Origin of the sequence: Methyloversatilis thermotolerans (assembly GCF_000372885.1) — a bacterium.
Lineage (GTDB): Bacteria > Pseudomonadota > Gammaproteobacteria > Burkholderiales > Rhodocyclaceae > Methyloversatilis > Methyloversatilis thermotolerans.
This window is the reverse complement of record NZ_KB889967.1, coordinates 980896-1036250: the sequence shown is the minus strand read 5'-3', so window position 1 is coordinate 1036250 and position 55355 is coordinate 980896. Positions and strand designations below refer to the sequence as shown.

Here is a 55355-nt window from a genome sequence, read left to right as displayed (position 1 = left end):
ACTTCGCTCAAGGCTACCTTCACATTGTCATAGCGCTCGTCGCTATCCGGATCCAGTTCGCGGATGTGAAGAAACCCCGGCGCTTGCACCGCGTCCACTTGCCAGCCTTGCTCAATGTCCCTGAAAGCCTCTTCTTGTGGAGAAGCTAGCCAATTAGTGAAGCCCCGGATTTCAGTGAGCGAGTCGTACCAAGGAAAGGAAATGCTGACGCTCTCCATTTCATTCCACACAAGCAACCTGAGCCAGAAATAGCTCCTTAACTCATTGAAGCTTCTTCCAATAAGCGCCCCTCGCTCAACAATCTGTTTGTAGTAAGCGATGAGGTGTTCTTCATTTCCGAAGATCTCCGCAGTCGTGGCGTACTTTTCATTCGCGCGAGCAAAATCAGGAAGGGATAAGGGTTCTCGATATTTCGGATCTGTGATCTGCTCGTGGCTATTCGGATTGCCGACATAGAACGCGCCTTGCAATAGAAAGCAGATCTCAATGTTGAGCGTTTCTACTGGCTTCGAGCTTTCTGTCCAACTCTTGTCGCTGCTCATGCTTGTAACCTAACGACGCTGTAGAAAAACCCCATTCCGGGGCAAGCAGTTGCTTCCGGCCCTCGCCGGTTCGAAGTCGTTCTTCCTCATTTCAGTCTCGCGATCTTCGCTTCATCGTCGTCTCCTGAGGTCTGCCTCGGCCGCTGCCCGGCGCACTCGAATGGCGTCGGTGTCGGCCGCCAGCTTACCTAGTTCGCGTAGCCATGGTGCCCGAGCTTTTCGATGTTGTGCACCAGGCAGTACAGCTTCCATTGCCCATCGACCTTGCTGCGTCCGCGCAGCGTGAAGCGGGTGAGCCGCTTGTTGTGGCGCAGATTGCCGAACACGGGTTCGACGGTGGCGAAGCGCGCGGCGATCATCCGTTTGCCCTCAATTGAATCGATGCGCCGCTTCATCCGCTCGGTGTGTGATTCGATGCCATCGCGCTTGCCGCGGAAGAAGGCGACCTGTCGCACCTTCGTCGTCTCCGGCGTGCGCAGGCAACGGGTGCGCAGCGCGCACGGCACGCAGTCGCGCTCGGCGCCGGTGTACTTCGTGGCGGCGTAGCCGTTGATCGTGCAGTCGCCGCCGTTGCGATACAGCCGCTTGCCCGCCGGGCAGATGCAGTGGCTGCGGTCGTCCGCTTCGGTGAAGTCGGTATTGGCGTAGCGCTTGTTCTTGCTGGCGCTGCGCGCTGCCTTCGCCTTGTCACTCTTATCCCACAGCGCATCGGGGCTTGGCTCTGTGCTTCGCCTGATCGGCGTACCTCGGGTCGCGCTGCCGGTAGCCGTTGTCACAGATCCAGGCTGGAATGTTTCGGCTATCCAGTCCAGCGAGATTCTTCTCGGGGAGTGATAGCCGGCGTCGGCGCAGATCGCCGTGTCGGTGTGGCGCTGTGGTGCGCAGGCATCGATCACCGGCAGCAGCAGTTCCTGTTCCGAGCCCGTGCCGTGCGCCTGCGCATCGACCACGATCTGGTGCGCGGCATCGACCGCCGCTACGCCGGGTATAGCCCTGGATCACGCCCTTGGCGGTGGCCATCTTGGCCGAGTCGTTGTCGGTGCGGTTACTCAGGCGCACCCCGCCCTTGGCGCCGCGCCGCTCGTCCGGATTGAGCGCGAGCCAGTCGCGTATCTTTGCCGCTTCGTGACTCAAGCGTTCGCGGGTGCGCTGTGCGCGGGCGGCCTCGTCGTCGTCGCAACCGGCGGCATCGCGCGCCTTCTGCTCCTCGATCATGCGCTGCACGGCCGCGTCCATCTTCGCCGCCTCGCGCTCGAAATCGGCACGCGTGCCGCTCTTGGCCTTCGATGCGTTCGACGGCAGCTTCACGCCGTCGATGGCAAAGAGCTCGCGGCCGATCAGGCCCTGGCGGTCGCATACCAGCAGCACCTGGGTGAACAGCGCCTGGGCCTCGTCACCCAGCGTGCTGATGAAGTGCGCAACCGTGGTGAAGTGCGGGGCGCTGTCGCCGGAGACGGCCATGAACAGCACGTTGTGGCGGCAGGCGGTGGCGATGGAGCGGGAACTGAGCACGCCGCGCGAGTAGGCGAGCAGCACGATCTTGAGCAGCACCGCCGGATCGAAGGCCGGGGCACCGCCGGCGTCGTTGGCGTAGCGGGCACGGAGGACGGAAAGATCGAGGTCGTTGTCGACCAGGTGGCAGAGCGCGAACTCGAAGGTGCCGGGCAGCACCTGTTGCGCGAAATCGACCGAGATGAGCTTCAGGCCGTAGTCGGGGGTCTTGAATCGCGGCATCGCAGGGCTCCGCAGAGGCGATGCGCAATCATAACAACGGCATGTGAACGGTGGGGCGGAAGGAGGGGTTTTTCTACAGCCTCAACGTGGAAGTAAGCGGACGCCGGAGCGCGAAGCGCGGAGGGAACCACAAGCGCAGCTTGTGGCGGTCCGCTTGACTGCAGGGTTAGCGGCCTCGTTCAGCAGAGTTACTTTGACGGTGCCGTTGGACAAGAGGCGCATGACGATGGGCATGAAGTTTTGCTGGTTTGTCATTGGCGTTGCCCCGCCCAAATTACGGACACCGGTGAACCTTCCGTTTCCGCATAAAACTTTGTAGCTGCTTGATTGATGACCAGCACGCCGCCGCCCATACCAAGCTGGTTGCTTACTTGAGACCACGTTGTTTCTTCAACGTCTTTTGACCACCCGAACACGATACATTTTTTATTCGGATCAAAGGCTACATTTTTACCTTTGTAGGTAGCGGGAAAAATTTCTTCCATTCGATGACAAATACGCTCATGCAATTTACGTGGCTTTTTGAGCGCTTCGTGCACAAAGCGCTCTTGAAACTCTTTGTTCACAAAAGCCTCAGCAAACAGTGCGAAAGTTTCTTTGTAACTCATGGACGCTAACGTGAGGTCGACGCCAGATTCGGCGAGTAAGCCGGCGTCTGTCCGGATAAGCCGTTAAACCGGACATCAAATTTACTTTTCATTTTCTGGTTCTCCGGTCTATTGCTGTGTTTACGTACAGTACGAAAGAGACCATGAAACCGGACACCCACTCGCGCCGGGTCACGTTATGGAGCCCGCCGAGTTCGACTCGCCTCCACCACGCCCCCAGCCTGCATGACTCTAGCTCTGGCCCCTCGCGGGCGCCTATCGGCCATTTCTCCGATCCCGGCGTTTCAAACGCCCTGTCTGCACCACGCTGGCGCATGATTCGCGCGTTGTTCACTGTTCCATGGACGCAAGGCATGAAAACGCGCATCACCGAACTTCTGGGCATCCGCTATCCCATCGTGCAGGGGGGCATGATGTGGGTGGGCACGGCGGAACTGGCTTCGGCGGTATCGAACGCGGGCGGGCTGGGCATACTCACTGCGCTGACCCAGCCTTCGCCCGAGGCGCTGGTGGCCGAGATCGCGCGCTGTCGCGACATGACGGACGCGCCGTTCGGGGTGAATCTGACGATATTGCCGGCGATCAGCCCGCCGCCGTACGAGGCCTATCTCGACGCGATGCTGGACAGTGGCGTGCGCATCGTCGAAACCGCGGGCAACAATCCGGAAGCTTTCGTGGCGAAGGCCAAGGCGCGCGGCGCCGTGGTGATCCACAAATGCACGTCGCTGCGGCACGCGCTGTCGGCGCAGGCACGCGGCGTGGACGTGGTGAGCATCGATGGCTTCGAGTGCGCCGGTCACCCGGGGGAGGACGATGTGCCCGGGCTGGTGCTCATTCCCATCGTTGCCCGCGCGCTGCACATACCGGTGATCGCGTCCGGCGGCATCGCCGACGGCCGCGGCATGGCGGCGGCCCTGGCGCTCGGTGCCGAGGGGGTGAACATGGGCACGCGCTTCTGCGCCACGCGCGAGGCGCCCATCCACGACAACATCAAGCGGGCGCTGGTGCGCGCCAGCGAACGCGACACCCGGCTCATCCTGCGCAGCCTGCACAACACCGCACGCGTGCTGCGCAACGCGGTGTCGGAAGCGGTGATCGGCATCGAAACACGCGAGGGCGGCTGCGCCTTCGAGGATGTGCGCCCGCTGGTGAGCGGGCGTCGCGGCGCCGAGGCGCTGGCGGGCGGGGACGTGGATGGCGGCGTGATCACCGCCGGTCAGGTGGTGGGCCTGATCGACGACATTCCGGATTGCGCCGAGCTGCTGCACCGCATGGTGCGCGAATGCCGGGACAGTCTGGCGCGCGCGTCCGCCTTCGCGGCCGGCGACTGATTCAGTTTTCGCCGCCGGGGGACAGCGCGCTCAGCACACCGTCCTCCAGCCAGAGCGCGAACATGCGCGCCAGCCGGCGCTGGACCTCGTCCGCATCGCCCGCCAGCACCTCGCCGCATGCGGTTCCGAAGGGCACGCCGCGCTGCATGGCGGCGAGCAGGGCCGCTTCTTCGCGGTCCATCGACCGGAAGTGCGGCTGCATGTCCTGTCGCCACACCCTCACCGCATAGCCCTCGGGCAGGGCCATCACGTCGGGCGGCGCATCGCCGCGATCCATCGCGTGCCACAGCTCGGGGGTGTTGTACCGCATGTCGAGCAAGGCGAGCGTCGGATGCGGGCGCAGGACCAGACCGTTCCACTGCTCCGGCGTGACCGCGGCGAGATCATCGGCGGTCAGCACCGGCGCGTCGGCGCCATCGAAGGCGCCGCGCAGCGCCCAGTCGAGCGCGGCCAGTTCGGCGATTTCGCCGTCGTCGCGGTGACGGACCGACAGCCATGCGCCGAAGCGGTCGCCGAAATCGCGCAGGCTGAAGCGGGAAGGCGGATGCGCATCGATGTAGCCATGCGCGGCCTCATCGAAAGCCTGGTCGCCCAGCCAGGCCCAGGTCTTGTCGTAAGCGTCCTTCAACGCATCGACCAGGCGCACGCGGTAGGCGTTGAAGTAGATGTGCGCGCGCGCCGCGCGGTCCAGGCCGGGGGCATCGACCAGATGCGCCAGCAGGGTGTTCGGCCGGTCGAGCAGGTAATCCATGAACTGCCGCTGCAGAAGGGCCAGATCGCTCATGCCGCCTCCGCTACGCGGGAGCGCGCGCCGATGTCGCGTGCGCGCGCCAGTTCGTCGAGCAGGACCGGCAACTCGGGAATGTTGTCGTCGCGCTCTATCATCGTGGCCACCTGGCCGAACAGACCGCACGCGGCGGCGTACAGCGCCCACACCTCGTCGCACACCGGCTGGTCGTGGGTATCCACCAGATGAGTGTCATGCCGGCTGTGGCCGGCCAGATGGATCTGCTGTATGCGCGCGGCCGGCAGCCCGCGCAGATAGGCCCGTGGATCGAAACCGTGATTCACGCTGCTCACGTAGACGTTGTTCACGTCGAGCAGCAGCAGGCAGTCCGCCTCGTGCGCAACCGTGGCGATGAATTCCCATTCGCTCATGTGCGACTGCGCATAGCCCAGATAGCTGGATACGTTCTCGAGCACCAGCCGGCGGCCGAGCATGTCCTGCACCTGGCCCACCTTGTTCACCAGCAGGCGTACGGCTTCTTCCGTATAGGGCAGTGGCAGCAGATCGTGCGCGTTCAGGCCGGAGGCGCCGGTCCAGCAGAAGTGGTCGGATATCCACAGCGGATCGACGCGATCGGCGAGCGCCTTCAAGCGCTTGAGGTAGTCGCGGTCGAGTTCGCCGGCCGAACCGATGGACAGTGCGACGCCGTGCATGGCCATCGGGTAGTCCGCGCGCAGCCGGTCCAGCGTCGCCATGGGCCGGCCGCCCCCGACCATGAAGTTCTCGGAAATGATTTCCAGCCAGTCCAGTGGGGCAGGCGCTTCGAGCAGGGCGGGGTAATGCGCCGGACGCAGGCCCAGGCCGAAGCCGGGGCAGGGTGAGGTGAGCGAGGTCATGGTCGTGAGTGCGGCGCGCCGATGACGCGCCGCGGTCCCGGCGAGCTTACTTGGATGCCAGATCGCCGATGGTGCCGCCCTGGTCCAGGCACTGCTTGGCGCTGGTGGCCTTGAAGCCGTGGCCCTTGCAGGCGTTCTGTCCCTTGCAGCTATGCTCGGCGGTGGCGCAATCGCTGTTGCCCTTGCAGGCATGCAGGCCGTAGCAATGCACCTTGTCGCCGGCGGCGACTGCCGCACCCTTGCTGCCGGCAGGCATGTCGGCAGCGAACACGGAACCGGACAGGGCGAGCGCGGCGGCGGCGGCGATCGAAGCGCCGAAATTCTGGATGGTCATCGAAATTCTCCTTGAAGGGGCGGCCGGGGCGGGATGCCCGGCGTCGCCATGGCTGCATCGCGCGGTGTCTGGATCACCGTGCAACGCATGGCCTGCCCACTAGACCCGGGACAAGGGCAATTCCTTACTTGGACGTGGGGGACGCGCCGGACCACGGCAGTTGCTGCTTCTGCGCCTCGTCGTGCCAGCGCTCTTCCTCTTCGTGGATGTAGCGCTGCGTGGTGCGCGGATCGGTGTGGCGCGCGTCCTTCTGCACATAGCGCTCGCTCATGCCGGCATCGAGCTTGGCGGTGATGCCGGTGTGGCGTCCCCAGTGCGCCGAGGCGGCGCGCAGTTTCTCTTTCTTGTGTTCGGCTTCGTCCGGCAGCAGATCGGCGGCGGCGAAGAATATCTTCTTGAGGATCTGGTTCAGCCGGCGCGCGGTGATCGGGCTGCGGTCCTTCAATGACATGAGCAGCGGCGTGAGGTCGCTGCGTTTCGGTGTGGCGCTCAGGCCGAGGTGTTTGCGATAGCGCACCAGCGCGTGGATCATGTCGTCGGCCACCGGCACCTTGGCCTGCTTGCCGCCCTTGCCGACCACATGCCACCACCAGCGGCCGCGCTCTTCGCGGAAGCTGTTCATGCGGTGCGATTCGAGTTCGCCGGCGCGCGGCGCCAGCATGTAGAGCAGGGCGGCGATGAAGCGGGCGCGCTCGTACTCGTCGCGCTCGCCTTCGCTTTCGCGCGGCATGGCCTCGATCGCGCGGGTGACCGCCTGCCACATTTCGGCGTCGAGAAAGCGTTCCACCTTCTGCATTTCCTCGGTCTGCGCGATCACGTGCGCAGGTCCCGACGCTTCGGCCGCGAGCTTGCGCCGGCGCTGCCGGATCAGGCCGAGCGGATTGCCGGCGAGATAGCCGGCGTCGACCAGATAGGCCATGAGCGAATTGATGGCGGCGATGGCGGTGAGCACCGCCGATTCCGACAGCGGGCCGACGAAGGGACGCCACTCGGGGCGCGCGCGCGCCACCTTGGGACCACACCAGAGGGCCGCCGGCTGAGGGTCGGCCAGAAAATGCATATAGCCTTCGAAGTCCTGCCGGTTCAGGCTGGACAGCGGCTTGCCGCACTCGTTGAGCGACCACAGCAGCAGCCGTTCGCATTCGCGCTGGTAGATGCGGTGCGTGCCGGGCGAGCGGTCGTATTCGGCGAGGAAGCAGCGTATGGCGTCCTCATCGCGGTCGGCATTGATCTGCAGCCGGGCGCGCTCGGCGCGGTTGGCGCCGTCATGGCCATCGAGCGACGGCGGCACCCGGATCTCGTCCAGCGGGCGCAATGCGGTAATCGTGGAAGCCGGGGCGTCGACAGGATTCATGGGCGGAATATTAGCGCTCCCGGGAACCCGGAGGCGCATGGGCCGGTCAGCTCGGCGTCAGTACGGCATGGCAGAGTGCCACCCGCCAGTGCGCGCCGGCACGCCGGATGCGCGGAATGTTGCCGCAAACGCGGTATCCTTCGGCCCGTTTCATGCCTGTATGACTCCCAGGCGGCCTGATAACAACGTCTGCACAAGCCCCGAGAGCCAGTTCAATGAATCCTCTTGCCACCATCGTGCTGCTGCCCCTGCTGGCCGGCACACTGTTGTGCTTCACCGTCGGCCGCGACAATGCGCCCGCGCGTCGTCTGCTCACCGCGCTGATCGCGGGTACGGTGACGCTCGCATCGCTTGGCCTGCTGCTGTCGCTCGCACCCCAGGTGTTCGCCGGACAGGTGCTGGTCGCCCATACCGACTGGGTGCCGTCGCTGGGGCTGTCACTGGGCTGGCGGCTGGACGGACTGGCATTGATGTTCGGCCTGCTCATCACCGGCATCGGTGCGCTCATCGTGCTGTATGCGCATTTCTATCTGGGCGAGGCGGACCCGGCCGGCAAGTTCTACACCCTGCTCATGCTGTTCATGGCGGCCATGCTGGGCGTGGTGCTGTCGGACAACATCATGCTGCTGGTGGTGTTCTGGGAACTGACCAGCATTTCGTCCTTCCTGCTCGTCGGCTACTGGGGCCACCGAGAGGATGCGCGCGCCGGCGCGCGCATGGCGCTGGCGGTGACCGGCGGTGGCGGACTGGTCATGCTGGCCGGCTTCGTGCTGCTCGGCCAGATCGCGGGCAGCTATGAACTGAGCGATATCCTGCAGCGCGGCGATGTCATCAAGACGCATCCGCTGTACCCGCTCATGCTGGTGCTCATCCTGGTCGGCTGCTTCACCAAGAGCGCGCAAGTGCCCTTCCATTTCTGGCTGCCGGAGGCGATGGCGGCGCCGACGCCGGTATCGGCCTATCTGCATTCGGCCACCATGGTGAAGGCCGGCATCTTCCTGCTGGCGCGGCTGTATCCCGCGGTGGGCGGCACCGAGCTGTTCCAGGCCATCGTCGCCAGTTTCGGTCTGGCCACGGTGGCGTTCGCCGCCTGGGTCGCGATCTTCAAGCACGACCTGAAGGGCTTGCTGGCGTATTCGACGGTGAGCCATCTCGGCTTCATCACCTTCCTGATCGGTCTGAACTCGCCGCTGTCGGCGGTGGCCGCGGTGTTCCACATCCTGAATCACGCCACGTTCAAGGCAGCGCTGTTCATGAGCGCAGGCATCGTCGATCACGAATGCGGCACGCGCGATCTGCGCCGGCTGGGCGGTCTGCTCAGGCTCATGCCGTGGACCGCCACCTTCGCCATGACGGCCGCCGCGGCGATGGCCGGCATACCGCTGTTCAACGGTTTCCTGTCGAAGGAAATGTTCTTCCACGAGGCGGTCGAGGCGACCATGGCCGGGGGCGCGCTGGTGCCGGTGGTCGCCACGCTGGCCGGCGTGTTTTCCATGGCGTATTCGCTGCGCCTGGTGCACGGCACCTTCTTCAACGGTAGGCCGAAGGATCTGCCTGCGGATGCGCATCCGCACGATCCGCCGGCCGGCATGCTGGCGCCGGTGGCCTTGCTGGCCGTGCTGTGCGTCGTGGTCGGCGTGCTGCCGGCGGCCACCTACGGACCCATGGTGGACGTCGCCGCGCGCGCGGTGCTGGGTGAGGCGACACCGGACTACCACCTCGCGATCTGGCACGGCTTCAACCTGCCTCTGGCCATGAGCGCGGTGGCGGTGCTGGCCGGCGCGGCGCTGTACTTCGCCTTGCTGCGGCGATTCGCACTGCACCGCTACACACCGCGCACGGTGGGCAAGGCTGTGTTCACCGGCCTGATGGACCGCCTGTTCGCATCCGCCGGCCGGATCACGTCCCGCGTCGAGAACGGTTCGCTGCAGCGCTCGCTGATGGCCATGATGGCGATGGCCGTGCTGCTGGGCGCAGCGCCCTTCCTGGCGGCCGACGCGCTGCCCGCCGCCGGCACACGGACGCTGATGCCGGCCACGCCGCTCGCCGTGGTGCTGTGGCTGCTGCTGCTGGGCACGGCGAGCACGCTGGTGTTCACGCATCACAAGCGCTTCCAGGCGCTGGTGCTGGTGGGCGTGATCGGGCTGGTGACCGCGCTCACCTTCGTCGGGCTGTCGGCACCCGATCTCGCGCTCACCCAGTTGTCGGTCGAAGTGGTATCGACCGTGCTGCTGCTGATGGGTCTGGCCCTGCTGCCACAGCGCTCGCCGGTCGAATCTGACACCTTCAGACGCCTGCGTGATGCCACGCTGGCGCTGTTCGCGGGCGCCGGCGTGGCGGCGCTGAGCTGGCTGGTGCTCACGCGCGACCACGCTTCGATTTCGTGGTTCTTCCTCGACAAGTCGCTGGCCGAAGGCGGCGGCACCAATGTGGTGAACGTCATCCTGGTGGACTTCCGCGGCTACGACACTTTCGGCGAAATCACCGTGCTCGGCATCGCCGCCATCGGCGTGCTCGCGCTGCTCGATGGCTTCCGCACGCGCCGCCCGGACGCCGACCCGGAAGGCCGCGCGTGGGCCTTCGAGCGGCAGCCGCTGATGCTGCGCGTGGCGGCGCGCGTGGTGCTGCCACTGGCCCTGCTGGTATCGGCCTACATTTTCTGGCGCGGACACAATATGCCCGGCGGTGGCTTCATCGCCGGTCTGATCACCGCGGTGGCGCTGGTGATGCAGTACATGGCGCTGGGTCAGGCACGCGCCGAAAGCCTGCTGCATGGCGCAGCCGGCCGCCGCTTCACGCGCTGGATAGGCAGCGGCCTGGGCATCGCCGGGCTGACCGGCATCGCGGCCTTCCTGTTCGGGCGTCCCTTCCTGACCAGCGCGCACGGCCATCCGGCGCTGCCGGTGGTGGGCGAAGTGCCGCTGGCGAGCGCGGCCGCGTTCGACCTCGGCGTCTACATCACGGTGGTCGGCGCAACCCTGCTCACGCTGTCGGTACTGGGCGCCGCCTCCAAGGAAAGTCACGCATGAGCATCCTGTCCTCCATCAGCGTGGAATTCCTGGTCGCCACCGGCATCGGCTGGGTGACCGCCTGCGGCGTGTTCCTGATGCTGCGCGGGCGCAGCTTTCCGGTCGTGCTCGGTCTTACGCTGCTCGGTTACGCGGTGAACATTTTCATCTTCGTGATGGGGCGGCTGTGGAGCGGGGCGCAGCCCATCCTCGGTCAGGGCGAAGTGCAGGCCGACCCGCTGCCGCAGGCGCTGGTGCTCACCGCCATCGTGATCGGCTTCGCCACCACCGGTTTCGTGATCGAACTGGCGCTGCGCAGTCGCGCCGAATCCGGCACCGACCATGTCGACGGCAAGGAGCCGGACGCATGAACATGAGCTTTGCCGACATGATGATGCGTCTGTTCAACGACCATCTGGCCGTGCTGCCGGTATTGCTGCCCGGCCTGACCGCGGTGCTCATGCTGCTGATCGGTGACCGGCCGGCGGAGCAGTGCCTGCCCCGGCTGCGCCGCATTGCGCTGATATCGGTGGGACTGGGGCTGCTGTTCGCGCTCAAGCTGGCGATGGAAGCCGACGACGGCGTGCTGCGCGTATATCGGGTCGGCGACTGGCCGGCGCCTTTCGGCATCGTGCTGGTGGTCGATCGCCTGTCCGCGCTCATGCTGCTGCTGACGCAGGCGGTGGCGCTGCCTGTCCTCGTTTATGCGAGCGGCGGCTGGGACAGCCACGGTCGCCACTTCCACGCGCTGTTCCAGTTCCAGCTCATGGGCCTGAACGGTGCCTTCGTGACCGGCGATCTGTTCAATCTTTTCGTGTTCTTCGAGGTGCTGCTGATCGCGTCCTACGTGCTGCTGCTGCATGGCCAGGGCAAGGAGCGCTTCCGCGTCGGCCTGCAGTATGTCGCGATCAATCTTGCTGCATCGGCGCTGTTCCTGATCGGCGTCGCACTGATCTACGCGACGGTGGGCACGTTGAATATGGCGGACCTCGCGCAGCGCGTGCCACAGGTACAAGGGGACGAAGCGCTGCTGCTGAAGGCGGCGGCGCTGATACTGCTCGTGGTATTCGGCGTGAAGGCCGCGCTGCTGCCGCTCTACCTGTGGCTGCCCGCGACCTATGCCGCAGCCAGCGCGCCGGTGGCGGCGCTGTTCGCGGTCATGACCAAGGTCGGCGTCTACAGCATCCTGCGCGTGCACGGCGTCATTTTCGGCCACGACGCGGGCGCCGCCGCGCTGACCGTGCAACCCTGGTTGCTGCCACTGGCGCTCGGCACCAGCGCGCTGGCGGTGCTGGGCGCGCTGGCCGCACACACATTGCCGCGACTGGTGGCCTACCTCACCGTGGCATCGGTCGGTACCATACTGGCGGCACTCGGTCTGTTTACCGCGCCAGCCTGGTCGGCTGCGCTGTATTACATGGCCCACAGCACGCTGGTGATCGCGGCGCTTTTCCTGCTGGTCGAACTGGTGGCGGCGCAGCGCGGCGATGCCGGCGAACGGCTGGAACCCGGTGCGCCGGTGGCCCAGCCCGCGCTGCTCGGTCTGCTCATGCTGCTGGCCGCCGCATCGGCGGCCGGTCTGCCGCCACTGCCGGGCTTCATCGGCAAGCTCATGGTGCTGCAGGCCTCGAGCGGTCATGAGGCGCAGGCCTGGGTGTGGACCGTGGTGCTGGCGGTCGGCTTCCTCACCCTGATCGGTCTGGCACGCGCCGGCAGCGTGCTGTTCTGGAGCGTGCGGCCGGAACTGGCGGGCAGCGGTACATCGGCCGGCGCCAGTCCGCGACTGCTGCTGGCCACCGTGTCGCTGATCGTCGCCGGCGTGTTCATGTCGGCCATGGCCGGGCCGCTCAAGCGCTACACCGATGCGGCTGCCGAACAGCTCGGCGACCGACGCGCCTACGTCGAGGCGGTGCTGGGCAGCGAAGGTGTGCAGACCACCCGGCCTTATGTGTTTCCGCGCACGCCCGCGACAGAAGGAGCTCATCCATGAACGCTACCCCTGACAAGCGCTGGCTCGCGCATCCCGTCATGTCCGCCATGCTGGCGGCCGGCTGGCTCACGCTGCAGCAGTCGGTGGATCCGGGCAATGTGATCGCGGCCGTCGTGCTGGCTCTGGTCATTCCACGCCTGGTCGGCGGTTTCCTTGGCGCAGGCGTGACACTGCGGTCGTTCGCCGCGGCGATCCGGCTGGCCTTCATCGTCACCTGGGACATCATCGTATCCAACATCACGGTGGCGAAGCTGGTGCTCGATCCGTCGCGCACGCCCCGGCCGGCATGGGTGCGCGTACCGCTGGACCTGACGCATCCCAATGGGGTGGCGCTGTTCGCCTCCATCATCACGATGACGCCGGGTACGGTGTCCTGCATCGTCGACGAGGATGATCCGCACATCCTGGTGCACGCGCTGGACTGCGCCGATGCCGCCGCCGCCGCGCGCGACATGAAGGCGCGTTACGAAGCGCCGCTGAAGGAGATATTCGGATGACAGCACTGGCCCTGGATATCGTGGTGGGCGCCATCGTCGTCGCCATGCTGCTGTGCGCCTGGCGCGTGTTGCGCGGTCCGGAAACCGTCGATCGCATCCTCGCGCTGGACACCCTCTATGTGAACGTGGTGGCACTGGTGGTCGTGCTGGGCATGCGACAACAGACCGAACTGCTGTTCGAGGCCGCGCTCATCGTGGCCATGCTGGGTTTCGTCGGGACAGTGGCGCTGTCGCGCTACCTCACCCGCGGCGACGTGATCGAATGAGGAGGGCAGGGCAATGCAGGAACTGAATCCGGTGGTCGACGCGCTCATCGCCGCACTGCTGCTGCTGGCAGCGCTTTTCATCCTGGTGGGCGCGCTCGGCATGATGCGCTTCAGGGATTTCTTCCAGCGCCTGCATGCGCCGACCAAGGCCAGCACGCTCGGGGTGGGCGGCGTGCTCGTCGCCAGCATGATCTACAGCGCCGCCGACGGGCGCTTCGGCATTCACGAACTGCTCATCACGCTGTTCATTTTCATCACCGCGCCGGTATCGGCCAACCTGCTGGCCAAGGCCGCACTGCATCTGAAAGTGCCGTCCAAGGCCGGGCACCCCGGGAAGGAATAGGCTGCCGAGCAGGTCGCGACGCGGCCTATGGCGGCGGCAGGCTTCGTTCGAGGGTGGAATCGCGAGCTCCTACATGAACCCCGCTTCGTTCGCGGCCTGGGCGAACTTTTGTGGGAGCGGCCTCTGGCCGCGATGCGGCTGATGCCGGCCGCGGGCTTCGTTCGAGGGCGCATCGCGGGCAAGCCCGCTCCCACGAAACCCCGGCTTCGTTCGCGGCCTGGGCGAGCTGTTGTGGGAGCGGCCTCTGGCCGCGATGTGGCGCATGCCGGCCGCAAGCTTCGTTGTCGGTGGAATCGCGAGCTGGGCTCGCTCCTACATGAACCCGCTTCGTTCGCGGCCTGGGCGCGGGTCACTGGCTGGCGAACATGAGCCCGGCGTGTTCGCGCATGGCGTGGAACTTGATCTTGTCCCACTTTTCCTGCGCCACGTTCAGTTCGGCCCGCATGGTGGCGAGGAAGGCCGGAGCGTCGACCGCGTCGTAGGCGATGCGGTGGGCGTTGGCGTCGATGAAGCGCTTCAGTTCACGCTCGTCGTCGCAGGTGACCCAGCGCGCCATCATGTAACGGGTCGGTTCCAGTCGGGCGTCGCAGCCATATTCGGTCTTCAGGCGGTGGATCACCACTTCGAACTGCAGTTGGCCAACCGCGCCGAGCAATAGCGTACCGCCCGCCAGCGGCCGGAACACCTGGATGGCCCCTTCTTCACCCAATTGCTCAAGACCTGCTCTCAACTGCTTGGTTTTCAATGGATCCTTGACTTCGACACCCTGGAACAATTCCGGCGCGAAGAAGGGCAGGCCGGTAAATTGCAGCGTTTCGCCCTCGGTCAGCGTATCGCCCAGTTGCAGCGTGCCGTGGTTGGGGATGCCGATGATGTCGCCAGCGAAGGCTTCCTCCAGCAGCTCGCGCCGCTGCGACAGGAAGGTGACCACGTTGTTCGGCCGGATGTCCTTGCCGTTGCGACTCACCTTCATGCGCATGCCGCGCTCGAAGTGGCCGGAACACACGCGGACGAAGGCCACGCGGTCGCGATGCGCCGGGTCCATATTGGCCTGGATCTTGAACACCACGCCGGAGAATTTCTCTTCCGTCGGCTCGACCCGGCGCTGTATGGCCGGACGGCCACCCGGCGGTGGCGCCATGTCGACCAGTGCATCCAGCACTTCCTTGACGCCGAAGTTGTTGATCGCCGACCCGAAGAACACCGGCGTCTGGCGGCCGGCGAGGAATTCGGCTTCGTCGAAGGGCGGGGCGGCATCGCGCACCAGTTCGATCTCGGCGTGCGCGGTGTCGAACTGCATCGGATAACGGCCCTTGATTTCCGGGTTATCCAGGCCAAGCAGGATTTCCTCGTCACCGGAAATGCGATCCTCGCCGGCGCGGAATACGCGCATGCGGTCCTCCCGCAGCTCGTACACGCCGGCGAAATCCTTGCCCATGCCCAGCGGCCAGGTAAAGGGCGCCACATCCATGCCCAGCGTGCGCTCGAGTTCGTCGATCAGGTCCAGCGGTGCGCGCACTTCACGGTCCATCTTGTTGATGAAGGTGATGATGGGCGTATTGCGCGCGCGGCAGACCTCGAGCAGGCGCAGCGTCTGCGCTTCCACGCCATTGGCGGCGTCGATCACCATGAGCGCGGCATCCACCGCGGTGAGCACGCGGTAGGTGTCCTCGGAAAAGTCCTTGTGGCCCGGCGTGTCGAGCAGGTTCACGACGCAGTCGCGGTACTCCATCTGCATCACCGAACTGGCGACCGAAATGCCGCGCTGCTTTTCGATTTCCATCCAGTCGGAAGTGGCGTGGCGGGCGGCCTTGCGCGCCTTCACGCTGCCGGCGATCTGGATCGCGCCTGCGAACAGCAGCAGCTTTTCGGTGAGCGTGGTCTTGCCCGCGTCGGGGTGGGAAATGATGGCAAAGGTGCGCCGGCGGGCGACTTCCAGTTCAAGCGACATGGCGGATCAGGGCAGGGGGCGCGGCCGCTTCCGGCCGCGCGAAGGTGAATCGATGCGGACGTTTCAGTGCAGATGCATGGGCGGCTGTTCGCCGGCTTCGGGCATTTCGGCGTGCACCGGCTGGCCATCGGGATCCGGGTAGAGCGGGGCGCCGCAGTCGTCGCAGTACTCCATGGGCATGCGATGGTCCAGCACCAGCGTGTCGGTCACGCCGCATTCGCGCAGCACGCCTTCGATCTCGCCCACGATATCGCTTTCCTCGTCCTCGGCGCCCAGAAGTGCCCACACCACGCCGTGCACCACCTGGCTGGAATTGGTGGTGGTGAAGGCGATGCGGTATTCCTCGAGCTGCTTGTCGTGGAAGGGCGCGATGATGGCGCGCAGTCCGGACGGCGGAACCGCGAGCATCTGTTCCAGGAAGGCGACCGAGGCGCGCAGCGAGTAGGCACGCGACGCACGGTCCGCTTCGCGGCAGGCCGAGTGATAGGCGTTTGGCGGCAACAGATCGAAGGCGCAGGCGCGCAGCAGCGTGGACATCACCGCACCGCCCTGGGCCTGCCACTGTTTGATCACGTGATCGCGCGCACCGTCGTCTTCCTGCCAGCGGAACATGGGCTGGCCGCGCGGCACCATGACCATGCCGATCACGTAGCGCGTATCGGACAGGAAGGTGGTGGTCTGCGCCATGCTCTCGGCTTCCAGCTTGAGGTCGTCGCCAGCCAGCACCGCTTCGCCCAGATCGTCGGCCAGATCGCGGGTTTCCACATAGCCGCGCGGAAGCTGGTCCGGGCTGAACAGATAGTCGGCCAGCGCAACCTTGGCGCGCGCGCCGAATGCATGCGCGCACAGTTGCACCTTGAGGCTGGCGAGTATCGGCGCCGGAATCGGGCCGGCCGGGATGGAAAAGCGCGACCAGGCGAGCAGGGGGGCGGCGAACATGACGGCATCCCATTCCTTGCCGGCGTCGCCGGGCAGGCCGCATTCCACGCCGCCTTCGATGAAATCGGCCAGCGCATCATAGGCCGGGCCGTTCTCGCGCCACAGGTGATCGAGAGCGGCATTCAGCGCGTCTTCATTGCGTTCGCCGACGAGACGGCTGACCTGTTCGGTCAGGCGCAGCTCCCAGTAACGGTCCTCGACGCGGCTGGCCGATTCCGCAAGTCCATTGGCGAGGCGGGTAAGCAGTGCGGCGTCCTGGGTGAGGCCGCCACGGCGTGCAAAACGGGTACGTTTCATTGGGAATTCCGGTGACTGAAACCGGATTCTACCAATGCCGGGCTCAGGCGCGCGGCAGCCAGCCCAGACCGGCCAGAGTACCGGCCGCCGGCAGGTACTCCGCGCTGACCCAGCCCGCGTAGCCGATGCGGTCCAGCCAGTCGAACAGGAAGGGGAAATTGATCTCGCCGGTGCCCGGTTCGTGCCGCCCGGGATTGTCGGCGATCTGCACATGGCCGATGCGCGGCAGCTCGCGCTGCAAGGTCAGCGCGAGGTCGCCTTCCATGATCTGCATGTGATAGACGTCGTACTGCAGCTTCACGTTGGCTTCGCCCACGCGCTCGATCAGCGCCAGTGTTTCCGCGGAACGGTTGAGCAGGAAGCCCGGCATGTCGCGACTGTTGATCGGCTCGACCAGCAGATCAATGCCCAGCGGCGCGAAGGCGCGCGCGGCAAGGCGCAGGTTGTCCGCCATCACGTCGAGCAGCCGCTCGCGCGGCACGCCAGCCGGCGCGATACCGGCCAGACAGTTGATGCGCCGGCAAGCGGTGGCGCGCGCGTAGTCGAGCGCAAGTGCCACGCCATCCTCGAATTCGCGACGGCGGTCGGGCAGGCAGGCCAGCCCGCGTTCACCGGCCGCCCAGTCGCCTGCAGGCAGGTTGAACAGCACCTGTTCCAGCCGATGTTCGGCCAGCATTTCGGCCAGCCGCTGAGCAGGGATTTCATACGGAAAATGGCATTCCACGCCCGTGAACCCGGCGCGCGCGGCCGCAGCCCAGCGCTCGGCAAACGGGTGCTCGGTAAACAGCAGCGAAAGATTGGCACAGAAGCGGGGCATGGCAGTCAGCGTAGCGAGCGGGACGGGCTGCATTCTAGGGTCTGTTGGCCTCGATCCGGATCCCGCGCGGCCCACGCTTCAATGCAGGGGATCCTCTCGGCAGCCCGGGCCGGAACGACGCGCGCGACCGCCAGCCATGCCCGGAGCACGCTCGCAGGACACCGGTTGTAACGGCCCGAGCGCTGGTACAGGCGTGCGTTGTGGGCGCGGCCGGAGTATCGTCCCGCCTTTGCTGCATTCAGATGACGCTTGACGAGATGTCGCAGTTGCTCAATTCCGGGACCTTCGCCCGTGCCCTGGCCGAACAGGTGGCCGCCCACGATTTCTGTTTCCTGCCCGCCGCCCAGGTCAGGGATGCGCTGACCAGCCTGCGCCGCGCCTGGCACGCGGACTGGGATGTGTTCGCACAGAGCTGGAATGCACTGGAACTCGATACCTATATGGCGGACGGTGGCCGCTATCGGCGCCGGCGCTATGCCACGCTGAGCGCTGCCGCCGATTCCGGCGAGGTGGCGATCGAGCCGCATCAGCCGCACTACCAGAGTCTGGACTACAACACGCTCAATGGCGGCGTCGAGCGTCATTTCGAGCCGGTGCTGCCGGAGGTGCTGTCGGGCCGCACGCTGCAGACGGTGATCGGATTCGGGCTGTCGGTGTTCCAGCGTCTGCATCCGGCACAGGCTGCGCATATCGAGGTGCACCAGTTCCGCATCGAGGCACGCCCGGACAGCGAAGGGCGACCCACGCCGGAAGGCGTGCATCGCGACGGCGTGGATTTCGTTCTGGTGATGATGGTGCGCCGGGAGAACGTGGAAAGCGGCACCACCGAAATCTTTTCACCGGACGGTCAACGCCTGGACAGCTTCACGCTCACATCGCCGTGCGACGCGGCGCTGGTAAACGACCAGCGGGCATTGCATGGCGTGACGCCCATTCATCCGGTGGATGCATCGCGGCCGGCCTGGCGCGACGTGCTGGTGGTGACCTACCGGCGCAACCCGGCCGCCTGAACCGGAATGTCCGATCTGAACGATCCGCGGGTGTTTTTCGCCGCCGAACGCACGCTCATGGCCTGGGTGCGCACGGCGCTGGCACTGATGGCGTTCGGCTTCGCGATCGAACGTTTCGCGCTGTTCGTCGCCATGCTCGGCGGTGCCCATGCGGCAGGCGACGTGTCGCACATGCCGGCGCGCGGGCTGTCGTTCTGGACTGGCGTCGCACTCATCGCATTCGGCGCGCTTTCGGTAGTGGTGGCCACGCACCAGTACCGGCGCGTGCTGAGCCAGCTCAGACCGGTGGAAATTCCCGACGGCTATCATCTGTGGCTCGCACCGGCGGTGGCGATCGGAGTCGCGCTGACCGGCTGTGCACTGGTCCTGCATCTGTTCCAGACCGGGTGAACCCGACCGGTAGCCGGGTGCGGCGGGTCGGATGAACAGACAGTTCGCGGCCGGCTGGACCGCGTCGCCGGAAGGCCGGCATCGAAGCCCTCTGCAAAGCTCCTCTTAACTTCTGAAAACAGTAATTTTCAGAAGAATAAGAAATGGGAAAGAACGCAAGGCGTTGAGTATTCGATGATTGTTTCCCTCAACCTCCGGATGTGTTCGCGGCAACAGCCGTCACGCAGTCACGGCCGGTACGGGCGAATGCCGGCACCCGCGCGCACATGGGTCAAGGTACCGTCGCTGCCGGCGGAAAAGCTGATGGACGTGTCCGGAGGCAGTTCGCTGATGCGATTGGCGCGCCGCGACCGACCGCTGGAATCCACCACGTAAACGATGGTTTTGGGGCTTGTCCGGTACTGTTTCCCGTTGATGGTTACCGTGCCGCTCGCGGCGTCGATGCGCGACACCACGCCCTGTTCCTCGTACAGCGACGGGCTGGCGAGCGGCGACACCGCGTCCTGTGCACGCGCTGGCGCGCCGCCCAGCGAAGACACCAGCGCGGCGCACAGCACAGAGCGAAAAATGGCGCCCCGCGGGTCTCGTTGCCGCACTTGCGCATCGGCGCCCGCTCGTTCCCGCGCCCGCCTGCCAACTTGCTTCCGCATGCTCAATCCCTCACCAGTTCCTTCCACGATACCCGTCCGCTGCGCAAACCGTCGGACACCGTGCGCGTGCTTGCGGTGCCGTCCGAACCGCCGACCACCTGCTGCTTGCCGATATTGAGCGGGCTTCCAGGAAGATTGTCCTTGCTGTAGCCGCTGCCCACCACCTTGCTGCTGGTGCCGTTGCCATTGGAAAGATCCACCCGGTCGCCCGAATCCACGCTGCCATTGCGGCTGAAATCGAAAACATCGAAGTCCTGCCGGCCGCCGGTGAAAGGATTGACACCCAGCACCCAGCCTTGACCGCCAGGTTGGCATGAATCGTCACTGGGAATGAGCGTGCTCACGAACAGCGTGGTGGTCGACAGAATGGGCGCAGACACGATGCGCTCGCCTTCCGCGCCATTGGCGGGCGACGTGAGATCCAGATACCACCCGCGCTTGCCACTCATGGTCGCTCCGCCGTTGCTGTCCCCGGGTTTGGACACGACACGATAATTGTCACCCTGCCCGGTCGCGCCCTCCTCCAGGATGCGACGTTCCGCCAGATCGCTGCGAGAACCCACGGTGCTGCCGCTGTCGTACAGGCCGTACCAGGTCTGCGTCGCCACACTCGAAAGATCGGCCGATGCCAGGTACTTGCCGGTGCCGAAGAACACCCACAACTTGCGGTCGGCCGGATTGAAACCCACGCTCACACCGCTGGTGATCGGCTGCACCGCATTGGTCGCACTGCGTGCGACGAACAGCGGCTGCGGAGCCGTCGTCGTGCCATAGCCGACTCGCCATTGCGACGGCGTGGCGCTGCTCAGATCGAACTTCCACAGATTGCCCAGCAGATCGCCGGCATAGAAATAGTCCATGTCGCCGTCCCGATCGACATCCACACCCTCGGCCGGAGCGAGGCCATTGGACGCTGACGACGATCCGCTCAAGGTGTCGATCTTCGCCAGCAGCGCGCCGGTCGCGATATTGATCACGAAAAGCTGCGCACGCTGGCTGTCGCTGTTGTAACCATTGCCGACGATCACCGCCCAACTGCCGTCATTCAGGCGTGCCACGACCGGTGCGCCGTTGAGCAGGCCCAGTTCGGCATGGGTGTATTCCCACAGTACCTTGTTGGCCGAGAAAGCATCCGGATCGGTGATGTCGAGCGCGTACAGGCTGCGCCCACCACGGCCCTGACTGCCGATCAGGACGGTTCTCCAGGCGCCGCCGGTATGCACCTCGGCGACGACCGGACTGCCGTCGTGCATGAATTTGTGTGCATACGTGGTGCTCGACAAGGTTTTCATCAGTGCCAGCGCACCGGCCGGCGCATAGCCGAAACGCTCGCTGCCGCTGCGCGCATCGAGCGCGTGCAGGAAACCGTCGTTGGCTGCGACATAGACCGTTTCTCGCCGGTTCGCCACCGCGCTGCGATGTGCCTGATAGGTGCTGGCGCCGGTCCAGGAGAAACGTTCCAGTCGCAGGTCGGCGACCGGCCCGACATAGACCGGCGCCGAGTTCACGATGTCGCCAAGAATCGACGTGCGATTGCGGTAGCTGCCGCCGTTGCGGGCCTCGTTCGAAGTGACGCCGCGCAGGTAATCCAGCACCGCGGAACTGCCCAGCGTGGTTTGCTGGCTGGCGCTGAGATTCGCCCACTGGAAGGCGATGCCGGCGCTGCCTGACCAGGTGTAGAGCGCCCGGCTCGCGGGCGTCGGAATGTTCTCCGAGGCTTTCCAGGTCGGCGTGGCGGCCAGTGAGCCATCCGCGTTCAAACGCGTGGCCCACAGATCGCCGGTCCAGTTGCTGCCGACGAACCGCCCCTGGTAGATGAGGGTGGTGGCGTTCGGCGCCGTGCTCGAGGCCGCTACGGTACCGCCGGATGCGACGCGCTCGCCGATATCGCCGAGCATGTTCGACAGTCCGTCGACGAACTGCGACGGACTGGATGCGTTTACGAAGGCGCCGCGGCCGTTCAGGCTGGCGTGCCACAGATCGTCGATCTTCGCCGGCGAACTGTCGGTCGGATCGGGCCAGCTCTTGGTACCGGCGGTCAGCGCGGCCAGATCGCTGGCAGGGTCCAGAGTGCCGCTGGTGCCCAGCGAGAGGCCGAAGGTCACCATGTGCTGCCAGTTGGCCGAATCGCGCGATGAAGTCGGCACCTTGTTCGCCATGCCTGTCCTGAGATCGCGCTTGTAGTAGTACATCGCCACGTCGGCCAGCGTGTTGCTGTGGCTGTCGCGATAGGGACGCGCTTCGCTGCCGTCAGCGTTCTGGTCGGCGGGCAGCGTGAAGTTGTCGCCCCAGTAGCCATCGGTGGTGAGTATGGTGAAGGACTGCCGACACGCCAGCGGCTGGCGGTGCACGCTGTCGGCCCATGGATCTTCATCGCCGGTGCGGCTCTCGTAGTAATTGCCCGCCCAGTTCAATGCGGTGCGCAAGGGCGTGCCGCTGGTGCCTATGGCGGTCAGCAGCAGTCTGTTGAACCAGGTTTCACGGTTGGTTCCGCTGAAATTTCCGCTCGTCGGAATGAGCATTTCACCCGAACCATTGATGGTGCGGAATCCCACCCGGTAGTTCTCGCCCAGCGTACCGAAAGCCCGGGATGCGCCGGCACGCGCGGCCAGAATGCGGCTGCGGTAGTAGCTGAACCAGTTGGCGAAATTCTGCGTCTCTTCCGCCACCGTCCGGGTGATGCCGCCCGGCCAGGTGAAGCTCGTCACTTCGACTTCCGCCCCGCCGATCGGGTCGCGCTTGTAGGCCCGCGTGCCGCGGATCTGGTATTTCGTGTAGCTCCCGGCGCTGGTGCGCGAACCGCTGCCGCGATAGATGTAGAAGGTGATGGGATAGAACTGCCGGTTGCACGGCACGTTGCACACGTATTCAGCCTGGTTCTGCCGGGTGTTGCCGGTGTTGGCGAACCAGCGGGCAGACAGGTTCTGCTGCGCGGTCAGATCCAGGGTGCCGCGCGTGGTGTCGGCCGGGTTGTACGGCGCGGCACTCGGAGACACATTGCCGAACGAAGCACCTGTGTGCCTCAGCCACGGGTAGTAGTTCGTGTTCGGGTCGTAGAAGTTCTCGTTGTTGTCGGGCGAGCGACCGAAGTAGTTATGGACATTGTTGTCATCGAAAGTGGGTACGTCCTCGGGGTAGTTCCGGCCGCCATACAGTCGGTCAGGCACAGGAAACAGGTAGTTCGAGAAGTAGAGCTTTTCATCCGGCATCACCTCCCACTGCATGGACCCGGAATCGTCGAGCAGGAACATGATGTTGGGCGCGACCGCACTGCCGATCATGATGGGCGTGTCGGAGATATCGACGGCCGCGCGGGCCCCGGCCATCCAGGCAAGAACGCTCAGCGCGAGAGCGAGCGGCATGGATATCGATCGCAACGTCATGGAATGTAGGTGGTCTGCAGCAACACGGCCGGCCGGCCGGCTACCGGCGCGCTGCGGGCGGTCACGCGGTAGCGCGGCTTCAGGCAGTCGGATGCGATGGTGGTCACCGTGTCGCAATCGGGCGTCGAGGGCCAGATGCCGAGATCCTCGATGATGTACTGCGGTGCGCCGGCCGCCTTGCCGCGGGTGTCGCTGTCCGCAGCCTCCCACCAGGTCGATGCATTCACCCATATCGTTGCGGAGGCCTCCCAGCGATTGGCGAAATCGTCCCCACCCGGTGCAGGTTGCGGATACATGCCGGTCACCGTACCGTCGAAAGGACCGGCGGTGCCGGCGGCGATCAGGGCTTCGGCCTCGCGCAACGCGGATTCGGCGGACTGGAAGGCGATGGCGCGATCATAGAGATTGGCGCTCATGCGTTCCTGCATGCTGGTTCCGCGCATGCTGGCGAGCCCGAGCAGGGTGATGGCAACCAGCAGCAACAGCGCGACCACCAGCGTCACGCCACGTTGCGTCCGCATGCGATTCGCCGGGGTCATGACAGACGGTTCCTCAGCGTGACGACATGGGTGAGCGTGCGGCGCACACGATCGGTCACCGCTGCCGGCCGGTCCGGCTCCTCGATCACCAGTTGCAGGCGCACGCCGGTGACGCTCGTCCAGTCGCTCACCGCGGATGCCGCGACATAGGCGCTGCCGCCTTCCAGCAGGTAATCGACCTGCAGATCGATCACGCCGTCGAGCACCTCTTCGGCCACCAGCGACAGCGTGCCCGCGTTGTTCTGTGGCGCCACCCGGAACAGGGAGCGACTGGTGGTCGAGCTGCGTCCGGTGTTGCCGACATACCAGGCCAGCGATTCGAGCTTCATCACCACCGCATTCGCCTCGTAGCGGTAGGTCTGACCGTTCTGGCTGCAGTCGGGGGGATTGGCAAAGCCCAGTCCGCGGCTGCAATTGCCCGGGCTGCCGTCCGGTGCGTGTGCCACCGTGTTCGTGCCGGCCGCGCTCACCTGGAACAGGCTGGCCTGGCTGAAATTGCATACGATGGCGAGGTCTCCCGCCGCCAGCCCGGCGTTGCGCGGACTCAGCGTGATGGTCTGGCTGGCGGTGTCATGCGACGACACCGTATTCGGCTGGCTGCCACTGCGCATGATGTGCAACGCCGACGTGCCGGTCGCGCGCTGGCCGACCGCACTGCCAAAGGCGGCGCCGGAGAATGCGTCCGAACCGCCATAACCGCGCAAGCCACCGTTCCACTGGGTCCACCACAGCGACGAAGGACTGTTCAGGATGTTCACGAACTGGCGCGCGCCGCCACAGGAATTCAGTCCGGCTTCGCGCAGATCGCGCGCCAGCAGTTCGAAGGCGATGCGCGCCGATTCCTGGATGCGCGACAGCCCTTCCGTCGTGTCATAGGTCTGGCGGTTGCCCAGCATGAGGCTGATCGCGGCGGCGGTGATGAACAGCCCGATGGCGAGCGCGATCATCAGCTCGATCAGCGAACTGCCGCCCTGCCCCAGGCGCTTCACAGTCGCGCCTCGATGCGGAAGGTCTGGCTGGCCGATCCACCTGCCACACGACTGTCGTCCCAGCGCACAGAAATGACGCAACTGGCGGCCGCCCCCGTGGAGCACGCAATGCCGCCGCAGGCGGTAGATCCCATGCTGGTCCGCAGATCGCCGATCCATGCCGCAAGCTGGGTCTGCACGAAGGTCGTGCCGGATGGCGCCACGCAGTCGCCGGAGGGTAGCGCGAGGTTGTAACTGCCGCTGCGCGCGGCCACCACGTCGGCGCGCAGGCGGTCCAGCATGGTGTAGGCGGCCAGCACCGCGGCGCTGCGCTCGTAGGAACTCTGGTTGGCCCTGAGCGAGGCCATCTGCAGTCCCGCCACGCCGAGCAGCCCGACCGCGAGCACGAAGATCGCGATCATCACCTCGATCAGCGACACGCCAAGCTCAGGCGTCCTCATCCGGCCTCCGGTGCGGCACAGTCTGACGAGGTGACGCGGGACACGCTGAGGCGGCTGCCGCCGGACACCCGCACGTCACGGGCGTTCTGCTGCGCGCTTCCCGAACTATCGCACAACCTGAGCGCCACGGTTTGCAGCGACGTCTGTCCGGCGGCGCGGGCCAGTCCGTCAGGGCGGAACACGATGCGGTTGCCGTCGCCCGCAAGCAGGCTGCCCGCCACTGCACGGAACCTTCCTGCCTGCAGCGCGTGCGCGCGAACCAGCACTTCGTCCGGATTGTTGCTCGCGTCCGGGTTGTACTGACCGCTGGCATCCGCATCGACAAAGAGCATCCAGGCCAGCCAGCTTCCGTCTGCATCGGCAGCACAACCGCTCGCGGCATCGACCTGCCCCGCCGACATGCCGGCACGGCACAGCACCGTGCGACGGTTCAGCCGTATCGCCTCGCTGCGCGCCTGACCGAGAGCCGCGAGCAACTCGTTCGCTTCGCTGGTGAGACGGTTGCCCGTAATCAGGGACTGGAAGGAGGGGGCGGCGAACGCGGCGATCACGGTCAGTATGGCGACCGTGATCATCAGTTCGAGCAGGGTGAATCCGCGAGGGGCGCTGAAGAACTGCATGGCGGCAAGAAGACAAGGGATGCCGGATTAACGGTCATCCGTCCTTGCAGCTTGAGGGCACTCAGGTCAAACAGTGTTGCGGACGGACAATGCTGGACGCGGAAGTCCGCCCGCGAGCGTGCGCAACTACTTCCAGCACGCGGCCACGATACCGCTGGCCTGACAGCTTGTGGCCGTGCCCGAGACCCCCTTGGTACCGGCCTGATCCAGGGTCAGGGGGCAACCGCATTTCCTGTCGCCGCTCGCCTGCCCGCCCTGCGGCGTCGCGGTAAGCGTGAATGCACGCGCGGAAACGATATTGGTGTTCCAGGTGTAGAAGTTGCCCAGATCGGTCTCGCACTGGATGCCACCGACGTTGGCGCCGGTGTAGAACATATTGGTCGTGAAATAACGCTCCATGAGCTGGGCCTTCTGCGACAGACAGCCAGCCGCCGTCGCGCGCCGGCTGTCGATCACGTACTGCGTGTAGTTCGGATAGGCGATGGCGGCAAGGATGCCGATCACCACCACCACGATCATGAGCTCGATCAGCGTGAAACCGCGCTGCAGCGATGCGGCCGTGTTCCGTTTCATTCCAGTCATCCCCTTATTCGGAAATCAGCTCGCGCCACGAGATGCGGCCATAGCGACCGGGCAGGTTGAGCCTTTCGAGCAGTTTCTGCAGATCGGACGTGCCGACCAGCGCCGTGCCCTGACCCGGCTTGTAACTGCCGCCGCCGACGGTCGATCCGGTGTCACCGGTATCGCCGCCGGTATTGTTGCCATTGCTCGAGCCGCTGCCGCTCTGCCCGCCCGATCCGCTGCCGTCATTGCGCAGCAGGATGGGCTGGGAAGGCATCGACGCGATGCGCACCCCGCTTACATAGATCTGTTTCTGCTGCTCTCCCACCGTGAGCGTCACCTTTGCTCGATCCGCGAACAGGTCGGCATCGAGACGCCCGCCGGTGTAGGGGTTGATACCCATCAGCCAGCCACTGCCTCCAGGTTCGCACGGATCCTGAGCGGGAATCGAACTGGTGGTGAACAACGCTCCGCCACTCAGGTTCACGCCGAACAGCATGCGCTCCCCGCTGCCGGTGCTGTTTGGTGCAAGAAGATCCAGATACCAGCCCTTGCGGATGTATGCGCCGTCGGCATCCGTGACCGCCTGTCCGCCGGAGGGATCCCCGGGTGCCGACAACACACGTACCGTCGTACTGACCGCGGCATCCCCCTGTCCGACAGTCTGCGTCGATTCCGACAGCACAATCCGTTGCGCCAGGTCACTGCGGCCTGTTACCGGCGTCGCACTGCCCGCCGCGCCAGTGTAATTGTCATAGAGACCGTACCATGTCTGTACACTTGTATTGCTGCGGTCAGATTCGCCGAGAAAGCGTCCGGTACCGAAACTGATCCAGCGCGTATTGGTATCCGGGTCCAGCATCAATGAAATTGCGGACGTGATCGGCTGGGGGGTGCCATTGCTGTCCCTGGCCCGGAACAGGGGCAGCGGATTCTGGGACGTGCCGAAAGACACCCTCCAGTTCGACGGGTTGTCCGAAGTCACATCGAAACGCCACACATTGCCACGCAGGTCACCAGCATAGATGTAATCGACGTTCCCGTCGTCGTTGTCGTCCCAGGTCGACACTTCCGCAAGACCATTGCTGACGCATGGATCATCGGTTGCTGCGCATCCGCCGGTATCGATCTTGCTGATCAGTTCGCCGCTCACTGCATTGACGATGAACAACACGCCCTTGTAATCGGCGCTGTTGTAACCATTGCCGACAAGTACAGCCCAGGCGCCGTTGTTCATGCGCCGTATCTGCGGCGCACCGGTGAAATAACCGAAATCGTTGTCGCTGAACTGCCACATGAAGAGCTGAGAGGCAGGGTTATCGTCAGCAAGCGCCGCATTGCTCACATCCAGCGCGTAGAGTTGGCGTCCGCCTCGACCGCTGGATCCGACCAGCACGGAACGCCAGGCACCCGTGCTGCGAACGTTGTCGAATACCTCGGACACAACCAGCTGACCGTCGTTGATGAAGCGATGGTCGTAGTTCGGGCGCGTCAATTGATACATGCCGGCTATCGCCCCCGACGGCGCGAAACCATAGCGCTCGGCCCCGGTCGAGGCGTCGAAGGCGTGCAGGAATCCATCATTCGCGGCAACGAATACGGTCGCCGCCCGGTTGGCCTTGTTCGCGCGATATTCCTGGTAGCTCGACGCGCCTTCCCAAGCGTATCGGTCATAACCGAGATTGGCCGGACTTGTCACGAATATGGGCGACGAGTGCACGATGTCGCCGATGTGCCCGTCGGACGTGCGATTTCGGAAAGATCCGCCATTGGTGACCTCACCCGATGCGTCTCCACGCAGATAGTCTATGACTTCCGAATTGCCGCTCAATGCCGCCTTCTGAGTGTCGCTCAACTGATCCCATTCGAACTCGACCGGAGAGGTGCCATTGTGTGTGAACAGGCGCCTGCTTGCGGGTGCCGGCAGTTGTTCGCTCGCCTTCCATGTCGGCGTGTCGGGAATGGTGTTTTCGCTGGTGACCGTGTATGACCAGACATCACCTGTCCACGTTTCGCTGGTGAAGCGCGCCTGGAACAGCCGCCCTCCGGCTGTGAGCTGATTCGCCGAAATGCCCAGATTGGCGGCCGAAGCGGTCCGCGCGACGATGGCATCGAGCGCGCCTTTCAAGCCATCGGCGAATTCCTGCGGGCTGGAGGCACTGACGAAGCGGCCACGGCCGTTCACGGTGGCGTGCCACAGGTCATCCAGCTTGCCGGTATCGTTCGACACGCTGGGCCAGGTCTTGGTCCCCGCCGTCAGCGCGGGCAGATCGCTTTCCGGATCGAGGCTGCCTTGCAGGCCGAAGGCGACGGCGAAGGTGCTCATGTGCTGATGCATATAGCTGCCTTCGCCGGCATCGCCAGCGGTGCGTGGCACCTTGTCCGGGATGTCGCTGCGCAGATCACGCGTGTAGTAATACGCCGCGATGTCACCGAGGGTAAAACTCTGTTCGGCATCCTTGTAAGGCAACGCCAACTGGTTGTCTCCCGTACCGACCGAAGAATTGACGCCCTTCACGCCATCGAGCGTGTCGTTGTAGTAACCATCTGTGGTCAGGATGGCATAGCTCTGCCGGCAGGCCAGAGGCGAACCGCCGACATCGGGTCCCCAGGGTGCGGACGTGGAGAAATACTCGCCGGCATTGGCGAGCGCCACACGCAGCGGGGTGCCACCACTGACCGTGGTCGCGAAAAGCCGGTCGAAGAAATTTGTGCGATTGGTTTCGGAAAAGCTGCCGGACGTGGGAATGTCCAGCCAGCCACTCGTGCTGTTGATCTTGCGGAAGCCGACGCGATAGTTCTTGCCCAGGGTCGAGAACGCGTAGCTCACGCCGCCTTTGGCCGCATTGATGCGTGAGCGCGCATAGGTGAACCAGTTCGCGAAGTTCTGCTTTTCCTCGGCTATCGTGCGCGTAATGCCATTCGACCAGGTGAAGGCGCTCAGGCTTTCGGTCTGCCCGGTTTCCAGGTCCAGCCGTTCCGCGTTGTTTCCGCTGATCCGGTAGCGGTAGTAGCTGTTGCGCGCGCTCAAGGCACCGCTGCCCTTGTAGACGAAAAAAGTCATCGGCCAGAATGACTTGCTGCACGAAAACGAGGCGCCGCATGCGGAGTTGCTGTTGATTGCGAACGAGAAGGTGGTCGCGACGGTGTTTCTCGACCAGCGCAGGGTTGCATTCTGCTGCGCCGTGAGGTCGACCGTGGTGGTACTGTCCGGGGCCATGGGCGCTGCTGTCGGCGAGGCCTCGTCGTAGGTCGTGCCATCGGCCTTGCGCCACGGGCGATAGGTGACGGTCGGGTCGTAATAGAGCCGGTTGATGGTGCTCGCGCGCGCGGCCAGGTTCAGGATGTTGGCGTCATCATAGTCCGGCGTGAAGGTGAGGCTGAGCGAGAACCGCAAGGGATAGTCGATGGAAAACGACGAATAGAAGGCATCGGGCAGGGTTTCCGATTCCATGGACCCCGAATCGTCCAGGATCATCAGCACATTGGGCGGCGCCGTGACATTGATGACCAGTGGCAGGTCGGACAACTCGGTCGTAGCGGATGCCAGCATGGCATGCGAGAGAGCCAGCGCAAAGGCCAGTCGGCGCATCAAGGGCTGGATGAGTTTCATCATGTTCTTCGCTCCGCTGCAATCAGGGACGATAGCTCGTCTGCAATACGACATTGGGCATGTTGTCGACCGGCGGCATGCGTGCGGTCACGCGGAAGCGCGGACCCTTGCAGCTCGTGTTGCCGGCCTTGCCACAGCCGGTGCCGTCCTCGAATTCGCCCATGTACTCGATGATGTATTCCGGCACGCGGTTGGAGCCGAGCCGGCTCTTGGTGGCCGTGCTGGCGTTGTTCCACCAGGTGGTGGCCTGGCGCCATTGCGTGGTCGGATCGTTCCAGCGTTCCAGATAACTGGCGCTCGTTCCCGATGATGACTCGCTGGATTCGCTGCTTTCAGTCGCAGCACTGCTCGTCGTGCTTGATCCACCGGTCTCGCCACCCGACGCATAGCTCACCGCACACGTCGGCGGCGTGCCGTTGGGCGGGCAGTACAGGCCGGAGCCGTTGCTCACGACCGTGGTCACGGTGATCGTGCTCTCCGCCTCGCGCAGTGCCGATTCGACCGCCTGGAATGCAAGGTTGCGATCGAACATGTTGGCGCCCATGCGTTCCTGCATGCTGGTGCTGCGTATGCTCGCCAGCCCGAGCAAGGTCATCACGATGAGCAGTACCAGTGCGATCAGCAAGGTGGCGCCGGACTGTCTGCGCCGGCTGCACGCGGGTCGGTGGAGGGCGGCCATCACACGCGGTTCCTCAGATTCACGACATGGGTCAGGGTGCGCGTCACGCGCGGCACGGTCGAACTGGTGCTGGTCCGGTTCTCCGGCGACTCGATGGTGAGCACGATCTCGACGCCGGACACCTGCCTCCAGTCGAGGCCGGTCTGCGTCGCCAGCACGTATTCGCCAGCGTAGGTGATGTAGCGGATCTGCAGGTCGCTCACGCCTTCGACGATTTCCTCGATGACCGGCTGCGCCACCATATTGCCGGTCCCGTTGCCGCGCACCGATATGCGATACAGCGAGAACGGGCTGCGATCATTGCTCGCGCTGCCGTTGTACCCGACATACCAGGTAACCGGCTCGAAACGCATCACCAGGGAACCCGGCGGAAAAGTCTTGTTGGCGGTAGTGCTGCAGGCAAGACGGAAACCCAGCGTATTGGAGCAGTTACCGGGCGCGCCGCCGGCCGGGGCCGCATGCGCGACCGAATTGGTCGCCGCGTCCACCGAGCTGGCCTGGAACAGCGTGGTGTCCTCGTAGTCGCACACCACAAGCAGATCGCCGACCGCGAAGCTGTGCGCCTGGTTGTTTGCCCGCTCCAGCGCCAGCGAATAGGCCGGCACCGAAACGCCATGCACGGTGGTTTCCGTGGAACCCGGGTTGTGCGCCCGCACCGGAAGCGCCGTCGTGCCACTGGTCATGATTTCCAGCGCATCCGAATCCGCCTTGCGCTGCATTTCATCCGTGCCGGTCGCCTGAGCCGTGGTGGCCTGGCTGCCCTCGTAGCCTTTCAGCCCGCCTTCCCAGTTGGTCCACCATTGCGCGGTCGGATTGCCCAACAGATTCATCACGCGCACGCCGCCACTGCAGGCATTGATGCTCGCGCCGCGCAGATCGCGCGACATCAGTTCGAAGGCGACGCGCGTACTTTCCTGGATGCGGGCGAGCGCTTCGGTACTGCGGTTGGCCTCGCGATTGTTCAGCACGATGGCCACCGCGCCGGCGGAAATGATCAGACCGATCGCCAGCGCCACCATCATTTCGACCAGCGTGACGCCGTGCTGAGACTGGACGGAACGCATGCTCATATGCCGACCTCCACCGAGAAGGTCTGGGTCGAGGAACCGTTGGCCACCCGGCTGTCGTCCCACTGTACGGTCACCGCGCACGACAAGGTCGAGGTGCTGCAATTGATCGCACCGCATGCGCCGGTTCCCAGGTTGGTGGACAGTTCCGCCAGCCAGTTGCCGATGTCGCGCTCGACCTGCGTACTGTTGCCCGTCGGACCGGTGCAACTGCTGTTCTCGCCGGAAGGCAGGCTGCGGTTGTAGCTGCCCTTCAAGGCTTCTGCACGGTTGTTGCGCATGCGCTCGATGATGGAGGTGGTCGAAATGATGGCGGAATTTCTTTCGAAAGCGCTCTGGTTGGCCTTGAGCGCCATGGTCTGCAGGCCGGCGATGCCCAGCATGCCGAATGCCAGCACGAACAGGGCCACCAGCACTTCGATCAGCGACACCCCCTGCTGATCGAATCGCGATCCGTACCTCGTCATGAACCGCCACCTCCCGAACCGCTGCCATCCTGCGTGGTTTCCGACGCTTCATCCTCTTCCGTGCTGGCCGCAACCGCGCTGCACCCCGTGCTGCTCTGATTGGTCTGCCGGGTGACACTCATCCGGCTTCCGGTCACCAGCGATACCACGCGCATGTTCTGCGTGGCCAGCGCGCCGCTCTGGTCGCATACATTGACGCTTGCGCTCTGCAGACCGGTGGCGCCATGCGCTCGCGCGAGGCCGTCCGGACGGAACACGATGCGGTTGCCTGCTGCCCCCAGCGTGGCATCCGACACGAAGTTCAGCGACGTGCCCACGACCTGGGTGCGAATGATGGTTTCGTTCCCGTCGAACACCCCGTCCGCGTCGCTGTCGATGAACACGGCCCAGGCTTGCCACGGCGTGGCGTCGGCGGTGGTGACGCAGCCCGAAGTTGCCGTCAGCACCGCCACGCCGTTGCTGCTGGTCGTGCGACACAGGATGACGCGACGTTGCATGCGGACCGCCTCGGAGCGGGCGAGATTCAGTCCGGCGATCAATTCATTGGTATCCGCGGTCAGACGCGACGAAGCGATCAGGCTCTGGAACGCGGGCATGGCGAAGGCCGCGACGATGGCCAGGAGGACGACCACGATCATCAGCTCTATCAGCGAAAAACCGGTCTGTCGCGAAGGTCGCGGAAACATGCTGTCAACTTTCCTGGATATGTTTCCGAAGGTTAAAACGTGTCGCGGGACGGATACGACGGGCTCATGACGAACGGCAGACTGCCCGGCACGAACGGCAGGCGGGCCCTCGTGACGCGTGACACGCATCACGAAATGGTTTTAGTCCCCCGCTCTGCTGCACAATCAGGGTCGCCGCAGACCACAAGAGCCTGAACAGAATGAGTACGACAGATCCCGTCGCCACGTCACGCCTGACCGAACATCCTCTGCGCTACAAGCTCAACAACGAGCTGCACGCCCGCCCGCCGGTACCGCTGACCAGTCCGCACATCGTGTCCTATGTCGCGCTGATGCACGAAGGGCTCGCAGTCGGCGAGGAATTGAAACATCTGCAGGCGCTTGCAGATGCTTTCGCGCGCCCGCTGCCACAGGCCGACGGCGGACATCTGCATCTCGATGTCGGCGAATTCAAGCTCAAATGGGAGCGGCACAACGAGTTCTCCAGTTATGCCTTCTTCCGCACGCCCAAGGACGGCGAGGACACCAGCCGCGGCGCGTTGCCGGTGATTCCCGCCGGATGGCTGGAGTCCCTGCCCGGCTCGCTCATGGTCGCCACGCACATCGAGGTGCGCTCGACGCGCGACCTGCCTCCCGACGTGGTCAAGGCAAGACTGATTTCGAGCGGACGGCAGGCGGTCGGCGCACAGGTGTCAGACGGTGCCGCCTGGGTGTTCACCGACTTCACGCTCACCGACGGCTGGTCGCGCATCACGGTGCTCGACGAAAGACTGGCGCCGCGACAGGCCGGACGCACCGTGCAGCGGCTGTTCGAGATCGAAACCTACCGCGTGATCGCCCTGCTCGCCTTTCCGGTGGCCAAGGACGTCGGGCATCTGCTGGGACGGGCGGAAGGCGAGCTCGCGCAGTTGATGGACGGCATGGGTGCGGCGGCTTCGTCGGACGACGAACGCGAAGTGCTGTCCCGCCTCACGCGACTGGCGGCCGAGGTCGAGCATTCCGTCGCGCGCACCACCTTCCGTTTCGGCGCCGCGCAGGCCTATTACAAGCTGGTACGCAGCCGCATTTCGGAACTGCGCGAACAGCGCATCGAAGGTTTTCCGACCATAGGCGAATTCATGGAGCGGCGGCTCACGCCGGCCATTTCGACCTGCGAGGCCATCGCGCGACGACAGGAGGATCTGTCCGGCCGCGTGGCGCGCAATTCGCAGCTTCTGCGCACGCGCGTCGATATCGAACTGCAGCGCCAGAACCAGGAACTGCTGGCGCAGATGAACCGGCGCGCGCGCCTTCAGTTGCGCCTGCAGCAGACGGTCGAAGGGCTGTCCATCGTCGCCATCACCTATTACGCCTCGCAACTGGTGCAGTATGTCTCCAAGGGCCTGAAGCCGCTGCTGCCGATCAACCCGGATATCGTCACCGCGATCTCGATTCCGCTGATCGCCGGCGCGGCGGCGCTCGCCATGCGGTCGATGCGCAGGAAGCTGGAAGCCGAGGAAGAGTGACCGGAAACGGCGGACGACCACGGCATCCACGCCAGCGGTCGCCAGCCATGTCATCCGCCTCACATGCGCGAGACGCTGCGGATTGCCAACGACCGGTCAATCCAGTTCGCGCAAGCGCGCGAAGGCCTCGTCGATGCGATCCACCGCGATCACGGTCAGGCCGTCCATCGGCTGCTTGGGTGCATTCGCCTTCGGAATGAGCGCATGGGTAAACCCGAGCTTGGCCGCTTCGCGCAATCTTTCCTGACCGCGCGGCGCGGGCCTGATTTCGCCAGCCAGTCCGACTTCACCGAAGGCCACCAGCTTGGGCGGCAAAGGACGGTTCTTCAGCGATGACACGATGGCCAGCAGCACAGCGAGATCGCCCGCCGGCTCGCCTATCTTCACGCCGCCCACCGCATTGACGAATACATCCTGATCGGCGCAGTTGACGCCGGCGTGGCGATGCAGCACGGCCAGCAACATGGCCAGGCGCGCGCCATCCAGTCCCACCGTCAACCGGCGCGGATTGCCGTGTGCGCTATCGACCAGAGCCTGTATCTCGACCAGCAGCGGACGCGTACCTTCCTGCGTCACCAGCACGCAGGCGCCCGCCACCGGCTGGGCGTGCTGCGACAGGAACAATGCCGAAGGATTGGATACACCGCGCAGACCACGCTCGGTCATCGCGAATACACCCAGCTCGTTCACGGCGCCATAGCGGTTCTTGAATGCGCGGATGAGACGGAAGCTGGAGCCGGTTTCGCCTTCGAAGTAGAGCACCGTATCAACGATGTGCTCGAGTACGCGCGGACCCGCGAGCGTCCCTTCCTTCGTGACATGACCAACCAGGATGAGACTGTGCCCGGCCTGTTTGGCGGAACGGGTCAGTTGTGCCGCGCACTCCCGCACCTGCGCCACCGAACCCGGGGCCGAGGTGAGCTGTTCAGAATAGACCGTCTGGATGGAGTCGATCACCGCCACCCTGGGCCGCGTTGCGGACAGCGCGGCAGTGATCTTTTCCAGATTGATCTCGGCCAGCAACTGCAGTCCGGCGGGGTCCAGCGCGAGGCGCTGGGCGCGCAGGGCGACCTGCTCGCCGGATTCCTCGCCGGTCACATAAAGCGCCGGCACGCGCGGCGCGAGCTGGGTCAGCGCCTGCAACAGCAGTGTGGACTTGCCGATGCCCGGGTCGCCGCCGATAAGTACCACGCCGCCCGGCACCAGGCCGCCACCGAGCACGCGATCGAATTCATCCAGACCGGTGGGCAGGCGCGGCTCTTCGCGCGGACGGATGTCGGCGAGAGGCTGCACATGACTCGTACCGGCGAGCGAGGCGAAGCGGTGCGCACCGCTGGCCGCTTCCGGCACCGACTCCACCAGTGTGTTCCACGCCTTGCAGTCGGCACACTGACCCGCCCATTTCGGACTGGTCGCACCGCACTCGGAGCATATGTAATGGCTGCGACCCTTGGCCATATCGCCTCAGTCGGTCCGCGAGGCCTGCGGCACGCACTGCCGGTTCATCTCGACCACCGGGACGCGCAGCGCGAGCGCACACACCAGTTCGTAGTTCACGGTACCGGCGCGCTGAGCCACCTCGTCGAGCGACACATGTTCGCCCCACAGTTCAACCACGCTGCCCAGGCCGGCCTGCGGCAGATCACTCAGGTCGACCGCGATCATGTCCATGGACACCCGGCCGAGCAGCCGGCTGCGATGCCCGTCGACCGCGACCGGCGTACCGGAGGGCGCATGCCGCGGATAGCCGTCGGCGTAGCCGCAGGCCACCGTCCCGACACGCATCGATTTCTCCGCGGTATACATGCCGCCATAACCGACGCGATCGCCCGGTTCGAGCCGTTGCACCGCAATGACGCGCGCCTCGAAGCGCATGACCGGCTTCAGCCCGATATCCGACGCAGTGGCGTGCGCAGTGGCCGGGCTCGCACCGTACAGCAGGATGCCGGGGCGCACCCAGTCAGCATGCGTCTGCGGGAAGCGCAGCAGTGCCGCCGAATTCGCCATGGACACCGGGCCATCGAACTGCGCAGCCAGCGGAGCGAAACGCGCGAACTGCGCATCGACACCGCGCTCACCATCGGCGTCCGCGAAATGCGTCATCAATCCGATCGGTCCGGCGTGCGGCCAGGCGCGCAGTCGTGCAAGGACGGTAGCCGCCAGCGCGGGCGGAATGCCCAGGCGGTTCATGCCGGTATTGATCTTCAGGAACAGCGGAATGCGCGCAGCCGCGTCCAGTTCGCACGCCTCCAGCCAGTCGATCTGCTCCAGCGTGTGTACCACGACAGACAGACTGCGAGCCGCGATCTCCGGCAGATCGCGCGCACTGAAGAAACCCTCCAGCAACAGGATGGGTTGCCGGATGCCGGCTTCGCGCAGCCGCACCGCATCCTCCAGATCAAGCAGGGCAAAGCCGTCCGCCAGGTCGGACAATCCGTGCGCGACACGCATGATGCCGTGGCCATAGGCGTTCGCCTTGATGACGGCCCAGATCTTCGAGCGACACGCCAGTTCGCGCGTACGCAGATAGTTGTGACGCAGCGCTGCGAGGTCGATGCGCGCATGGATGGGGCGGAAGAGCGGAAAAGGTTCGGTATGGACGGGGCGCGACATGAAAGGGAGCGGGATGAGGTACTGCGTTCAGCCCGTGATTGTACTATTTGGGCCCGGCAAGCCGGGTCGCGGCGAACTCGCCGAACTGTTTCGCCATATGGGTGCGGAAGCGTTCCGATGGATACAGCAGGGTCATGTGACGGATCAGGCGTGGCCGCAGCGGCACCGCCACCAGCAGACCCAGGCTGGCTTCGTGACGAATGACGGCACGTGAAAGAATGGCGTAGGCCAGCCCGCGTTCCAGCACCCCTTTTACCGATGACAGGCGATCGAGTTCGAACGCGAGAGGCAGGCGCGCCGGATCCACCCCGCTGCGCGACAGGTAGTTCTCGAGCAAGGCGCGGACACTGCCGGCGTCGCGTCCCGCGCAAGGATGCAGCAGCAGGTGTTCGGGCGATACTTCCTCCAGCCGCGCCAGCGGAAACTCCGGCGAACACACGACCACGAGCTCGTCCTCGGCACACGGTTCGACCAGCACCTGAGAACCGCCGCGACCCAGTCCTTCCACGATGCCGATATCGACGATGCGCTCATCCACCATATCCTCGATCACATCCGGGTTGTCCACGGTCAGGCGCGGAACGACATTCGGATGGGCGACGCGGAACTCCGCCAGAACCGGGGGCAGGTGATATTCGGCAACCGTCGGCGTGGCGCCGATCAGCAGGTGCCCGGAAAGATCGGCCGCCATCTCCTTCAGCTCGTTCTCGAGCGTGGCGAACAGATCGAGGATCTGGTCGGCGTAGTGCTTGACCCGATGCCCTTCGGGCGTCAGCGCAACCTTGCCGTGCGCGCGTTCGAACAGCCGCGTGCCGAAGTGCTCTTCGAGCTGCTTGATCTGGAAGGTCACCGCCGGCTGGGTCATCTGCAAAAGCTCGGCGGCGCGCGTGAAGGAAAGCTGGCTGGCCGCAGCGTGAAAAACCTCCAGCCTTCTGTCGGGCATATTTCCCTCTGTATAAGTGAACCCTTCCCTCGTGTTTATAGACCAACTTTGTATCGGGAGGTGAACGAAAAAAGTCGCCCCGCCCCTGCGAGGGATATTGTGCGGCGCGCAATGGTAGCCTTTGTGAAGCCTGGAATACAGCGCCGAAGGTCACCGCGCTTCGTGGTATAAAAGCGAACTTTTTTGCCCGTCCCCGCCCGCACGCGGGCTTTCGGCACCGATGCCCTTCGGCTTCTACATCATCATGGCGGCGCAGTTCTTTTCCGCGCTCGCCGACAATGCCCTGCTTGTCGTCGCGATCTACGTGCTGAGAGACATGCAGGCTCCGGACTGGCAGACGCCGCTCCTCAAGCTGTTCTTCACGATTTCCTACGTGGTGCTCGCGCCCTTTGTCGGTGCCTTTGCCGATGCGATGGCGAAGCGGCGCGTCATGTTCGCCAGCAATCTGATCAAGGTGGGCGGCTGTGCGCTGATGTTCGGTTTCGCGCATCCGTTGCTTGCATATGCGGTCGTCGGTCTCGGGGCCGCCGCCTACTCGCCTGCGAAGTACGGCATCCTGACCGAGTATCTGCCGCACCGCCTGCTGGTGATCGCCAACGGCTGGATAGAAGGACTGACCGTGGGCGCCATCATCCTCGGCGTGCTGATGGGCGGCCTGCTGATCGACCCTTCATTGAGCGCGCGCATGCTCGAGTTCGACCTGCCCTGGATACAGACCGGACTCGACACGACGGTGGAAGTCAGCCTCGTGGTGGTAGGCAGCCTGTATGCAATCGCCGCAGTTTTCAACCTCTATATCCCGGACACCGGCGTTCCCTTGCGCCCGCTTCGTGCGAGCCCTCTCGCACTGGTACGCGACTTCGGCGGCTGTTTCATCGGGCTGTGGCGGGACCGCCTCGGCCAGATTTCCCTCGCGGTCACCACCTTGTTCTGGGGTGCAGGCGCAACGCTGCAGTTCATCGTGATCGACTGGGCGGATCACGCGCTTGGGCTGGGTCTGTCCCAGGCGTCCAAGCTGCAGGGCGTGGTTGCGGTCGGCATTGCCGCAGGAGCCATCCTTGCCGCTCGCCGCATCAGCCTGCGCGGCTCGGTACGCGTCATTCCCCTCGGCATCGCAATGGGCCTGCTGGTGCCCATCATGGTTTTCGTGACGCAACTGTGGCTGGCCATTCCCTTGCTCATCATCATCGGCGCCTGTGCCGGCTTCTTCGTCGTACCCATGAATGCGCTGCTGCAGCATCGCGGACACATGCTCATGGGCGCGGGCAATTCGATCGCGGTACAGAACTTCAACGAGAATCTGTCCATCCTCGTCATGACCGGGCTCTATGCCGCACTGCTTGCGGCAGGACTTTCGGTTCATGTGGTCATCGTGATGTTCGGCCTTTTCGTTGCCGCGGCCATGTATCTGGTCCGGCGCTGGCATCACGCCAACCAGCGCCGCCACGACGACGTTTCGGAACTGGACGACGGCGGCACCGTGCACTAGGGCACTGTCCGGGCACGGCTCCGGCCGGTGCCCGGACGCATCAAGCGCCGGACAGCACGTCTCGCGCAAAGCACAGGTCCTCCCACGCCTTGGCCTTGTCGGATGGATTGCGCAGCAGATAGGCCGGGTGATAGGTCACCACCACCGGAATGCCCTGCCGGTCGAAAGTGCGACCACGCGCCGCGGCAATCTTGATCTCACCGCCGAGCAGGCTTTGCGCCGCAGGACGCCCGAGCGCCACGATGATGCGCGGACGCAGCAGTTCGATCTGCCGTTCCAGATAGGGCTGGCAGCAGGCGATTTCATCGCTTTCGGGCGTACGGTTGCCGGGTGGCCGGCATTTGACGGAATTGGCAATATAGACGCCGCGCCCGCGGGCGACCCCGAGCGCTGCCAGCATGGCATCGAGCAACTTGCCCGCCTGCCCGACAAAGGGCTCGCCGCGAAGGTCTTCCTCCGCCCCCGGCCCCTCCCCGACAAACAGCCATTCAGCCTTTCTGTCGCCGACGCCGGGCACGGCAAGTGTCCGGCGTTCGTGAAGTCGGCAGGCGGTACACGACCGGATTGCCTGTTCCAGGGTGTCCCAGCCGGCGTTGCGCACATCGATGACGGGTCGGTCTGCCGCCGTCACGACGGCCGGGGCGACCGGCCTCGCCGGCAGGGCGGTGGAAGCCTGCCGACGGGCCCCGTTTCCGGCCGTCATCGGCCCGACTGGCGCGGAAGCGCCGGCAGACCGGGGGGCCTTCGCATGTTCGGATGTCGCCTCGACGTGCGGCGCCGGAGCAGGCACCGACTGTCGTGATCGCCACAGCGGCGCCAGTCCGATTTCCCGCAGGATGGACAGCCGTCTGTTCATGAGAGCCAGTCTCCATCGATGTCCGCCGTCATGATGATGGCGTCCTCGCGTCCTTCATGGGCAGGGTAATAGCGCGGACGCCGACCTATGGTACCGAAGCCCGCCCGCGCGTACAGTGCGCGCGCGGCGTCGTTCGACGGCCTGACCTCGAGGAAAAGGCGCTCCGCACCATGCTGGCACGCTTCCCGTCCGAGGTGGCGCAACAATCGCCAGCCCAGCCCTCGCCGCTGGAAACCGCTCGCCACGCTGATATTCAGCAGATGAGCTTCATCGAGCACGCACATCATGACTGCGTAGCCCGCCATGTCGTGCCCATGCCACATCACCCGGCACAGATAGCCCGCCGCGATGGAATCGGCGAAATTCGTGCGCGACCACGGAAAATCGAACAGCGTCCTCTCGATGGCTGCCACGGTATCGAGATCCTGTTCGCGCATCGGCGTGAAAGTCAGGACCGCCGCTCCGCGTCCCAGTTCGAGCGACCCCGTCATGCCCGCCCTCCGGCAGCCAGACGTTCTTGCGTGGTCCGGGCCACCTTGTCACGCACGTACAGCGGGGCTGCGAGAGCGGGATCGATGAATTCCCCGGCAGCAACCCTGGGGCGCGCAAGTGCCGCAACCGAACGTGCATGCGGGGCCGCACTGACGTCGATACCGGCCAGGCTCCCGACCCAGGGCTGCTCGCGCAGATCTGGCAGCGCATAACCGCTGCCACAGCCGTACCACGATGACGGCTCGCCAGGCGGTGGAAGGACCGCGCCTGGCGCGGTCACCGCGGATGGGCGAACGGTGTGGGTCCGGTCGCCGCTGACTTCGATCGCCGCGCTGTACACCTCGCCCATGCGCGCATCCATGCAGCACAGATGGCGCCCGTCCCCGCAACCGTGAGCGAGCGCTTCCAGCGTCGGGATCGCGACCAGCGGCCGGTCGGCCGCCACGGCCATGCCTTGCGCCACCGACACGGACAGTCTCAGGCCGGTGAAACTTCCCGGACCTGCACTGAAGACGATCGCATCGAGATCGCTCACGCGCAACCCGGATTCCTCCATCAATCCATCTATCCACTGCAGCAGGAAACGCGCATGCGTACCCGGTGTGCCGCCTTCCCGGGTCAGGAAAACCGAGTCGATGAGCAGACAGACCGAGGCGACTTCGGCCGAACTTTCTAGAGCGAGCAACTTCATTCGGAGAGCGGAAACGGGGAAGGCGCGGAATCGGGAGCGCAATTGTAAGTCGGCACGGCCCCCCGGGTAAGCCGGCGCGGACTCCAGCCCTGCCCGCCAATGCGTCCGGCGCGACCTCGGCTGGCCAATATCGGGGCGCACCGGCCGGCAGACCTGGCCTTCCACGCCATTTCCAGCGGTCAACTGAGGTTTTCGCGCGAAATGCCGTTAAAACCAGCCATTGCGGTGTTTATGAGTAACGCCCTCCCATGTTCCTGCCGACCGAAGTGCTCGACAAGATGCGCGTGGTCATCGCGGACGCCAATCAGGTGGTCCGAACATGGGTGCGCTCGCAACTTTCGCAGGCAGGCGTCAAGCACGTCACGATGGCGGGCAGCTCAGCCGATCTGCTCCGGCAGTGCAGTGCGGTAACGCCCGACGTCGTGCTGTGCGACCACAATTTCGGCGAAAAGCAGGACGGTCTGCGCGTCCTCGAAGAACTGCGGCTGAACCACATCCTGCCACTGGGATCCGTGTTCCTGCTGGTGACCGGCGACAACGTGCGGCGTCGCGTGGTGGCCGCTGCGGAATTCGCCCCCGACGACTATCTGCTCAAGCCCTTCACCTCCGGACAACTGGGCGAACGTCTCGTACGCGCCGTCAGGAAAAAGCAGGCGCTCAAACCCGTGTACGAGCAGATGGAGGTACGCAACCTTGAGGGCGTGATCGCCGAATGCGACAAGGTGCTCAGCGACCTGCCGGTGTACTCCATGGATGCCCTGCGCATCCGTGCGGAAGCCTTGATCGCGCTTGGCAGACTGGATGAGGCGACCGAAATCTACAAGGCGGTCATGGCCAGGAATACCGTGCCGTGGGCACGCATCGGCTACGCGATCGTGTTGCGCGAACGCGGCGAAATTGCCGAAGCGGCCCGTCAGGCAGCGGAAATCAACGAGGAATTCCCGGAATTCATGGGCGTGTACGACTTCCTTGGCGAACTGCACGAACAGGCCGGTGAACTGGACGAGGCCCGCACCTACTACGAGCGCGCCGATTCGATCGCGCCGGACAATCTGCGTCGTCTGCGCGCGCTGGGTGAAATCTATCTGGAAAGTGGAGACCCGGAACGCGCCGCCATGATGATGCGGCGTGTGGTGGAGCGCACCGAAGGCACATCGCTGGCGAACGCGGACGACCATCTGACATTGATCAAGAGCCTGATCGATCTGCCGGACGCGGCGGAGGCGCTGAACCGCAGGATAGAGGAACTGAAGCCATTGCTGGGCGGAAACGATACGGCGGACATGATGGCCGACGTGATCAAGGCGCGCATGCTGGCGCAACAAGGCGACGAGAACGGCGCGCGCGAAGCGATCGATCGTGCGCTTGCAGCCCATGCCCGACTTACCCAGCCTCCCGGTTTCGCCACGCACGAGCTGGCCGAAGCGTGCTACGCAACAGGCAAGGACGAGGCGGCGAGCGAGTTGGTGAATTCGCTCGAAACGGCCGGCACTTCAGTCGCCAATCGGCTGAAACGGCAGCACGGCCGATCCGCTCGCGAACGTGCGCAGCAGGCCGCCGCGGAACTGGCCGCGGAGACGGCAGCGGGCCCCGATCTGGATCAGGTGGACGAAGAGCTTTCCCGCCTTGCCGAACTGATCAGGAAACTTGAACCCGAGTGGCTTGATGAACTTGCTCAGGAAGCGCGCAACATATTGATCGATGTATTCACGCTGGCGCCGCGCGAACGGCGTGTCATCGATGCGCATATCCAGTACAACCGGGTGGCCCAGAAGCACGGCCACGACAGGCATAAACCGACGGCACGTGCGAGCTGAAGGACGTCAGGCGCCATTGCGCCTGATCAGGCCCTCCAGACAGCCGGCACGCGCAATCGCCGGCGACAGGTCTCCGTCGAACAGATCACGCGCAATCGTCGCGTAGGCAGAGCGGAAATCCACGCTCGGAACGAAACGTCCGCGCGTATCGGTGGAGGCTGCATCCAGCGGTGTGCCGTGCAGGCCGCCCCCGACCAGCCCTCCCATCAGGATCTGCACACTTGCGTTGCCGTGGTCGGTGCCCGCCGACAGATTCTCGTCAGCCATCCTGCCGAATTCGCTGCGGGTAAGGACAACGCTGTGCTGCCAGCGGCCGAGCGCGCCCAGGGCACGGCGCAGATCCGCCAGTCCCCGCGCAAGCGTCGCCAGGGCACGCGCATGCTGTTGCGACTGGTTTTCATGCGTATCGAACCCCGGCAGGACAAAGTGAAAGACCTGTGTGGCGGAACTGTCCGCCAGCATCTTGCACGCAGCGTCCAGCGCACGCTCGAAGCGTTCCCCGCCGAAGCCGAAGGTGCCGCTGTCATTCCCGGCACACCAGGCGAGGGCATGTGATCGCCGTATGCCCCGCAACAGACCCGCCTGTCCCGCGCCAAAGCTGACCGCTGAAAAGGCGGCGCCCCCGCAACCGCATTGCGCAAGCCAACCGGTTTGCAGGGGATCGTCCGCGAGCGAGCCGGAATCGATGATTTCGGCTGCGCGCGTATGCGAACCACTGCCACCGGGAATGCCCACCCCTTGCACGATAGCGAGTTCGCCCGCGTCCCAGGCGTCCATCAATGGCGCAAGCGAGGGATGCAGCGCTTGCGATGCAGTCAGGGGGAGTACTCGCCGCGCATCGATCGCCAGCGTGGGTCTCGCCGCCCGGTAGGCGCGCGAATCGAGAGGGATGAGCGTGTTCAGGCCATCGTTTCCGCCGAGCAGGTCGACAATGAACAGCAGTGGAGCTCTGTCGGCGACCTGCACTGCCTGCAGCCCGTGGGCGGGAAGCCCCATCGTACCTGCGGCAAGCAGGAAACGGCGTCGATCCATGCGTGAAGTAAAGCGATGCCCGGAAAGCGCAGGTTCAGGGCTGTCCGGGTGCGTCCCGGTAGAGCTCCCGCGCTGCGTCGCGGATGTCGCGGCGAAGCTGACGGCGCTCTTCCGGCGTCATCCGGTTACCGTGCGCTTCACCATAATCGAGACGGCGCACCGGGCCGGCATCATCGAAACGGCGCAAAGGCTGGACCGAGGCGCCAGCGGGAATGACACGCTCCATGCGCTGACCATCCGCGAAATCGCGACGACCGTCAATCTCCCCCCCGGCAGCGAACACCGGCGTCGATGCGATCAGGGCGGCACCGACGCACGACCCAGCGATCCATCCGCACAATGCCGAGCCGCAGAGGTCTGTACGCTTCATGCGTGGGAGCTCCTTCACCTTCCTAGTGTTCAAGAGGAACCGTCTGATCCGCCGATGTCGCAAGGCTGATGACGCCTGTCGAATTGTAGAGGTAGCGACTCGTGCGGTGTAGGACAAACTGCAAGCGCAGATGTGAATCCGCAACATCGCGTGACCCCGCCCCATCCCGCGCTGCAACATCCGCTCGGTTGCCAGAGGGCAGGGCCTGTGCGCTCCCGCGTGACGCCTGCCCCGATTCCGCCGCAGACACCGCAAAGGCGGGAAGCGCGACGAGCGCCGCGAACAGCGCCATGATGTGTACTGCGCCGGCCTTGCATCGCATCGGGAAACTCCTCGAATGTACAGCGCACATGCTGTTCTGCGGCTGTAAAGCGCATGTGAGCCTTGTATCGCCCTTTGTAAGGCCTGGTAACCACAGAGGACAGGAAGCCGCCCGCGAGAAGAACGCTTCTCTGCATGCGCTGACCGGACACCGCATATCGCATTTCGCGACGCGGTCGCGCGAAAGATCGATATCGGCGCCCGCCGCAACCATCGATATCCACGTGATCGTCGTGGCCACGATGGTCATTGTGAACAGGGAGACGAACACCTGTACGGTCTGCAACAGACCTTCACAATCAGCCTCCCATGCAATTGAAGTGTGAGCGGTGGCTCAGGTAGCATGAGCCCATGGAAGAAAAAAAACGCAAGATACTCGTCGTAGACGATGACGCACGCCTTCGCGCCCTGCTCGAGCGCTATCTGGGTGAGCAAGGTTTTACCGTGAAGGGTGTGTCGGACAGTGCGCAGATGGACCGTGCGCTGGCGCGCGAACTTTACGATCTGATGGTGCTCGACCTGATGCTGCCCGGCGAGGATGGACTGGCCATATGCCGACGCCTGCGCGCCCAGGAGAACACCCTGCCGGTGGTCATGCTCACCGCGAAAGGTGACGAAGTCGACCGCATCGTCGGCCTTGAAATGGGCGCCGACGACTATCTTCCAAAACCCTTCAATCCTCGGGAACTGGTCGCGCGCATCAATGCAGTGCTGCGACGTCAGGCGCCCAAACCGCCTCCCGGTGCACCGGCGCTCGACGAACGCGTCGTTCGCTTCGGTCAGGTCGAAGTGAATCTGGCGGCCCGCACCTTGACGCGCGACGGTCAGGAGCAGGTGCTCACCACAGGTGAATTCTCGCTGCTCAAGGTATTGCTCGAATCCCCGCGCGTTCCGCTGTCGCGCGACAAGCTGATGGAACTTGCACGCGGTCGCGAATACGACGCCTTCGACCGCTCCATCGACGTGCAGATGTCCCGCCTGCGCAAGCTGGTCGAGGACGATCCGTCGAAGCCACGCTACCTGCAGACGGTATGGGGTTTCGGCTACGTGTTCGTGCCGGATGGCACGCGTCACGGCTGATCGCTCCGGCGTTCCTGCCATGGTCAAGCGGGGACGCCGGCCAGGCAGTCTGTCCCGCTGGACAGGTCTGACCATCAGCCGTCCATTCCGGCGCTTCACGCTGCTGCCGCGATCGTTGCTCGCGCGCACCTTCCTGTTGCTGGCCGGACTTCTGACCGCTTCGGTATTCGCATGGTCGGCCATCTACTCATGGCTGGAACAGATTCCACGCGCGCAGCAGGCGGCCCAGCTCATCATCAGCGTCATCAACCTGACCCGGGCTTCGCTGGTGAGCGCGGATCCGCAGCGCCGCCTTGCGCTGCTCACCGAACTGTCCATGCGCGAGGGGCTGCGCATCTATCCGGACGGCGACATTCCCGGCTTCGAACCCATCCCGCCCGATCCGCTGCTGCGCGCCATAGAAAGCGAGCTGAGGCAGCGTTTCGACGCGCGCACCCGCATCGTTGTATCGAAAGGGCTGCAGAGCGGCGTGTTCGTGAGCTTCAGCATCGCCGACGACGAAGGCATCGATGACTACTGGCTGATGCTGCCGCGCAGCCGCTTCGAGCGTCCGCTCGCGCTCGAACTGATAGGCTGGGGCGGCGCAGCGCTGCTGCTCGCGCTTGGCGGGGCCTATCTCATCGTGCAACGCGTCACGCGCCCGCTGGCGGCGATGAAGCGCGCGGCGCGTGCCATCGGCCGCGGCGAGCGGCCGGCACCGCTGCCCGAACAGGGGGTGGAGGAACTGGCGGAAGTGGCGCATGCCTTCAACCAGATGGCCGAGGACATCTCGCGCAACGAGGACGAGCGTGCACTCATCCTGGCCGGTATTTCACACGATCTGCGCACGCCGCTGACAAGACTGCGACTGGATATGGAACTGGCCGGCCTGGATCCGGACACGGTGGCCGCCATGAGCGCCGACATCGACGACATGGACAAGATCATCGGCCAGTTCCTCGATTTCGCTCGCATCGCCACCGGTGAGGACGCGGTCGACGGTGACATCGGCGTGCTGGTGCTGGAAGCGGCACAGGCTTACGTACGGCATGACAAACCGGTGCGCGTGGTGCATATCGACCCACTGCCGGCCATCAGTTTCCGTCCGCTCGCCCTGCGCCGCTGCCTGAACAATCTGATAGACAACGCGCTGCGGCACGCAGGAGAAACCCGGCCCATCGACATCGAGTGCCGGGTCGCGGATGAGGCCATTCAGATCGATGTCGCCGATCGCGGGCCCGGCATACCGCCGGATCAGGTCGAACGGCTCAAGCGCCCGTTCACCCGCCTGGAAAATGCCCGCACCGGCCAGAGCGGCGCGGGCTTGGGGCTGGCCATCATCGAACGCACCATGCGTGCGCATGGTGGCCGCTTCGATCTGCTCGCTCGCGATGGCGGTGGCCTGGTCGCGCGGCTCCGCTTGCCGATCCCGGCACAGCGGTCTGGCGCGCGCTCCGTCGAAGGCCTCTGACCGGCCGTCGTGTGAATCCGCGCTTCAGTGGCGCGTTGCGTCGCTCGCAGGAATGTCGGTCGCGGATGGACGCTCCTGGCCCGCCCGCTCCGCCGCCTTGTCGAGCAGCACGCGCAGATGCCCCAGCGACAGGAGCTGCGCATACACCAGCCCCATCCAGCCGCGACGGAACAGATCGACGGCGGCAGCGGCCGACAGCGACTGCAGCTTGGCTTCGTCGATCACCCACAGGCCGTCGAGACGGAACTTGCGACCGTCCTTCAGTTCGGCCATCGCGCTCATTTCGTTGAGCAGACCGAGCTGTTCGATTTCGCGGCAGAACTCGGCGGTGCGCTGAGCCTCGTTCTGGTAGCCCTGCACGAAGGCGAGTGCATTCTTGAGGAAATCGCTCTCCGCCCCGTTCTCGTCGAACAGCCGCTCGCCCTCCTCGGTATTGAAGCCGGGAAACTTGTCGTCCATGCACACCAGCAGCTTGTCCGGCGCATTGTTGTCCTGTACCGCGACGAAGGGGTAGCGGCGCACGAAGGCCGGAACATAGCGCGCATCCCACTTCCCCTCTGCATTGAGGTAGAGGTTCTCGGCATCACGCAGGCCCAGCAGAGCCACCGGCACGAGGCCACCCGGCAGGCGCGCGAACACGATGGGGTATTCGCGCGCGACATCGCCGAACTCCACCAGGGCGAGCGGAACGCAATTGGTTTCCGCGGCGAAGCTGAGACTGTCCTGCGGCTTCAGGCGCAGTTCGCGGTGCGTATCGCGGTTCAGCACCACCACGTTGTCGTAGAACAGCAATGTCTTCATCCTGACCTCGGTTGTCTGGGTTTCATGACGGTCGGCGCGCCACGGGGGCGAATGCCGTCGTGCCGGCGCACGATCGCGCGATTCTAGTCCGCCCCCCTGCAGCCGCCCGAGAAATACGACCTGCATCAATGCAGTCGCCGGACGGCAGGATAGAATCGGTCGGCCTTTCAGAGCTGCCGCGGCCCTGCGTGACCGCCTTCAGGACATGACCCAGAACGCGCCCTCGTTTTACGAATACATCGGCGGCGAAGACACCATACGCCGTCTGGTCGACCGGTTTTATGAATTGATGGACACGCTGCCGGAGGCCTATGGCATCCGCAAGCTGCATCCGGCCGATCTGTCCGGCTCGAACCAGAAGCTGTTCATGTATCTGAGCGGCTGGCTGGGCGGCCCGCCGCTGTACGAGAGCGCCTACGGACACCCCAGGCTGCGCGCGCGTCACCTGCCCTTTCCGATCGGCGAGAGCGAACGCGACCAGTGGCTCATGTGCATGCGCATGGCGATGGACGAGGTGATGCCCGAGCAGGTCGACAGCGACGAGTTCTTCAAGGCACTGGTCGGACTGGCCGACCACATGCGCAACAAGGCCGGCTGAACCGGAGCGCCCGTCGCGCTGGCCGAATCAGACCAGATCTCGCGTGACCGCTGCCTGCAGAAGCGCCCTGGCATGGGCATGGCGGGCGCGCAGACGCGGATCGGATGCGACCCGGCTGACCGTTTCGCCGATCACCATGACCACGCCCAGCAGCGGCAGCGCCAGCAGAAGGCCGGCCACGCCGGCGACCGCGCCGCCAAGAAAAATCATGAGCACGGTCACCAGCGGATGCATCTTGAGGCTGCGCCCTATGGTCATGGGCATGAAAATGAAGTCGTCGAGCAGGCGCACCAGCACGAACAGACCGACCGCCCCGTAGGCGATGGCCGGCGTGCCAGGAAAGTCGGTGGCCGCCACCATCACCACGACGGCGCAGCCCAGTATCGAACCGATATAAGGCACCCAGGCCAGCACCGCGGTGAGGACGCCCAGCGTGAGCGGCGACGACAGCCCGATCAGCCACAACCCGAAAGCGAGAAAGGTGGCGTCGATCACCGTGAGCTTGATCAGCCCCTGGAAATAGGCGCGCGTGGTGCGATCGACCTCGTACAGCAGGTGCAGCGTGCGCTCGAAGAAGGCATTCGGCACCGCCCGCGCAAGATAGCGCTGGAAGCGCGCGCCATCGCGCAGGAAGAAATAGGCGAGGAAGGGCCCGAGCAGGAAGGAGGGCATCCAGGCGGCGAGCCCGAGCACGCGTTCCGGCAGTTCCTCGCGCGCGAAGCGGTCGCCAGCCTCGGCGATGTGCGCGGAAACCGTGTCCGCCACATGGGCATCACGCATCAGCCGGGATCGCGATTCCAGCGCGCGCAGGGTGTCGTCGAGCAAGGTCAGTCCGCCCTGCAGGTAGCGCTGCCCGGTGTCCTGGATACCCACCACCTGGGCGGCGAAACGCGGCAGCATCAGGGCCGTCGCGATGCACAGCAGCAGGGCGAATACGCCGACGGTGAGATTGGTGGCCTGAGTCTGCGAAAACCCGGCGAACACCAGGCGCTGCATCACCGGATACAGACAGTAGTAGGCGATGAGGCCGAACAGGAAGGGCAACACCAGCCACAGCACATGCTGGAACAGGTAGAGCGCCAGCGTGGTCACCAGCAGGATGGCACACCAGGCGAGCGGGCCGGCGCCGCGGTGAGCGGGGCGCGGCGTCACAGGTGGCCGTCCTGGCGCGCGCCGGTATTGGCCTGCCGGAGCCGTGCGCCGAGATGGCGGGCGAGCGACAGCGCAATCTTGGATGCGGTCTTGGGATGGGTTTCCAGCAAGCCCATGAAGTCGGCGCGGAAGAACACCACCAGACGGCAATCGCTGCCGGCGCGCGCCTGGGCGGCCCGCGGCGCCTGGTCCAGCAGCGCCAGTTCGCCGAAGATTTCGCCCGGGCCGAGCAGCGCCAGACGTTGCGTGCGCTCGCCATCGTTGCGCAGGATTTCCACCTCGCCATCGGCGATCGCGTAGATGGCCTGCCCCTCGTCGCCCTCATCGAACACGATTTCGCCCGCCAGGTAGTGCCGTTCGTGCCTGAGTGCAAGCACCACCTTCAGCTCACGCGCGGTCAGCGTCGAAAAAAGCCTGATCTTGCGCAGCGGCTGCAAGTCGGCGCTCAGATCGTCACGGCCAAAGAAACGCACAGGGGGCTCCGGCGGATTCGGTTCAGCGCGCAAGCATACCGGCTTTCCCCGGGGGTTCAGCGCGGCATTCCCCACGAATGCGGAATTCACCCTTATGCTTGACGGTCAGAGCCCCGTCACCAAAACAAGAACGTTTTCATGCAAAGACTGCTGAGCTGGCTGGACACGAACATCCTGTCCCTCGGGCGCGAAATGCGCCTTTCCTACCTGCCGCCGCTGATGGTCTACATGGCGGCCGGCATCCAGGGGCTGACCGGCATCGTCGGCACCTTCTTCGTCAAGGACTACCTCGGCCTGTCTGCCGAATTCCTCGCCGCCCTGGGTTTCTGGGTCGGCATTCCGTGGGCGCTGAAGATTCCGCTCGGCCATCTGGTCGACCTGCTGTGGCGCTTCAAGAGCCTGCTCATCTACCTCGGCGCCTCGCTCATCGCCGCCAGCCTGTTCATCATGGCCGGACTGATCGCCGAGCGGCAGGCGATGGACGCCGTGCTGCCGGTGGAAACCTGGTTCGTCATCAGCGCCCTGCTCAGTCCGGTGGGCTATGTGCTGCAGGACGCGGTGGCCGACGCGATGACGGTCGAAGCCGTGCCGCATATCGACGAGCACGGCCGGCCGGTGCCGCCGGACCAGCTCAAGCTCATGCACACCACCATGCAGACGCTGGGCCGCGTGGCCATCATAGGCGGCAGCGTGCTGGTGGCGCTGATCAATCTGTTCGTGTTCGCCGGCACTGAAAACCTGCCGGAATCGGCCAAGGTCGATATCTATCGCAATGTCTATCTGATGGCGCTGGTGATTCCGCTGGTGTCGGTCGCCGGCGTCGCTTTCGCCGCCTGGCTGCGCGCCGACCAGATCCGCCAGCACATGGCGCGCGGCCTGAGCCGCGGCGAGGCGCTGGCGCTGCTGCGCGACCCGGATCAGCACACCGAGCCCAACTGGTGGATACTCGGCGGCAGCCTGGCCTTCGTCGTATTCACGCTGGGCATGGGGCTGTCCAGCCTGAAGTGGAACCAGGAAATCATCTTCGTCGGCTCCTTCGCCATCATCGCCTTCCTGATGGCCCGGCTCACGCGCGAACTCGATGCCTCCGCGCGCAACACGCTGATCGGCACCGCGCTGGTCATCTTCATGTTCCGCGCCACGCCGACCACCGGCCCCGGCGTGTCCTGGTGGTCCATAGACGTGCTCGGATTCGACCAGGCCTTCTTCTCGGTGCTGTCGCTGATCGGCTCCACGCTCACGCTGGCGGGCATGTTCATGTTCCGGCGCTTCATGGCCGAGCGCTCGATCACCTATGTGGTCGGCTGGCTGACCGTTGCGGGCTTCCTGCTGTCCATGCCCACCCTGGGCATGAGCCTCGGCATCCACGAATGGACCTCGCGCATGACGCATGGCGTGGTCGATGCGCGCTTCATCGCAGTGATCGACACCGCGCTGGAATCGCCGCTGGGACAGATTTCCATGATTCCCATGCTGGCCTGGATCGCCAACTCCGCACCACAGCATCTGAAAGCGACCTTTTTCGCGGTGATGGCGTCGTTTACCAACCTCGCGCTGTCGGCGAGCCAGCTCGGTACCAAGTATCTGAACCAGATCTATGTGCTGTCGCGCGAAGTGAAGGACCCGGCGACCGGCGCCGTGAAAGTGGCCGCGAACTACGGCGACCTCACGCCTCTTCTGCTCACCGTCATCGCCATCGGCGTCGCGATGCCGCTCGGGGCCATCGTCGTCGCCCGCACGCTGAAGCTGCGCAGCGCCTGAGCGGGCGACGGAGCGGGACACCCCGTGCCCGCCGCCCGGGCCGCGGTGTCAGCCGGTCACGACAACCAGGTTTCCACCAGTCGCGTCCAGTACGCCACGCCCAGTGGAATGATGCGGTCATTGAAGTCATAGCGGGGGTTGTGCAGCATGCAGCCGCCGCCTTCTTCGTGACCGGGCTGGCCGGCCGCGTCCGGGCCGCCGCCATTGCCCAGCCAGACATAGCAGCCGGGCTTGCGCTCCAGCATGTAGGCGAAGTCCTCGGCCCCCATGCTGGGCGGAAACGCGGTATGCACATGCGTGTCGCCGAACACTTCGCGCGCGACCCGCGCGCAGAAGGCGGCTTCCGCCTCGCTGTTCACGGTCGGCGGATAGCCGCGGCGATAGATCGCTTCCGCCTGCACGCCATGCGCGTCGGCCACACCGCGCAAGATGCGCTGTATGCCCTGCTCCAGCATGTCCCGGACATCGGGCGTGAACGCCCGCGCCGTGCCGCGCAGCGTCGCCGACTCGGGAATCACGTTGTAGGCCTCGCCGGCATGGAACTGCGTGATGCTCACCACGCCACAGTCCACCGGCGCCACATTGCGCGACACGATGGACTGCAGCGCCTGCACCATGGCCGCCCCGGCCAGCACCGGATCGGCGCCGAGATGGGGCATGGCGGCATGCGCGCCGCGGCCGCGTATCGAAATATCGATGGAATCGCTGCACGCCATCGCCGGTCCGGTATGCACCGCCATCTGACCGACCGGCAGGCCGGGCCAGTTGTGCAGACCGAACACCGCATCCATGGCGAAACGTTCGAACAGCCCGTCGGCAATCATGGCCGGCGCGCCGCCCGCGCCCTCCTCCGCCGGCTGGAAGATGAAATGCACGGTGCCGTTGAATCCGCGCGTTTCGGCGAGGTACTCCGCGGCGGCCAGCAGCATGGCGGTATGGCCGTCATGGCCGCAGCCGTGCATGCGGCCCGGCACGGTCGAGCGATGGGCGAAGGTGTTCTGTTCCGTCATCGGCAGCGCATCCATGTCGGCGCGCAGGCCGATGGCCGCGTCGTTGCCGCCATTGCGCAACACGCCGACCACGCCGGTACGCCCTATCCCCTCGTGAACCTCGATGCCGGCGGCGCGCAGCGTGCGGGCGACGATGGCGGCGGTGCGGTTCTCCTCGAACGCCAGTTCGGGATGCGCGTGCAGATCACGGCGCAGGCCGGACCACCGCGCGTGGCGCGATTCGAGCGCGCCGATCAACGGATGATGGGCAGTCATTGCAGTTCCTCGATGTCGGCGAATACCGCCGCCTGGCCGCGCAGCGCGCCCGCGGGGTCGACGACGTTCCAGACGGTGGCGCGGCTGATGCGGAACAGCGTGCCGTCGGCGCGCACGCGGATGCCGCTGTAATCGCTGATATAGCCCTGGCGCGCCACCAGCTCAAGCAGCCGCGCACGTTCGGACTGTTCCGGCGCGCGCGCGGACAGCCGCGACGGCAGCGTGACGAAGCGCGCCCACTCGTATCCGAACAGCCGTTGCGCGAAAAGGTTCGCGTAATTGAATACCGGATCGGCCTCGACGCCATGCGACACGACGGCGAAGGGCGCGTGATACAGCGTGTGCGGATCGCTGGGCAGGCGCTGCGCGGTCGCGCGTTCGAAACTGCTGGCGAGCAGCGCGCTGTGTTCGGCCAAGAACTTGTCGTCGGGCTTCGCGGTCATGGTGACGAAGATACCATCTGCACCATGCCGCCAGACCGCAACGATCTCATCACATTGCGCCCCGAAGGCCTGTACTGCCCGGCCGCCGATGTCTACATCGACCCCTGGCGACCGGTGCCACGCGCCCTCATCACGCACGCCCACAGCGACCACGCACGCGCCGGTCACGCGCACTACCTGGCGTCGCTCGAAGGCGAACGGGTGCTGCGCGCGCGGCTGGGCGACATTTCGCTGCAGACGATGGACTGGGGCGAATCGCTCACCCTCGGCGACGCGCGCATATCGCTGCATCCAGCCGGGCATGTGCTGGGTTCCTCCCAAGTGCGCATCGAGGTCGGCGGCGAGGTGTGGGTGGCGTCCGGCGACTACAAGCTGGAAGCGGATGTCACCTGCACGCCCTTCGAGCCGGTGCGCGCCCACACCTTCATCACCGAATCCACCTTCGGACTGCCGATCTACCGCTGGCAGGCGCAAGGCGTGCTGTTCGACGGACTGAATGCGTGGTGGCGCGGCAATGCGGAGTCCGGCCGCACCAGCGTGGTGTTCGCCTACGCCTTCGGCAAGGCGCAACGCATCCTGGCAGGCGTCGATGCCTCGATCGGGCCCCTCGTCTGCCATGGCGCCGTGGAAGCGCTCAATCGCGCCTATCGCGCCAGCGGCGTGCGCCTGCCTGACACGCTGCAGGTGGCGCAGACCGACGCCTCGTCGCTTGCCCGCGCACTCGTGATCGCGCCGCCGTCGGCACAGGGCTCGCCATGGATGAAGCGATTCGGCGACTACGCCGACTGTTTCGCTTCGGGCTGGATGCAGGTACGCGGCGCCCGCCGGCGCCGGGCGGTCGACCGCGGCCTGGTCATGTCCGATCACGCGGACTGGCCCGGCCTCATGCAGGCCATTGCGGGCACCGGCGCGCAACGCGTCATCGTGACCCACGGCCACATCGAACCCATGGTGCGCTGGCTGCGCGAACAGGGTCTCGATGCGGGCGCCTTCCGCACCGAGTTCGGCGGCGAAGAGGACGTTGCGGCCGGAGACGCGTCGTGAAGCGCTTCGCCGCCCTGTACGCCGAACTGGACAGCAGTACGTCGACGCGCAGCCGGGTGCGGGCGATGCGGGATTATTTCCGCGAGGCCGACGCGGGCGACGCCGCATGGGCGGTGTATGTGCTGTCCGGCGGCAAGACGCGCCAGGCGGTGCCGACCCGCGTGCTGAAGGAAACCGGTGCGCGCGTCGCCGGCCTGCCGGACTGGCTGTTCGAGGAGTGTTACCAGGCGGTGGGCGACCTCGCCGAAACGCTGGCCCTGGTGCTGCCGCCGCCCGATGCGCCGACCGATATGCCGCTGCACCGCTGGATGGACAGGCTGGGCGAATTGCGCGGCACGCCGGCCGAACAGCGCGCCGACGGGCTGCGGCAGGCCTGGCGCGAACTCGATGTAGCCCCGCGCTTTCTGTTCAACAAGCTCATCACCGGCGCG

At 65.2% G+C, this 55355-nt stretch carries 52 protein-coding genes and 1 pseudogene (2 of these 53 only partly in view); 18 read left to right on the top strand and 35 right to left on the bottom strand.

Annotated elements, in window-relative coordinates; translation table 11 throughout:
* From A3Q7_RS0104235 to A3Q7_RS20675, 3 genes and pseudogenes are all read right to left on the bottom strand, one after another.
* Positions 1 to 542, bottom strand: the 5' portion of a protein-coding gene (locus tag A3Q7_RS0104235; RefSeq protein ID WP_018410610.1) for a hypothetical protein. 82 nt of this gene lie to the left of the window's left edge; only the first 542 of its 624 coding nucleotides appear in the window; its start codon is at positions 540 to 542; its stop codon lies beyond the left edge, outside the window.
* Positions 543 to 730: 188 nt separating this feature from the next.
* Positions 731 to 2276 (bottom strand): annotated as a pseudogene (locus A3Q7_RS20430) (transposase).
* Positions 2277 to 2527: 251 nt separating this feature from the next.
* A complete protein-coding gene (locus A3Q7_RS20675; protein ID WP_088178480.1) occupies positions 2528 to 2884 on the bottom strand; it encodes a hypothetical protein in 357 nt (118 codons plus the stop codon).
* 353 nt (positions 2885 to 3237) lie between these two features.
* Between A3Q7_RS20675 and A3Q7_RS0104220 the strand changes: the two genes are divergently transcribed.
* Positions 3238 to 4215, top strand: a complete 978-nt coding sequence (locus tag A3Q7_RS0104220) for an NAD(P)H-dependent flavin oxidoreductase (RefSeq protein WP_018410609.1) — start codon at positions 3238 to 3240, stop codon at positions 4213 to 4215.
* A 1-nt stretch (position 4216) separates the two neighbouring features.
* Here the strand turns inward: A3Q7_RS0104220 and A3Q7_RS0104215 are convergent, their stop codons facing one another.
* From A3Q7_RS0104215 to A3Q7_RS0104200, 4 genes are all read right to left on the bottom strand, one after another.
* Entirely contained in the window at positions 4217 to 4999 is a 783-nt protein-coding gene (locus A3Q7_RS0104215) for an HvfC/BufC N-terminal domain-containing protein (RefSeq protein WP_018410608.1), read from the bottom strand.
* Positions 4996 to 5838 (bottom strand): MNIO family bufferin maturase, encoded by an 843-nt coding sequence (bufB, locus tag A3Q7_RS0104210; RefSeq protein WP_018410607.1) that lies wholly within the window; start codon positions 5836 to 5838, stop codon positions 4996 to 4998. The genes A3Q7_RS0104215 and bufB overlap by 4 nt, the downstream gene beginning before the upstream one ends.
* A gap of 46 nt (positions 5839 to 5884) precedes the next feature.
* Positions 5885 to 6172 carry a BufA2 family periplasmic bufferin-type metallophore gene (gene bufA2 / locus A3Q7_RS0104205; RefSeq protein WP_018410606.1) on the bottom strand — a complete coding sequence of 96 codons (288 nt, stop codon included), beginning with the start codon at positions 6170 to 6172 and terminating at the stop codon, positions 5885 to 5887.
* Positions 6173 to 6296: 124 nt separating this feature from the next.
* The gene (locus A3Q7_RS0104200; RefSeq protein WP_018410605.1) at positions 6297 to 7526 is read right to left on the bottom strand and encodes a tyrosine-type recombinase/integrase; all 1230 of its coding nucleotides are present in this window, start codon (positions 7524 to 7526) and stop codon (positions 6297 to 6299) included.
* A gap of 215 nt (positions 7527 to 7741) precedes the next feature.
* On the opposite strand from A3Q7_RS0104200, the gene A3Q7_RS0104195 reads away from it, so the two are divergent.
* The 6 genes from A3Q7_RS0104195 to A3Q7_RS0104170 are packed head-to-tail and all read left to right on the top strand — an operon-like array spanning position 7742 to position 13630.
* Positions 7742 to 10555 (top strand): monovalent cation/H+ antiporter subunit A, encoded by a 2814-nt coding sequence (locus tag A3Q7_RS0104195; protein ID WP_018410604.1) that lies wholly within the window; start codon positions 7742 to 7744, stop codon positions 10553 to 10555.
* Positions 10552 to 10905: a Na+/H+ antiporter subunit C gene (locus A3Q7_RS0104190; protein WP_018410603.1), complete on the top strand. Its 354-nt coding sequence runs from the start codon at positions 10552 to 10554 to the stop codon at positions 10903 to 10905. Before A3Q7_RS0104195 ends, A3Q7_RS0104190 begins: the two co-directional genes overlap by 4 nt.
* Positions 10902 to 12524, top strand: a complete 1623-nt coding sequence (locus tag A3Q7_RS19390) for a monovalent cation/H+ antiporter subunit D (protein WP_018410602.1) — start codon at positions 10902 to 10904, stop codon at positions 12522 to 12524. The genes A3Q7_RS0104190 and A3Q7_RS19390 overlap by 4 nt, the downstream gene beginning before the upstream one ends.
* The gene (locus A3Q7_RS0104180; protein ID WP_018410601.1) at positions 12521 to 13021 is read left to right on the top strand and encodes a Na+/H+ antiporter subunit E; all 501 of its coding nucleotides are present in this window, start codon (positions 12521 to 12523) and stop codon (positions 13019 to 13021) included. Before A3Q7_RS19390 ends, A3Q7_RS0104180 begins: the two co-directional genes overlap by 4 nt.
* On the top strand, positions 13018 to 13287 hold the full coding sequence (locus A3Q7_RS0104175) for a K+/H+ antiporter subunit F (RefSeq protein ID WP_018410600.1): 270 nt from the start codon (positions 13018 to 13020) through the stop codon (positions 13285 to 13287). Before A3Q7_RS0104180 ends, A3Q7_RS0104175 begins: the two co-directional genes overlap by 4 nt.
* A 13-nt stretch (positions 13288 to 13300) precedes the next feature.
* On the top strand, positions 13301 to 13630 hold the full coding sequence (locus A3Q7_RS0104170; protein ID WP_018410599.1) for a Na+/H+ antiporter subunit G: 330 nt from the start codon (positions 13301 to 13303) through the stop codon (positions 13628 to 13630).
* A gap of 349 nt (positions 13631 to 13979) precedes the next feature.
* Here the strand turns inward: A3Q7_RS0104170 and A3Q7_RS0104165 are convergent, their stop codons facing one another.
* The 3 genes from A3Q7_RS0104165 to hyi all read right to left on the bottom strand — a co-directional run bounded on the left by A3Q7_RS0104165 (position 13980) and on the right by hyi (position 17634).
* Positions 13980 to 15581, bottom strand: a complete 1602-nt coding sequence (locus A3Q7_RS0104165; RefSeq protein ID WP_018410598.1) for a peptide chain release factor 3 — start codon at positions 15579 to 15581, stop codon at positions 13980 to 13982.
* Positions 15582 to 15644: 63 nt separating this feature from the next.
* Positions 15645 to 16817, bottom strand: a complete 1173-nt coding sequence (locus A3Q7_RS0104160) for a DUF2863 family protein (RefSeq protein WP_018410597.1) — start codon at positions 16815 to 16817, stop codon at positions 15645 to 15647.
* Positions 16818 to 16860: 43 nt separating this feature from the next.
* The gene (gene hyi, locus A3Q7_RS0104155) at positions 16861 to 17634 is read right to left on the bottom strand and encodes a hydroxypyruvate isomerase (RefSeq protein WP_018410596.1); all 774 of its coding nucleotides are present in this window, start codon (positions 17632 to 17634) and stop codon (positions 16861 to 16863) included.
* A 257-nt stretch (positions 17635 to 17891) separates the two neighbouring features.
* Here hyi and A3Q7_RS0104150 point away from each other — a divergent pair, with 257 nt between their 5' ends.
* Positions 17892 to 18644 carry a 2OG-Fe dioxygenase family protein gene (locus A3Q7_RS0104150; protein WP_026224469.1) on the top strand — a complete coding sequence of 251 codons (753 nt, stop codon included), beginning with the start codon at positions 17892 to 17894 and terminating at the stop codon, positions 18642 to 18644.
* Positions 18645 to 18650: 6 nt separating this feature from the next.
* Positions 18651 to 19034, top strand: coding sequence for a YidH family protein (locus A3Q7_RS0104145; RefSeq protein ID WP_018410594.1), 384 nt, complete (start codon positions 18651 to 18653; stop codon positions 19032 to 19034).
* Positions 19035 to 19261: 227 nt separating this feature from the next.
* On the opposite strand, the gene A3Q7_RS0104140 is transcribed toward A3Q7_RS0104145, so the two are convergent.
* The 12 genes from A3Q7_RS0104140 to A3Q7_RS0104085 all read right to left on the bottom strand — a co-directional run bounded on the left by A3Q7_RS0104140 (position 19262) and on the right by A3Q7_RS0104085 (position 32728).
* Positions 19262 to 19573, bottom strand: coding sequence for a hypothetical protein (locus A3Q7_RS0104140; protein WP_157278092.1), 312 nt, complete (start codon positions 19571 to 19573; stop codon positions 19262 to 19264).
* A 113-nt stretch (positions 19574 to 19686) separates the two neighbouring features.
* A complete protein-coding gene (locus A3Q7_RS0104135; protein ID WP_026224468.1) occupies positions 19687 to 23067 on the bottom strand; it encodes a pilus assembly protein in 3381 nt (1126 codons plus the stop codon).
* The gene (locus A3Q7_RS0104130; RefSeq protein WP_018410591.1) at positions 23064 to 23606 is read right to left on the bottom strand and encodes a pilus assembly PilX family protein; all 543 of its coding nucleotides are present in this window, start codon (positions 23604 to 23606) and stop codon (positions 23064 to 23066) included. The genes A3Q7_RS0104135 and A3Q7_RS0104130 overlap by 4 nt, the downstream gene beginning before the upstream one ends.
* A complete protein-coding gene (locus tag A3Q7_RS0104125; protein ID WP_018410590.1) occupies positions 23603 to 24595 on the bottom strand; it encodes a prepilin-type N-terminal cleavage/methylation domain-containing protein in 993 nt (330 codons plus the stop codon). Before A3Q7_RS0104125 ends, A3Q7_RS0104130 begins: the two co-directional genes overlap by 4 nt.
* The gene (gene pilV / locus A3Q7_RS0104120; protein ID WP_040570668.1) at positions 24592 to 25035 is read right to left on the bottom strand and encodes a type IV pilus modification protein PilV; all 444 of its coding nucleotides are present in this window, start codon (positions 25033 to 25035) and stop codon (positions 24592 to 24594) included. The genes A3Q7_RS0104125 and pilV (A3Q7_RS0104120) overlap by 4 nt, the downstream gene beginning before the upstream one ends.
* Entirely contained in the window at positions 25032 to 25655 is a 624-nt protein-coding gene (locus tag A3Q7_RS0104115; RefSeq protein ID WP_018410588.1) for a GspH/FimT family pseudopilin, read from the bottom strand. Before A3Q7_RS0104115 ends, pilV (A3Q7_RS0104120) begins: the two co-directional genes overlap by 4 nt.
* Before the next feature lie 126 nt (positions 25656 to 25781).
* Entirely contained in the window at positions 25782 to 26228 is a 447-nt protein-coding gene (locus A3Q7_RS0104110) for a type IV pilin protein (RefSeq protein ID WP_018410587.1), read from the bottom strand.
* 13 nt (positions 26229 to 26241) lie between these two features.
* Positions 26242 to 29832 (bottom strand): pilus assembly protein, encoded by a 3591-nt coding sequence (locus A3Q7_RS0104105; RefSeq protein ID WP_018410586.1) that lies wholly within the window; start codon positions 29830 to 29832, stop codon positions 26242 to 26244.
* Between the two features lie 19 nt (positions 29833 to 29851).
* The gene (locus A3Q7_RS0104100; RefSeq protein ID WP_018410585.1) at positions 29852 to 30508 is read right to left on the bottom strand and encodes a pilus assembly PilX family protein; all 657 of its coding nucleotides are present in this window, start codon (positions 30506 to 30508) and stop codon (positions 29852 to 29854) included.
* Positions 30508 to 31578, bottom strand: coding sequence for a prepilin-type N-terminal cleavage/methylation domain-containing protein (locus A3Q7_RS0104095; protein WP_018410584.1), 1071 nt, complete (start codon positions 31576 to 31578; stop codon positions 30508 to 30510). Before A3Q7_RS0104095 ends, A3Q7_RS0104100 begins: the two co-directional genes overlap by 1 nt.
* Entirely contained in the window at positions 31575 to 32042 is a 468-nt protein-coding gene (pilV, locus tag A3Q7_RS0104090) for a type IV pilus modification protein PilV (RefSeq protein WP_051079106.1), read from the bottom strand. The genes A3Q7_RS0104095 and pilV (A3Q7_RS0104090) overlap by 4 nt, the downstream gene beginning before the upstream one ends.
* The gene (locus tag A3Q7_RS0104085) at positions 32039 to 32728 is read right to left on the bottom strand and encodes a GspH/FimT family pseudopilin (RefSeq protein WP_018410582.1); all 690 of its coding nucleotides are present in this window, start codon (positions 32726 to 32728) and stop codon (positions 32039 to 32041) included. Before A3Q7_RS0104085 ends, pilV (A3Q7_RS0104090) begins: the two co-directional genes overlap by 4 nt.
* 200 nt (positions 32729 to 32928) lie before the next feature.
* Here A3Q7_RS0104085 and A3Q7_RS0104080 point away from each other — a divergent pair, with 200 nt between their 5' ends.
* On the top strand, positions 32929 to 34233 hold the full coding sequence (locus A3Q7_RS0104080; protein ID WP_018410581.1) for a DUF3422 family protein: 1305 nt from the start codon (positions 32929 to 32931) through the stop codon (positions 34231 to 34233).
* Between the two features lie 96 nt (positions 34234 to 34329).
* On the opposite strand, the gene radA is transcribed toward A3Q7_RS0104080, so the two are convergent.
* Genes radA through A3Q7_RS0104065 form a run of 3 tightly spaced genes read right to left on the bottom strand, consistent with a single transcriptional unit; the run spans position 34330 to position 37789 of the window.
* Positions 34330 to 35691, bottom strand: coding sequence for a DNA repair protein RadA (gene radA / locus A3Q7_RS0104075; protein WP_018410580.1), 1362 nt, complete (start codon positions 35689 to 35691; stop codon positions 34330 to 34332).
* A 6-nt stretch (positions 35692 to 35697) separates the two neighbouring features.
* Positions 35698 to 36846: an alanine racemase gene (gene alr / locus A3Q7_RS0104070; RefSeq protein ID WP_018410579.1), complete on the bottom strand. Its 1149-nt coding sequence runs from the start codon at positions 36844 to 36846 to the stop codon at positions 35698 to 35700.
* 43 nt (positions 36847 to 36889) lie between these two features.
* Positions 36890 to 37789: a LysR family transcriptional regulator gene (locus A3Q7_RS0104065; protein WP_018410578.1), complete on the bottom strand. Its 900-nt coding sequence runs from the start codon at positions 37787 to 37789 to the stop codon at positions 36890 to 36892.
* A 220-nt stretch (positions 37790 to 38009) separates the two neighbouring features.
* On the opposite strand from A3Q7_RS0104065, the gene lplT reads away from it, so the two are divergent.
* Positions 38010 to 39278 (top strand): lysophospholipid transporter LplT, encoded by a 1269-nt coding sequence (gene lplT / locus A3Q7_RS0104060; RefSeq protein WP_018410577.1) that lies wholly within the window; start codon positions 38010 to 38012, stop codon positions 39276 to 39278.
* A 40-nt stretch (positions 39279 to 39318) separates the two neighbouring features.
* Here lplT and A3Q7_RS0104055 read toward each other — a convergent pair whose 3' ends face one another.
* The 3 genes from A3Q7_RS0104055 to tsaB are packed head-to-tail and all read right to left on the bottom strand — an operon-like array spanning position 39319 to position 41317.
* Positions 39319 to 40134: a uracil-DNA glycosylase gene (locus tag A3Q7_RS0104055; protein ID WP_018410576.1), complete on the bottom strand. Its 816-nt coding sequence runs from the start codon at positions 40132 to 40134 to the stop codon at positions 39319 to 39321.
* A complete protein-coding gene (gene rimI / locus A3Q7_RS0104050; RefSeq protein ID WP_018410575.1) occupies positions 40131 to 40625 on the bottom strand; it encodes a ribosomal protein S18-alanine N-acetyltransferase in 495 nt (164 codons plus the stop codon). The genes A3Q7_RS0104055 and rimI overlap by 4 nt, the downstream gene beginning before the upstream one ends.
* Positions 40622 to 41317 (bottom strand): tRNA (adenosine(37)-N6)-threonylcarbamoyltransferase complex dimerization subunit type 1 TsaB, encoded by a 696-nt coding sequence (gene tsaB / locus A3Q7_RS0104045; protein ID WP_018410574.1) that lies wholly within the window; start codon positions 41315 to 41317, stop codon positions 40622 to 40624. Before tsaB ends, rimI begins: the two co-directional genes overlap by 4 nt.
* 248 nt (positions 41318 to 41565) lie before the next feature.
* Here tsaB and A3Q7_RS0104040 point away from each other — a divergent pair, with 248 nt between their 5' ends.
* A complete protein-coding gene (locus A3Q7_RS0104040) occupies positions 41566 to 43134 on the top strand; it encodes a tetratricopeptide repeat protein (protein WP_018410573.1) in 1569 nt (522 codons plus the stop codon).
* A 6-nt stretch (positions 43135 to 43140) separates the two neighbouring features.
* Here the strand turns inward: A3Q7_RS0104040 and A3Q7_RS19385 are convergent, their stop codons facing one another.
* Both A3Q7_RS19385 and A3Q7_RS0104030 read right to left on the bottom strand, forming a co-directional pair.
* Positions 43141 to 44166, bottom strand: coding sequence for a DUF1501 domain-containing protein (locus tag A3Q7_RS19385; protein WP_018410572.1), 1026 nt, complete (start codon positions 44164 to 44166; stop codon positions 43141 to 43143).
* Positions 44167 to 44200: 34 nt separating this feature from the next.
* On the bottom strand, positions 44201 to 44536 hold the full coding sequence (locus tag A3Q7_RS0104030) for a hypothetical protein (RefSeq protein WP_018410571.1): 336 nt from the start codon (positions 44534 to 44536) through the stop codon (positions 44201 to 44203).
* Positions 44537 to 45208: 672 nt separating this feature from the next.
* Here A3Q7_RS0104030 and ompR point away from each other — a divergent pair.
* Complete coding sequence (ompR, locus tag A3Q7_RS0104020) at positions 45209 to 45937, top strand: osmolarity response regulator transcription factor OmpR (RefSeq protein ID WP_018410569.1); 729 nt, start codon at positions 45209 to 45211, stop codon at positions 45935 to 45937.
* Positions 45938 to 45956: 19 nt separating this feature from the next.
* Complete coding sequence (locus A3Q7_RS0104015) at positions 45957 to 47387, top strand: ATP-binding protein (RefSeq protein WP_051079164.1); 1431 nt, start codon at positions 45957 to 45959, stop codon at positions 47385 to 47387.
* A 24-nt stretch (positions 47388 to 47411) separates the two neighbouring features.
* Here the strand turns inward: A3Q7_RS0104015 and A3Q7_RS0104010 are convergent, their stop codons facing one another.
* The gene (locus A3Q7_RS0104010) at positions 47412 to 48188 is read right to left on the bottom strand and encodes a SapC family protein (protein ID WP_018410567.1); all 777 of its coding nucleotides are present in this window, start codon (positions 48186 to 48188) and stop codon (positions 47412 to 47414) included.
* A gap of 205 nt (positions 48189 to 48393) precedes the next feature.
* Here A3Q7_RS0104010 and A3Q7_RS0104005 point away from each other — a divergent pair, with 205 nt between their 5' ends.
* Positions 48394 to 48786, top strand: coding sequence for a group II truncated hemoglobin (locus tag A3Q7_RS0104005; RefSeq protein ID WP_018410566.1), 393 nt, complete (start codon positions 48394 to 48396; stop codon positions 48784 to 48786).
* A 27-nt stretch (positions 48787 to 48813) separates the two neighbouring features.
* Here the strand turns inward: A3Q7_RS0104005 and A3Q7_RS0104000 are convergent, their stop codons facing one another.
* Positions 48814 to 49938 (bottom strand): AI-2E family transporter, encoded by a 1125-nt coding sequence (locus tag A3Q7_RS0104000; protein WP_018410565.1) that lies wholly within the window; start codon positions 49936 to 49938, stop codon positions 48814 to 48816.
* A complete protein-coding gene (locus A3Q7_RS0103995) occupies positions 49935 to 50411 on the bottom strand; it encodes a Crp/Fnr family transcriptional regulator (protein WP_018410564.1) in 477 nt (158 codons plus the stop codon). The genes A3Q7_RS0104000 and A3Q7_RS0103995 overlap by 4 nt, the downstream gene beginning before the upstream one ends.
* Positions 50412 to 50549: 138 nt before the next feature.
* Between A3Q7_RS0103995 and A3Q7_RS0103990 the strand changes: the two genes are divergently transcribed.
* Complete coding sequence (locus A3Q7_RS0103990) at positions 50550 to 52172, top strand: MFS transporter (RefSeq protein ID WP_018410563.1); 1623 nt, start codon at positions 50550 to 50552, stop codon at positions 52170 to 52172.
* Between the two features lie 56 nt (positions 52173 to 52228).
* Here the strand turns inward: A3Q7_RS0103990 and A3Q7_RS0103985 are convergent, their stop codons facing one another.
* Both A3Q7_RS0103985 and A3Q7_RS0103980 read right to left on the bottom strand, forming a co-directional pair.
* Complete coding sequence (locus tag A3Q7_RS0103985) at positions 52229 to 53437, bottom strand: M20 aminoacylase family protein (RefSeq protein ID WP_018410562.1); 1209 nt, start codon at positions 53435 to 53437, stop codon at positions 52229 to 52231.
* Entirely contained in the window at positions 53434 to 53880 is a 447-nt protein-coding gene (locus tag A3Q7_RS0103980; RefSeq protein ID WP_018410561.1) for an MEKHLA domain-containing protein, read from the bottom strand. The genes A3Q7_RS0103985 and A3Q7_RS0103980 overlap by 4 nt, the downstream gene beginning before the upstream one ends.
* A 24-nt stretch (positions 53881 to 53904) precedes the next feature.
* On the opposite strand from A3Q7_RS0103980, the gene A3Q7_RS0103975 reads away from it, so the two are divergent.
* Positions 53905 to 54924 carry a ligase-associated DNA damage response exonuclease gene (locus tag A3Q7_RS0103975; RefSeq protein ID WP_018410560.1) on the top strand — a complete coding sequence of 340 codons (1020 nt, stop codon included), beginning with the start codon at positions 53905 to 53907 and terminating at the stop codon, positions 54922 to 54924.
* Positions 54921 to 55355, top strand: partial view of an ATP-dependent DNA ligase gene (locus A3Q7_RS0103970; protein ID WP_018410559.1) — the beginning only. Its footprint extends 1197 nt past the window's final position; only the first 435 of its 1632 coding nucleotides appear in the window; the start codon lies at positions 54921 to 54923; its stop codon lies off the right edge, out of view. The genes A3Q7_RS0103975 and A3Q7_RS0103970 overlap by 4 nt, the downstream gene beginning before the upstream one ends.

What these genes read in the sequence shown, in the direction of transcription:
- A3Q7_RS20675 (WP_088178480.1), bottom strand. Translation starts at nt 2,884, where the DNA reads ATGAGTTACAAAGAAACTTTCGCACTGTTTGCTGAGGCTTTTGTGAAC.
- A3Q7_RS0104220 (WP_018410609.1), top strand. Translation starts at nt 3,238, where the DNA reads ATGAAAACGCGCATCACCGAACTTCTGGGCATCCGCTATCCCATCGTG.
- A3Q7_RS0104215 (WP_018410608.1), bottom strand. Translation starts at nt 4,999, where the DNA reads ATGAGCGATCTGGCCCTTCTGCAGCGGCAGTTCATGGATTACCTGCTC.
- bufB (WP_018410607.1), bottom strand. Translation starts at nt 5,838, where the DNA reads ATGACCTCGCTCACCTCACCCTGCCCCGGCTTCGGCCTGGGCCTGCGT.
- bufA2 (WP_018410606.1), bottom strand. Translation starts at nt 6,172, where the DNA reads ATGACCATCCAGAATTTCGGCGCTTCGATCGCCGCCGCCGCCGCGCTC.
- A3Q7_RS0104200 (WP_018410605.1), bottom strand. Translation starts at nt 7,526, where the DNA reads ATGAATCCTGTCGACGCCCCGGCTTCCACGATTACCGCATTGCGCCCG.
- A3Q7_RS0104195 (WP_018410604.1), top strand. Translation starts at nt 7,742, where the DNA reads ATGAATCCTCTTGCCACCATCGTGCTGCTGCCCCTGCTGGCCGGCACA.
- A3Q7_RS0104190 (WP_018410603.1), top strand. Translation starts at nt 10,552, where the DNA reads ATGAGCATCCTGTCCTCCATCAGCGTGGAATTCCTGGTCGCCACCGGC.
- A3Q7_RS19390 (WP_018410602.1), top strand. Translation starts at nt 10,902, where the DNA reads ATGAACATGAGCTTTGCCGACATGATGATGCGTCTGTTCAACGACCAT.
- A3Q7_RS0104180 (WP_018410601.1), top strand. Translation starts at nt 12,521, where the DNA reads ATGAACGCTACCCCTGACAAGCGCTGGCTCGCGCATCCCGTCATGTCC.
- A3Q7_RS0104175 (WP_018410600.1), top strand. Translation starts at nt 13,018, where the DNA reads ATGACAGCACTGGCCCTGGATATCGTGGTGGGCGCCATCGTCGTCGCC.
- A3Q7_RS0104170 (WP_018410599.1), top strand. Translation starts at nt 13,301, where the DNA reads ATGCAGGAACTGAATCCGGTGGTCGACGCGCTCATCGCCGCACTGCTG.
- A3Q7_RS0104165 (WP_018410598.1), bottom strand. Translation starts at nt 15,581, where the DNA reads ATGTCGCTTGAACTGGAAGTCGCCCGCCGGCGCACCTTTGCCATCATT.
- A3Q7_RS0104160 (WP_018410597.1), bottom strand. Translation starts at nt 16,817, where the DNA reads ATGAAACGTACCCGTTTTGCACGCCGTGGCGGCCTCACCCAGGACGCC.
- hyi (WP_018410596.1), bottom strand. Translation starts at nt 17,634, where the DNA reads ATGCCCCGCTTCTGTGCCAATCTTTCGCTGCTGTTTACCGAGCACCCG.
- A3Q7_RS0104150 (WP_026224469.1), top strand. Translation starts at nt 17,892, where the DNA reads ATGTCGCAGTTGCTCAATTCCGGGACCTTCGCCCGTGCCCTGGCCGAA.
- A3Q7_RS0104145 (WP_018410594.1), top strand. Translation starts at nt 18,651, where the DNA reads ATGTCCGATCTGAACGATCCGCGGGTGTTTTTCGCCGCCGAACGCACG.
- A3Q7_RS0104135 (WP_026224468.1), bottom strand. Translation starts at nt 23,067, where the DNA reads ATGACGTTGCGATCGATATCCATGCCGCTCGCTCTCGCGCTGAGCGTT.
- A3Q7_RS0104130 (WP_018410591.1), bottom strand. Translation starts at nt 23,606, where the DNA reads ATGACCCCGGCGAATCGCATGCGGACGCAACGTGGCGTGACGCTGGTG.
- pilV (WP_040570668.1), bottom strand. Translation starts at nt 25,035, where the DNA reads ATGAGGACGCCTGAGCTTGGCGTGTCGCTGATCGAGGTGATGATCGCG.
- A3Q7_RS0104115 (WP_018410588.1), bottom strand. Translation starts at nt 25,655, where the DNA reads ATGCAGTTCTTCAGCGCCCCTCGCGGATTCACCCTGCTCGAACTGATG.
- A3Q7_RS0104110 (WP_018410587.1), bottom strand. Translation starts at nt 26,228, where the DNA reads ATGAAACGGAACACGGCCGCATCGCTGCAGCGCGGTTTCACGCTGATC.
- A3Q7_RS0104105 (WP_018410586.1), bottom strand. Translation starts at nt 29,832, where the DNA reads ATGATGAAACTCATCCAGCCCTTGATGCGCCGACTGGCCTTTGCGCTG.
- A3Q7_RS0104100 (WP_018410585.1), bottom strand. Translation starts at nt 30,508, where the DNA reads ATGGCCGCCCTCCACCGACCCGCGTGCAGCCGGCGCAGACAGTCCGGC.
- A3Q7_RS0104095 (WP_018410584.1), bottom strand. Translation starts at nt 31,578, where the DNA reads ATGAGCATGCGTTCCGTCCAGTCTCAGCACGGCGTCACGCTGGTCGAA.
- pilV (WP_051079106.1), bottom strand. Translation starts at nt 32,042, where the DNA reads ATGACGAGGTACGGATCGCGATTCGATCAGCAGGGGGTGTCGCTGATC.
- A3Q7_RS0104085 (WP_018410582.1), bottom strand. Translation starts at nt 32,728, where the DNA reads ATGTTTCCGCGACCTTCGCGACAGACCGGTTTTTCGCTGATAGAGCTG.
- A3Q7_RS0104080 (WP_018410581.1), top strand. Translation starts at nt 32,929, where the DNA reads ATGAGTACGACAGATCCCGTCGCCACGTCACGCCTGACCGAACATCCT.
- radA (WP_018410580.1), bottom strand. Translation starts at nt 35,691, where the DNA reads ATGGCCAAGGGTCGCAGCCATTACATATGCTCCGAGTGCGGTGCGACC.
- alr (WP_018410579.1), bottom strand. Translation starts at nt 36,846, where the DNA reads ATGTCGCGCCCCGTCCATACCGAACCTTTTCCGCTCTTCCGCCCCATC.
- A3Q7_RS0104065 (WP_018410578.1), bottom strand. Translation starts at nt 37,789, where the DNA reads ATGCCCGACAGAAGGCTGGAGGTTTTTCACGCTGCGGCCAGCCAGCTT.
- lplT (WP_018410577.1), top strand. Translation starts at nt 38,010, where the DNA reads ATGCCCTTCGGCTTCTACATCATCATGGCGGCGCAGTTCTTTTCCGCG.
- A3Q7_RS0104055 (WP_018410576.1), bottom strand. Translation starts at nt 40,134, where the DNA reads ATGAACAGACGGCTGTCCATCCTGCGGGAAATCGGACTGGCGCCGCTG.
- rimI (WP_018410575.1), bottom strand. Translation starts at nt 40,625, where the DNA reads ATGACGGGGTCGCTCGAACTGGGACGCGGAGCGGCGGTCCTGACTTTC.
- tsaB (WP_018410574.1), bottom strand. Translation starts at nt 41,317, where the DNA reads ATGAAGTTGCTCGCTCTAGAAAGTTCGGCCGAAGTCGCCTCGGTCTGT.
- A3Q7_RS0104040 (WP_018410573.1), top strand. Translation starts at nt 41,566, where the DNA reads ATGTTCCTGCCGACCGAAGTGCTCGACAAGATGCGCGTGGTCATCGCG.
- A3Q7_RS19385 (WP_018410572.1), bottom strand. Translation starts at nt 44,166, where the DNA reads ATGGATCGACGCCGTTTCCTGCTTGCCGCAGGTACGATGGGGCTTCCC.
- A3Q7_RS0104030 (WP_018410571.1), bottom strand. Translation starts at nt 44,536, where the DNA reads ATGAAGCGTACAGACCTCTGCGGCTCGGCATTGTGCGGATGGATCGCT.
- ompR (WP_018410569.1), top strand. Translation starts at nt 45,209, where the DNA reads ATGGAAGAAAAAAAACGCAAGATACTCGTCGTAGACGATGACGCACGC.
- A3Q7_RS0104015 (WP_051079164.1), top strand. Translation starts at nt 45,957, where the DNA reads ATGGTCAAGCGGGGACGCCGGCCAGGCAGTCTGTCCCGCTGGACAGGT.
- A3Q7_RS0104010 (WP_018410567.1), bottom strand. Translation starts at nt 48,188, where the DNA reads ATGAAGACATTGCTGTTCTACGACAACGTGGTGGTGCTGAACCGCGAT.
- A3Q7_RS0104005 (WP_018410566.1), top strand. Translation starts at nt 48,394, where the DNA reads ATGACCCAGAACGCGCCCTCGTTTTACGAATACATCGGCGGCGAAGAC.
- A3Q7_RS0103990 (WP_018410563.1), top strand. Translation starts at nt 50,550, where the DNA reads ATGCAAAGACTGCTGAGCTGGCTGGACACGAACATCCTGTCCCTCGGG.
- A3Q7_RS0103985 (WP_018410562.1), bottom strand. Translation starts at nt 53,437, where the DNA reads ATGACTGCCCATCATCCGTTGATCGGCGCGCTCGAATCGCGCCACGCG.
- A3Q7_RS0103980 (WP_018410561.1), bottom strand. Translation starts at nt 53,880, where the DNA reads ATGACCGCGAAGCCCGACGACAAGTTCTTGGCCGAACACAGCGCGCTG.
- A3Q7_RS0103975 (WP_018410560.1), top strand. Translation starts at nt 53,905, where the DNA reads ATGCCGCCAGACCGCAACGATCTCATCACATTGCGCCCCGAAGGCCTG.